Here is a 57,671-nt window from a genome sequence, read left to right on the forward strand (position 1 = left end):
AATGTTTCATCCTATATTATAATTCTTTAAGTAATGCAGATTAAGTTCCCAATTCCGTTATAACATATCTTTCTATATGTCCAAACTTATTTATAACATAGGGGTATATGAAACGGGCTAGAGGAGATAATGTAAATTTGTTGACATAGCACTATTGATAAATAGCATAAAGATTGAGTTAGGACAACACAAATACAATACGTTTCCGGATTAAAGCATTGATAATATGTCGTTTACAAACTAGTTATACGGTTTGGACAGGACCCGGAGAACCAATTATGCACGGATGACTTCGCCGGTCATTGGGCCCATAATGCCAATCTTTCAGTAAAAGCGATCATGGGTGTAGCCGGATATAGCGAAATGGCGCATATGCTTGGTTTATATGATGTTGCAGAGAAATATGCAGGTATAGCCAAGAAAATGGCGGTGAAATGGGAAGAAATGGCAAATGAAGGTGATCATTACCGCCTTGCTTTCGACCGTGAGAATACCTGGAGTCAGAAATATAATATGATTTGGGACAAAATGTGGAATTTGAATTTATTCCCAAATAATGTAATCGACAAAGAAATTAACTATTATTTGACGAAACAGAATCCTTACGGATTGCCATTGGACTCCCGCAAAGAGTATACAAAGTCTGACTGGATTATGTGGACAGCTGCTATGTCTTCAGATTTAGAAACTTTCAAGAAATTCATAGATCCACTCTATAAATATATCAATGAAACTACTTCGCGGGTACCTATCAGTGATTGGCATCACACAGACAGTGGTGAATGGGTTGGGTTTAAAGCGCGTTCGGTTATTGGAGGATACTGGATGCAAGTGTTAATGGACAAAACTCGATGAAATGTTTAATTAACTATACATTTATTATTAACTAGAATGAAAAACATGAAATGTAAAATGAAAAAAGTATTGAAGGAATGGCGGTGGATATTGCTGGCATTATTCACGATTTGCATTTGTAGTTGTAAGGACGATGACAATGTAGAGACTGGAGCCTTTGATCCATCAAAACCTGTAGCAATTTCTGATTTTACTCCGAAAGAAGGAGGAGCCTATCAGAAACTATTGATTTATGGTGAAAATTTCGGAACAGATGTTTCGAAGGTAAAAGTGAAGATTGGTGGCAAAGATGCTATTGTTATTAATGTAAAAAGTACTTATGTTTACTGTTTTGTTCCTTCAGGAGCTTTTAGTGGTGAAATTGAAATCACTGTAGGAGAAGGAGAGAATGCAGTAACAACGACTGCGAGTACTACTTTTAGCTATGAGAAAAAGATGGTAGTAGGTACGCTTTGTGGCTATCGCAATAATCGTGATGATCAAGGTTGGAGAGACGGACCATTTGATGGACCGGAAGGTGTCAAATGCTGTGGCTTTAGCGATAACGGACGATTAGCTTTTGATCCGTTGAATAAGGATCATTTGTATATTTGTTACGATGGACATAAAGCTATACAGTTGATCGATTTAAAAAATCGTATGCTTTCTTCTCCTTTGAATATCAATACTATACCTACTAATCGTATACGAAGCATTGCTTTCAATAAGAAGATAGAAGGATATGCTGATGAGGCGGAATATATGATTGTAGCTATTGATTATGATGGTAAGGGAGATGAAAGTCCTAGTGTATATATTATTAAACGTAATGCGGATGGTACATTCGATGATAGATCTGATATACAATTGATAGCTGCTTACAAACAATGTAATGGAGCTACTATTCATCCAATCAACGGAGAATTGTATTTTAATAGTTATGAAAAGGGACAAGTATTTCGTTTAGACTTGGTTGATTACTTTAAAACTATTAAGAATGGTGGAAGTTGGGATCCTATAGTAAAGAACAATCCTAATACTTTTAAGCAGTTATTCACTATTGCTGACCCAAGTTGGGAATTTCAGATTTTCATTCATCCTACTGGAAAGTATGCTTATTTTGGTGTGATTAACAATCATTATTTCATGCGTTCCGACTATGACGAGATAAAAAAGGAATTTATTACCCCGTATAATTTTGTCGGGGGATATAAACAGTCAGGTTATAGGGATGATGTAGGAACTGAGGCACGTATGAATAATCCTTGTCAAGGAGTATTTGTGAAAAATCCGGATTATACTGGTGAAGAAGAGTATGATTTCTATTTTGTAGATCGATTAAACTTCTGTGTACGTAAAGTAACTCCAGAAGGTATCGTATCGACCTATGCGGGACGAGGAGCGTCAACTTCCTTAGCTGACGGAAACCAATGGGGAACTGATGATGGTGACCTACGAGAAGTGGCTCGTTTCCGTGATGTAAGTGGACTTGTTTATGATGATGCGAAAGAGATGTTTTATGTACATGATCAGGTGGGACATACTATTCGCACTATTTCAATGGAGCAAGAAGAGAATGTAGCCGGTGACGAGAATATACCGGAAGATGAATCAACAGTGGAATCTAACGAATAAACACATTTATCAGATTATGAAAAAATATTTAGCCATTTTTTTGTTGATGCTGGTTGTCCCATTGACGATTTCTGCACAACAAACAATTACCGTGACTGGTACGGTTACCGACACACAAGATGAGCCGATGATTGGTGTTAATATCACTGTAAAGGATGTAGCAGGTTTGGGAACCATTACGGATATCAATGGTAATTTTTCTATAAAGATGGAACCTTATCATCGACTAGTCTTCTCATACATCGGATATGATGATGTGGAAGTACTTGTAAAAGAACAGCATACTGTTAATGTAAAGATGAAAGAATCAGAGGCTAGTGTACTGGATGAGGTTGTGGTAACTGGTATGGGGGCACAGAAAAAACTGACAGTGACGGGAGCTGTAACCAATGTGAATGTGGGAGATTTAAAACGTTTCCCTACTTCCAATATGTCTAACGCTTTGGCCGGTAATGTTCCGGGTATTATTGCCCGACAAACTTCCGGACAACCGGGAAAAAGTACTTCTGAGTTTTGGATACGTGGTATTTCTACTTTTGGAGCTAGTTCAAGTGCTTATATTCTGGTGGATGGCTTTGAACGTAGCAGTTTGGATGAACTTAACATTGAAGACATCGAATCATTCACAGTATTGAAAGATGCGTCAGCTACTGCTATTTATGGTTCTAAAGGTGCAAATGGTGTAGTATTGATTACAACAAAACGTGGTAAAGCTGGAAAAATCAATATTGATGCCAAGGTAGAAACTTCTTATAATACGCGTACTATCACTCCGGAATTTGTAGACGGTCTTTCGTATGCCAGTCTGATGAACGAAGCATTAGTGACTCGCAATTTAGGAATGGCCTATCAACCGGAAGAATTAGAGTTATTTCGTACACAAATGGATCCGGATTTCTATCCGAATGTGGACTGGATGGATTTGATCCTAAAAAACGGAGCATGGAGTTATCGCGCTAACTTGAACATGAATGGTGGTGGTAACACTGCTCGTTATTTTGTTTCTGCAAGTTATACGGAAGATCAAGGTATGTATAACACAGACCAAACGTTACGTGATGATTACGATACAAATGCCAACTATAAAAAGTGGAATTATCGTATGAATGTTGATATAGATATCACCAAATCGACTTTATTGAAACTAGGTATAGCAGGTTCATTAGCCAAACGTAATAGTCCAGGACTGGCTGATAACGAGATGTTATGGGGCATGCTTTTCGGATACAATCCTATTGCAACGCCTGTATACTATTCCAATGGATATGCGCCTATTTCCCACCGGGATAACGTAAACAAACTTAATCCCTGGGTTGCATCTACGCAAACTGGATACAATGAAGATTGGCAGAATAATGTACAAACTAATGTTACATTAGAACAAAATTTTGATTTCATTACCAAGGGATTGAAGTTTGTAGGACGTTTTGGCTATGATACAGACAACAGTAACTGGATTAATCGTCATCGTCAACCAGATTTGTATAAAGCGAACGGACGTAGACAAGAAACGGGAGAGATTATTTATGAGAAAATGTTCTCCGCATATGACATGACACAATCAAGTGGTAGCTCTGGCAAACGTCGTGAATTCCTTGATTTACTGTTAAGCTGGGAACGTGCTTTCGGAAATCATCATGGAGGAGTTACTTTCCGTTACACACAAGATAGTGAGAAGCGGACAGTAGACATTGGTACGGATATTAAGAATGGAGTATCAAAACGTAATCAAGGGTTAGCAGGACGATTTACTTATAACTGGAACTATCGTTACTTTGTTGATTTTAATTTTGGTTATACCGGATCGGAAAATTTTGCACCAGGAAATCAATTCGGTTTCTTCCCGGCTTTTTCTCTTGCATGGAACGTTGCCGAAGAGTCATTTGTTAAGAATAACTTGAAGTGGATGAATATGTTTAAAATACGTTATTCTCATGGTAAGGTAGGTAATGATAATATTGGAGATAACAACCGTTTCCCATACTTATATACTATAGCCACTACAGGATATAACAGCGAAGGCAAGCCTAATTATGTATATAACTGGGGATTTGGTGATTATGGAAAATCATTCATAGGAACTCATTACACACAGATGGCTTCTAATGGCATTACTTGGGAAGTTGCGACTAAGGATGACCTGGGGATTGATCTTTCTTTGTTTAATGACAAATTTACAGCGACAGTTGACTATTTCCACGAAAAACGTACAGGTATTTTTTTAACACGTGAGTTTTTGCCTGACATTACAGGTCTTGAGAGCAAACCTAAAGCGAATGTAGGTGAAGTGAAATCTCAAGGTTTTGATGGCAATTTTGCTCTTAAGCAGAAACTGGGTGAGGTGGATATGACTATTCGTGGGAATATAACTTATAGTAAGAATGAAGTGCTCGAAAAGGATGAAGAGAATCAAGTCTATTCTTATTTATATCAAAAAGGGTATCGTGTAGATCAAGTTAAAGGATTGATAGCTGAAGGATTGTTTGCTGATTACGATGATATTCGTACCAGCCCGAAACAAGAGTTCGGTACAGTGCAGCCTGGAGATATCAAATATAAAGATGTAAATGGTGATGGTGTTGTAAACGATAATGATAAAGTTGCTATTGGCGCTACTACCACTCCAAACTTAGTATATGGTATAGGGGCATCTTTCGCATGGAAAGGAATTGATGTAAATGTTCACTTCCAAGGTGCCGGTAAATCCACTTTCCCTATTTATGGTAAGTGTGTATATGCATTCAGCGAAAGTGACTGGGGAAATATCTTTAAAGATATGATAAGTGATCGTTGGGTAGATTCAGAGACTGCTGCCAAACTGGGATTGCATGCTAATGAGAACCCCAATGCAACATATCCGCGTTTAACTTATGGGGAAAATAAAAACAACCAACAAACCTCTACTTATTGGATGCGTGATGGTCGATATATTCGTTTGAAGAATCTGGATATCGGTTATACTTTGCCAAAAAGCATAGTCAATAAACTGCACTTCAATAATATTCGTATCTATATTGCAGGATCAAACCTGATTACATGGTCTAAGTTCAAAACATGGGACCCGGAAACTGGCAATCCGCGGGGTGAAGCCTATCCGCTAACAAAATCAGTTACTATGGGTTTATCTGTTAACTTATAAAAATACTAAGAGATTATGATAAAGAAGATTTATATATTATTATTAACCGTATTAGGGATGGGAGTAATTTCTTCTTGCTCTGATTACCTGAATTCGGAGAAATATTTTAAGGATCGTCTGACACTGGAGAAAACTTTCGAAAGTAAGGATCATGTGGAAGAATGGTTAGCTTATGCTTTTTCATTTATAAAAAATGAAAACTATGAGGTGACGACTAAAGGACCAAGTGAGAATTCGTTTTGTTTTTCAGACGATATGTATTATGGTGACCGCGATAAGACAATCGATGCAACAAAGAATGAATTGTCATATAATATGTTCAAGTTAGGAGAATATGATGAGAATACTTATAATGTTGGGGCATGGGGGGCATGTTATAAAGGAATTTTCCAAGCATCAGTATTTATCCATAATGTTGACCGGTGTCAAGAGATGGCTGATTGGGAAATACTAGATTATAAGGGGCAGGCTCGTTTTGTTCGTGCTTACTATTACTGGTTGCTCTTACGTCGTTATGGTCCAGTGCCTATTATGCCGGACGAAGGAGTGGATTATACTCAAAGTTATGATCAAATAGCTACTCCACGTAGCTCATACGAAGAAGTGGCACAATATATCAGTGACGAAATGGTACAGGCTACTAAAGAGTTACAATATGATCGTCGTACTGATAATTATGCTATAGGCCGACCTACTCGTGGAGCTGCATTGGCAGTTCGTGCTTATGCACTGATTTTTGCAGCTAGTCCGTTTGCTAATGGAAATAATGATGAATATGCGCAGCAATTGGTAGATGATGAAGGGCGTCGTTTGCTTTCTTCCGAATATAGTGAAGAAAAATGGGCAAAAGCTGCTGCCGCTTGCCGTGATGTCATCGATTTAGATGTTTATGAGTTGAATATTGTAAATAAATCCACATCTGATAATGGACCTTCTGAACGTCCGACTGTTACTCCACCGGCTGATGGCGAGTTTTCCAATCAACCCTGGCCAAAAGGATGGACAAATATTGACCCGCTCAGATCATATCGTACTATCTTTGATGGTACTATATTACCTGCAAACAATAAAGAACTGATATTTACACGCGGGGCAACAAATATAGATATGTTGGTACTTCATCAGATGCCTAAGGATGATGGCGGCTGGAACTGTCATGGTATGACACAGAAAATGCTGGATGCATATTATATGAATAATGGTAGTAATGAGCCGGGTATGAACTCTATGTATCAAGGAGTAGCTAATTATCAAGGTATTGTAGATACTCGTGAACGTAGAACTGGATTTACTGATTTGCAAGACTTGAAGGATAATAAATATCCGGAATTAGGTTGGAAATATGATCCGAAGAAAGGAGATAACGATCAGGCCAAAACTGGGATGAATGTTTCTTTGCAATATGTAGAACGCGAACCACGATTCTATGCTTCTGTTGCTTATAATGGCTGTACCTGGTATTATTTGAGCCAGACTGAAAGCAAACCTGCCGATGTAAATCAACAAGTTTGGTACTACTTTGGAAGTTCCGATGGTTATCGTAATGACGGTTTCTACTTGCGTACAGGTATAGGAATCAAAAAGTTTGTTCATCCAAACGACTATCCAGGCAATTATGTTGCGAAAGCTGAAACAGCAATTCGCTATGCGGATATTCTACTGCTTTATGCTGAAGCATTGAATGAGTTGACTGGAACATACAATATACCTTCTTGGAATGAGGCGACAACCTACACTATCAGCCGTGATAAAGAACAAATGGAAAGAGGTATTCATCCGGTACGTATTCGTGCCGGGTTGCCTGACTATCCAGATGAATTTTATCTGCAGAGTGGGGTTGATGATATGCGTAAAGCATTAAAACGTGAACGTATGATAGAGTTAATGGGCGAAGGAAAACGTTACTTTGACATTCGCCGTTGGAAAGATGCGCCAGTAGAAGAATCTCTGCAAATATACGGTTGTAATGTCTTTGTTGGTGAAGCTAAGAGAGACGAATTCCATTCGGCAATTCCTGTTTACAATCTCCCGTCTACTTTCTCGGAAAAGCTATGGTTATGGCCTATCAAACATAGTGAGTTGAAACGTAATTCACGTTTAACACAGAACCCAGGATGGACAATGTATGATTAATTCTAAACATAAAGACTTATATATGAAGAAAATATATACTTTGGCAGCTTTGGCTGCAATGACAATGTTGGGAACTTCCTGCAATTCGGAATGGGAAGATGAACAATATGAGCACTACATTTCTTTCAGTTCACAACTGGATAGTAAGGGAGTGACGAATATATATGTACCTTATAGCCGCCATGATGCAGAAGGAAATTATGCAGAAGGAGGAGAAGGGAGGTCCAATTATCAGTTACCGATACTTGTTAGTGGTTCTACCGATAATCCAAGTAATGTCACTGTACACGTAGCACATGATGCTGATACATTGAATATTTTGAATTACGCTCGTTACGCTACACGTACAGAACTATATTATGAGGATATGGGAGCAGAAGGATTGGCATACGCTTCATATCCAGAATCTCTACAGATAAAAGCAGGAGAAAATAAAGGTTTACTGGATCTTAAATTTGATTTTCGCAACATTGATATGTCAGAAAAATGGGTACTTCCATTGCAGATTGTAGACGACGCGTCTTACAACTACGTAGCTCATCCACGTAAAGACTATGCTAAGGCGATATTGAGAATCTTCCCATTTAATGATTACTCTGGCGATTATTCTGGTACAGGAATAACCAACAAGGTGGTGACGGGATATGATGGAGATGGTAAACCGATAGAAACAGCAGAATCTATCACAAAATCGTCAATAAGAGGGTATGTGATAGATGAACAGACAATTTTTACGTATGCAGGAATAGTAGATGAGGATTATACAGACCGTAGAAAGTATAAAATCAAATTTGCTTTTAATGGTGAGACGAATGGTTCGGTTACTATTTCCTGTGATAATGCAGAAGAGATTGGATTTGAATTAAACAAGGACGTGACTCCTTCATTTCGTATTTCTTCATCAATGGATGACGCGAAGCCTTATCTGGAACACCGTTATGTAATAATTAATAATGTTGATTATTATTTCAATTATATACCAGTGGAAGGTACCATCATTCGCTATCATGTAAAAGGTACATTGACATTATCACGTGATATCAATACTCAGATTCCAGACGAAGATCAAGCAATTGAATGGTAGTTTCTATTAATCGCTAATCTAATGATTCAAGAAGAGGGTGAAGTTCAAGTTATTGAATTCACCCTCTTCTCTTATTTTGAAAAGTTATTTTAGGACTGATTGTGTGCCGTTTATTGTCAAATATCCTAAAGCATACTATTTCGTTTCTGCAACTGTAGAATACGTCACGCTCCCTAGCTTCCCGTCATTACTCAGTGTCTCAGCTTGAATAATCAATGGCGTGGAATACTGATTATTGTAACATTCGATCACTGCCTTTCCATTTTCATCCGTCTGCACAGTCGGATTCCAGTAAAGAGTTCGTCTTTTGTCTGCTTTATCCATGTATAATTCTTTATCTATATAAGCAGGAGAATAATACTCCAATGCCGGTGTATATCCCTGCATAACAGTCTGCCGGGTACCAAGAGCCGCAGTCTCGTGTTTATTCAGAACATCATGTCTGGGCAATGGAATGAGGTAGAAGATACTATATTTGTCCAGTTCCGATACATCTACATCATTGGAATTGGACATTTTGGTGTTTTGGATAATTTCATCATCTACTCCTCCTGTGCCTTTACTGATGATAATAGAAGCCAAACCGTCTATTTCAGTCAGCATCATGTTTACTTCTGTTGACGATAGAATTTTGTTATCCATAATATAACAGATCGGTTTCTGGCGGTAAGTACAGTTATCATTGGAACGGTCCCAGTAAAAGAGTGGATTTAATTTTTCCATCACTTCCGGGATAGTGGTGACAACTTTGCCATTATCGCGAAGCTGATCGACAGCCTGGCGTATATCATAGTAGGCATCAATACTTTGCTCATTAATTTTAGTCGCCATATTCGTACTTTGACGGCGCCGCTTACTTTTGATTTCAACTTCGTCCAAAAGATAAAGCCCGTCTACCCGACGGATGGAATCTATATATAAAGAGTCGAATTTTTCAGCTTCCTGTTGCCAGTGGGCAATGTTGCTCCACTCCGGGTGCAACTCTCTGTAACCGTAAGCACGCGTAGCAGGCGAGAAATGCCGGTCGATGAGAATAGAAGCGTCCTTATTTCGTTCTTTTCCCACTTTGCGAGTCTGGATCACAGCTTCCATTGATCCCTCGAAATCTTCCAGCGGAATGCTGAAATGTCCGTTCTCATCCGTAACGGTCTGACCGGTAATAATCTCTGCATCTCTCTTCACCATTACGCTGAGAGCTATATCCTTCAGCTTGTTTTTGAGAATCGTAGATTTGACTTGTCCATAAAGTACCAGTTGGCTTTCAGGCAACTGAAGTGGGGTGAATGGGCTGATACCGATCTGTTGTGTCATATCATATTTACGCCATCCGTGTACCATTAACAGTATATCCAGTTCCTTCTGTTTCCGGAGAGAACTCTCTGTGAAGTAGTAGCCGGGTTGATGAATGTAGCCTTTCAAGTCCGATGTAAGTAGAAGGTCGGTGAAGATATTGTTATCATATTCCATATAATCAGAGCGGACGGCGTCACGGATACTGACTGATAATTTGCCGGGTATCGGTTCTCCTATGGCGTTGTTCAACTGCAGTTCGCAGCGGATGGGAGCATAAGGAGCGTAAATCTCTTTTAAACCTTTGGGCGAGATTTGTAAAGGAGCCCGTGGAGAAGCAAAGATAAAGCGGTCGCATAAAGTATTTCCGGCACGATTGAGCAGACTGATTTGTAAGACTCCTGCCGGTAACTTGCGCGACAATACTGTAAATTGCTGAGGCTTATTTGCCTGACAGTGGATAAGCTGATAGGCATGGGGACGTCCCTGATGGCTTATAAAAACGGCTAATGTATCCTGCGGGGTCGCTGCATTACATGATACCGTCACAGAAATAGCCCCTGCATTATTGCCTACTTTCAGAATATACCCGCTTGGCAGTGCTTTAGGGAGGGTAAATTCATACTGTTTTCCTTGAAAGTTTACTTTAGCGATTGCCGGCAGAGCAGAAGGCGTATACTCAAAAGCTCCCATTCCATCGTGTAAAGTTTCAAAAGACGTGATTTCTTGCCCTTCTTTGGTATAAAGTGTACCTGATAATTGAATATTTCCTTCATTTTTGCTTTCTGCTTTGAAAGCAACCTGCGAAGTTACCCCTTCGACTAACTGTCCTCCTTCCGGAAAGAAACGCAGACTCAGCTTCTCTCTTGTTTCTTCCGGCCTTTTCTCCATAGACGGACTCAACTCATAGGTGCTGATACTACGCTCCAACTGGTCGCTATGAGAAAGCTGATAGACAGGGAAAGTACGTGAAAAGTACTGCGGATCACTGAATGCAAGCATCCAGCGGGTGTAAGCACGTACTTCGTAATAACCGGATAGCATTGACTGGGGGAGTACAAACTGCCCGTTGCCTTCTCCTTGTGATAGTTTAATGATCTGTTTATCAGTAACGTGCCCTGCCTGATCTACCAGTTCCACATACAAAGGACGGCTGATTGAACTGAAAACTTGTTTTTCGGCAAGAGTGACATATGCTTTGAACCATATCGTGTCGCCCACATAATAGCTTGTATTATCAAAATGCAGATATGCTTTTTCACGCGGATAGTTATCGGCAAAAGTTTGAGCTTGATTCATGTACTGTTCGAATATCACTTTAGCGGGTGGATTTTCTCCACGTGCAGATATTGCTAAAAGTCCGCATACTGAGAGTAAAAATAATAACGGTTTGTTTTTCATATTAGTGCTGTCTATTTTTAGTTGTCTATTTTATTGTATGATTTTTATGTTCAGCACTTTCTCTGTGCTATTTTAGTATCATGTGAACTACTACAAAGATAGCGGTTTCGATGAATAAAGAAGGAAAAAAAACGTTCAATCTAAGAAAGAAACTGTTCATTACTCTATAAATACTAATCGGATTGCTGTTTCATGTTGATAATTCTTTTTATCAAAATTCGTTTGTACTGAATGAGAAAGGCTGCCTTATTTTTATTGTTGAATAGATTTTATCATTTTTTGAATAGAAAATGTTCGTGTTTCTATTGTTTTTTGTCGTTCTTTGTGTATCACATTAAACAAAATCTAATCAATGATAATAAATAGAATTATGAGAACACTTATTATTTTGCTTTTATGCACGAACACGAGTTTTGCGATAGCTCAGATTTCTCCCAAAGCAGTTGAGAAGAATAACCAATCTGTGAAAACTGCGGGTTTCTTTAATGATTCCGATTCTTTAAATAAGGCTATTCATCTTTCAGATGAGGCGATAGCTTTGGAGCCTTCATACAAACTGGCATATGCAAATAAGATTAAATACTTAATGGCGTTGGGACAGAAGGAGAAAGCACTGCAAACCATGTTGCAAATGGAGAAATTCTCTCCGGATGATCCTTACTATATTTTAGGTAAGGGAATGATGCTGGAAGAGAATGCTAAAAAGAGCCTGGCTATGGATGCTTACAAACAAGCTGCCTCTCTTTTCGAAAAACGCTTGAAGGAGAAACCAACTTATGTATTCGTACTCTTTTTGAGGGATAACAAGAATTATTCTTTGGATGAAATCGAAAAGGAGTATCTCCAAATCTTCAGTCCAGCAATAAGACAACACACGAAAAAGTTGATAGATGAACTTAGCAATAAAAGAGAGGATGTAATTCATGAGATGCTAGGTGGTAAATGAAAACATAGGGATGACTGTTGTTTCTAGTCGTTTCCTATACGGAAAACTGCCGTTTCCCGCCTGGGAATGATAAGCATTGTTGTTTAACTTCTCAGTTGTTAATATCTGACAAACAGATGGGAAAAAGATTAATGTGTTGCTATAATTTGATTTTAAAACTAATATTCATATGAAGTATTATTTTATTTTTTTGTTTCAGCTTATTGTGCTTTCTTCCTATGGGCAGAAGAATAAGGAAGCTGAGATAGATTCACTGGAATCGGAAATGATGAATTTCTTTCAAGCAACGTTGGAAAGAAATTATGGTCGAAAAGATGCTCTTGACTTATTGGTAAAGGGCTTGGAACGATATCACTTCAACTATCTGTTGGATGTAGACAAGGCTCGGCTGAAACAGATTAATGAAAAACTATATGCGGGTGGTTTACTTCATTCCTATTTTGTTGATGGAGCTATTCTGAATGATTCTTGCACGCTGTTTGTTCCGGATGGTGTTTCTCCGTCAGAATATCGTCAGTCTGATGCTTATCAACAAGCATCCAAGAATCAGCAGGAGTATGGTGGCTCTCTTAGCCTTGTTGCCGATTCACTACAATATGCGTATATGAAAGCTCAGGTTGAGTCTATAATTTTGCCGTTTAAGAAACGGTTGGATGGCTTCACATATTGGCAAAGAGAATTGGAACCGGCCATTCATCCGGCCTTGAAAGCGTATGTCAAAGCGGAAAATGCGACAGGAGGAGTTTCTTCGGTTATGATATTTGGGGAAATTGCCAGGAACACGGATCATTTTTGCAGTGATTTTAAAACAGATCGTGATGTGCGAATGTTCCTGACGCTTTATTTCTGGAAATATTTGTGTTATTTTGCAAATATAGATTTTTATACCGGTCAGGATAAAACTGAAGAGATTCTGAAGGGGGAGGCTGATTAGTTTGGAAATCTGATTATTAGTTTAAAACAAGAACCATTAATGTTATGAAATTGAGAATTGTACATTTGTTATTATTGCAGTCCGTAATGCTTCTTCTTTCCTGTTCCAATCAGAGCCGGAAGAATATGGATACATCGGCAGAACCAGCTGACGTACAGGCGAATGTGTCGGACAGTAGTAGAATTGAACAAGAAGCCATCGGCATGATTGAAGACTTTTATGAGGCTTATGCTGCCAGTTTCATGTCCACCGGTAAAGAAGCTCTCGCACTTGGGGATTCAATTAAGCAAAAGTTTCTGACCAAAGAGCTGATAGAGAAAGTTGATAGGCTGATAGAGGCGACAGATGCCGATCCGATCATTCGTGCGCAAGATTTAGGTGAAAATGACATGAAAACATTGTCGGTGAAACATCTGAATGATAATTGGTATGAGGTTAACTATACTTCGGCTAAAGGCAGCCAGTATGAACGTGCCGTGAGTATCCCGGTCAGAGTGGTTAACGTTGACGGACAATATCTGATTGATGATATAACTCCGGAAAACTGATCGTATCATTAAATGATATGAAAAAAGACAAACAGCATCTTTTACGCTAGGCAAAAGGGCTGTTTGTCTATATTCAACGAGGAAAAGAGTATTCGTTTTATTTCTGTTCTTTGACTTTTTCCATCAGTAGCTTCATGTAGTAGCCACCTACTACGGAACGTGCCTTGAAATTCATCATCTTTCCTGTATTCGTATCATGCCAGTCGCTGATAGGCACACGGGAAGTTGTTTCGTTCGCATAAGTATAGATCGGGTCGATGAACTTTTGGAACGTAGCATCGTCTGGAGACATACAGGCACTCCATAGTACCCAGTCGGATTTGGTATATTGTGCGCGGGAGTCCAATAGCAAACCATATTTATTTTGCTTGGTCAGATAGAAAGGAATTTCCGTATCAAATACTTTCTGCGGGAAAATGTTCATGTTAAACACTTTGTCCCATATCAGATTGTATTTCTGACTCCACGTTCCCGGTTTGTCAAATGCCAGTTTGTAGTGATCGCCGTCAAATGCCATCTTCTCCCATTCTATCGCCAGTCTTTTGGCGGTTTCGATGTATTTGTTCGCGGTCGTTTCTTTGCCCAGCATACGTGCCATTTCTCCGTATCCGGCGATTGCCATGATCGCTTTGGCGGAAAGATTGGCATTGTGTGCCAGATGTCCGGCAAAGTCATCTGTACAAAGTTGGTTTTCAGGGTCCAGACCGTTCTCAATCAGATAGTTTGCCCATGTTGATAATGTTTCCCAGTATTTGGAAGCATAGTTGGCATTGCCTTCCATCATAGAGATGGCTGTAGTTACCAGAATCATGTTTCCGGCTTCTTCGATAGGCATATCTTCACCATAAAGTTGCCCGTTGGCTATTGGATAAGTTCCTAAGTCATGAGCGGGGTAAGGCTTGTTCCAGCGTCCGCTTTCGCTGTAGTAGAAGATAGAGTTGAGCATTCCCTTCATCAGTTCCGTATTGTAAATAAGGTATAGTGGAGCGGATGGATAAGTTAGGTCTACTGTGTTGATACAGCCGTTACTATGGTTCTCTTTGGATAAGAAAAGCAGGTTGCCTTCCTTGTCGGTAAGGAGTTTATGGGCGGTAATGGAGTGGCGGTAAGTCAATGCGAGTAGTTCGGCATATTTCCTGCCTCCGGCTTTTTCTGCATCAGCCATCAGTTGTTGGTCGAAGGCACGGCAACGTTTCATCAATGAGGGATAAGAAGCCTGCGCACGTTCGAAAGCATCAAAGATGCTGACTTGACCGTTGTGTTTCCAGTATGCCATGCGGCGTTCGTAGAAATATTCGATCGAGTAGATATCGTCGTAGCCTAACATCACATATCCGCTTTTCCCTTGATTGTCTACCTTGCCTAAGTTTTCGGTATAAGCCATAGCGGGCATGTCACTTTCGCTGCGGGTAATGAAATCCTGGGAGTTGGGTAATAGTTTGCCATTGGTGATGAAGGCTTGCTTCATGTCATAGTAGTTACCTATGCTTAAGTCCTTGTTGGGTGCGCTGTTGCTTCCCAGATAAGCATATCCCCAGTCGATGCGTACACCGTCTCCTTTACGTTTTACGTAAGGCTGGTCGATGGTACCTGCCTTGAGGTAATCCATTCCGTTTTTGCTGATCTTTTCTGAGATGGTTGGTTGTGACGGTTCGTGTACGGCAAGTTGCGGGGTTGTTTCGATATACACTTGCACATCATGTTGTTTCTTGTCGAGTGAACGTACCCGATAGGAGATGTAGTTGATAGGGGTCGAGATAAGATCAAGATCTTCCATCAGCAGAGGTGCTGTGAATACAAGATCCAGTTCTACCGGACCGCAGGTGAATGTATAGTAGGTCTGTGTCGGTAATACATCGACAGACTTCTGGATAGCAGCTTCCTTGAAGTTGCTGAGCTGTTTGTTCTCACGGAACAGGCCGAAATCAACGTATGCTCCGCCGGTTGTGTTGTGACAGTGTGCTGCAATAATGTTTGTTCCTTTACGGAGCTTGGCTTTAGCTGATGCGGATAGTTCGATGGTAACATCGTCATTCCAGGAATAATCGGTTGCCACCAGTTTTTCTCCGTTCAGATAGAGCTCGAATACATCGTCGTGTGAATAACGTAAGTAGATAATGTCGTTTGTCAGGTCTTGATTGAGGTTGAAACTACGGCGTACCCAGATGTCTTCGGTGTTCCACTCTGTGCCGATGCGTTTCATGTCTTTGGTGCCGAAAGCGGCTTTGCCCTTGGTCCATCCGGAATCATCGAACTGGGGCTGTATCCAGTTGGCCGCCGGTTGGCTCATGGTGAACTTTGCTTCCCAACGTTCGGTGTTTGTCATCGGAAGGATTGTTTCGAGGTTTAGCTTGTCCTTGCCCATGAAACGATATACTTTCCCGTCCACCCGGAGCGCGCCCAGTAAAGGATGGGTGGCGGCTGTCCAGTGTTCGGTGTTCCCTTCGTTCAGTTCGTTGTAGGGAGACCAGATAGCAAGATAAGTATCGGAAGTGATCAGAGGTACGGACGGTGCACGCAAAGCGATATCCTGACTCGTTTTAAACAGGTCAGTTGCCTGCACATTGCATGCGAGGCAAACTGACATGATTGTAGAGAATAGTTTATTCATTAATATGAAACTTTTATTTATTTAGCGAGTTACAAATTTTCTGGTTGATGGCTTTGATTTTAGGCTCGTCTACTTTGATCACTTTCCGGTCGTAAGTAACCAGACCGTTCACTTCTTCTTCCACATCTGTGATTTGTGTGTATACGGCAGCCGAGAAGCCTTTCTCGATCAGTTCCAATAAATGGTCTGCATATTTTATGTATTCATTAGTCACTTCTTCCGGCGTGTTGAACTTCACGTAGCCCCAGTTCTTGTCTGCCAGCCACAGATGTCCTTTCAGTGCCATACCTATACCGCCATATTCGCCCAGTACGGTAGCGCGTATCGGATCGTAGAGATAGAGGTTCGGTCCGGGATAGTTATGAAGGTCGAGAATATCTCCGCACGTGTAGTGGTTACCTCCACTGGCAGGGTTTACCAGACGGCTGGGGTCGTATTCTTTCGTCCATTTAGTGATTTCAGGAGTCTTGAATTGTCCCCATGCTTCGTTGAAAGGTACCCATACGCCGATGCTCGGATAAGAATACAGGTAGTCGATAATTTCTTTCCATTCTTTGCGATAGTTAGCTTCTGATGCTGCGGAGCGGATGGCGTCTGCGCCGTCATAGTACTTGTGCATCTGCCATTCGGCAGGACCGCGACCTCCGTTCGGCATATCTTGCCATACGATCAGTCCGAGTTGGTCGCAATAAGTATACCAGCGTGCCGGTTCTACTTTTACGTGCTTGCGCACCATGTTGTAGCCGAAATCTTTGATCTTCTTCAAGTCATATACCAATGCTTCGTCTGTTGGCGCTGTGTATAAGCCGTCCGGCCACCAACCCTGGTCGAGCGGACCAAACTGGAAATAGTCTTTGTTGTTGAGTTGCAGGCGTGTAATACCATTCTTGTCTTTATGAGTTGAGAATTTGCGGAGAGCGGTGTAACTCTTCACTTGGTCTACAGCTTTGCCGTCTTTATAAAGAGTGACTTCCATATTATAAAGTGAAGGAGACTCGGGTGTCCATAATTTAACGTCTTCCGGCATTGTTAATTCTACCGGTACGCCATTGAGCGCCGCTCCTTTGGCTACGAGGTTTTTGCCGTCGAATACTTTCACTTCCACTTTGTCTGGAGAGCATACGTTGGTGGCTACTTCCACTTTGACAGTCTTCTTGTCGATATCCGGAGTTGTTTTCAGTTGGGCGATATGCTGGGCAGCTACCGGTTCCAGCCATACAGTCTGCCAGATACCTGTGACTGGTGTATACCAGATTCCTTCCGGTCTTTCTACTTGTTTTCCTCTCGGCTGTTCGCCACGGTCAGAGGGGTCCCACACTTTCACAACCAGCTGGTTATTGCCTTTATTCAATGCGGAAGTAATATCAAAGTAGAATGGAGTGAAGCCTCCTGTATGTTGTCCTACTTTTACGTCATTTACCCATACATCGGCTTTCCAGTCCACAGCTCCGAAGTGCAGTAATATTTGTTTGCCTTTCCATGCTGACGGTACATCAAAAGTACGCTGATACCATAATTCCTGATGCTCGTTAATGGTTTTACCTACTCCTGACAGGGAAGATTCGACTGCAAAAGGTACTAAAATCTCTCCTTGGTAATTGTTTGGTGCCGGTTCTCCTTTTTTAGTAATCGCATAATTCCAGCTACCATTCAGATTCTTCCAATCCTGGCGTTCCATAATGGGGCGTGGGTATTCCGGTAATACGTTTTTAGGATTCAACTGCTCACCCCACGGAGTCTTTATCTTATCACCGGCGGGCTTCCATTGAGCGAATGTCGGGCTACAAAGAGCCAATGCGAATAGCACTGCTAGAAAATTCTTTTTCATGGTAATTATCTTTATATGTATTAAATAGAAGAATTAATATTCATAAAAGGAATATTGCAAAGAAAAGCCAATCAGAGAAGAATAAAGGAAATTTGCTGTTCAATAAATGATAAATGCTCGTCATTTTATAGTGAATGACAGTTTTTTATGCGATAATGGTTATTTTTTGTCCTTAATTGAATAATAAGTAGCTTATATTACCGGAGATAATTATGACTTTTGGAGGGAGAACAATCGTATGTTTCCGCGGATAGTCGTAAATAAACTGAAAAACAACTATAATAAACTTTATCAATGAGAATCCTTTTTTTATTAGTAGTATTGTCGGTTACTTCTGCCCTACAGTCGCAGGTAGTCATTAAAGAGAATGCTATTCAGAGTAAGTATGCTTTTCCCTTGGTTACTTCGAAAGCGAAAGCTGTAGTAGTTTATGATACTGATGACTATTTGGTGGTACGTAAGACTGCGGAGCTTTTTGTTTCGGACGTCGAATCAGTGACCGGACAACAATTACGGTTGACGGACAAACTGAAAGGCGACAAAGAGATTATTATTGTGGGTACAGTTGAGAAAAATCGGCTGATCCGCCAGTTAGCTGAGAAGGGCAAGCTAGATATCTCTTCTTTGGAAGGGGCATGGGAACGATTTCTGATTCAGACGGTTTCCCGTCCATTCCCCGGAGTCAGCAAAGCGCTGGTAGTAGCGGGGAGCGACAGGCGGGGAGCTGCGTACGGACTTTTTTCGCTTTCGGAAATGATGGGAGTGTCTCCTTGGTACTGGTGGGCTGATGTTCCGGTGAAGAAACATAAGACGCTTTATGTCGATGCCCCCGCCACTTTGTCCAAGACTCCTTCGGTGAGGTACAGGGGGATTTTCTTAAATGACGAAGACTGGGGACTGAAACCTTGGGCTGCCAAGACATTCGAGAAAGAAAGAGGAAATATCGGCCCTCGTACCTATGCCAAAATATGCGAACTGTTGCTGCGACTGAAAGCTAATCATCTGGCACCGGCCATGCACCCCGTTTCTACCGCATTTTATAAGATACCGGAAAATAAACTGGTAGCTGATACCTTTGCCATTGTTATGGGGTCCAGTCACTGCGAACCGTTATTGCTGAACACTGCCAGCGAATGGGACAGCAAGACGATGGGACCATGGGATTATAACAAGAACAAAGATAAGATCAACGAGGTATTGAGTAATCGTGTGAAGGAAAACTGTGCGTATGAAAATGTATATACGCTGGCTTTAAGAGGCCTGCATGATGCAGCTATGGGTGGCGGAGATGTGCCGATGCGGGAAAAGGTTAAGATGCTGGAAAGTGCACTGAATGCTCAGAGAGAGATCATTGCCCGGCATATTGACAAACCTGTTGAAACAATTCCACAAGCATTTACGCCTTATAAGGAAGTGCTGGAAATCTATTCGAACGGACTGGAATTGCCGGATGATGTTACAATTATCTGGGCGGATGATAATTTCGGTTATATGAAACGTCTGAGTGGTCCGCAGGAGCAAAAGCGCTCCGGACGTGCAGGCGTTTATTATCATATATCTTATTTGGGTGTTCCTCATAGCTATTTGTGGTATAGTACTACCCCTCCGGCATTGATGTATGAAGAACTTCGCAAGGCGTATGATACCACTGCCGATCGTGTCTGGCTGGCGAATTGCGGAGACTTGAAAGGGGCTGAAACACAAATCTCTCTTTTCCTTGATATGGCTTATGATATAGACAGCTTCAATGCGGATAATGTCGCCACTTATCCGGCACGTTGGCTGGCAAAGATGTTTGGTGAGGAGTACTACGATACATTGGAAGATATAACTTGTTCTCATATAAATTTGGCTTTTTCCAGAAAGCCGGAGTACATGGGCTGGGGATATTGGAATAACTATTGGGGAGGCGGAGAGAAACGTACGGATACGGAGTTCTCTTTTGCTAACTATAATGAAGCGGAAAGACGCTTGACTGAGTATAGCCGTATTGGGAAAAAAACGGAGGACTTGTTAGCTTCATTGGACGAAAAGAGTAAACCGGCTTTCTATCAATTATTATACTATCCGGTGAAAGGGGCCGAACTGATGAATCATATGACCATCAAAGGACAGTTTTACCGTCAGTATGTCCGTCAGCAATGTGCTGCCGCCAATCGGCTTAAGGCTCAGGTGAAGTGCTATCATGATAGTCTCGAAATCATAACCGATGGATACAACTCTCTGCTGGATGGAAAATGGAAGCACATGATGTCTTTAAAACAGAACTATGATGGTACGAGTTCCTATTTCATGATCCCATTGATGGAAGAAGAATACACACCTGTTGGCTTTCCTAAGCTGGGGCTTCAGGCAGAAAGCGAAAATTTGGATAAAGGAGGAATGAGTTTTCATACATTGCCCGCCTACAGCACTTATTCACGTAAAAGTCATTGGATAGATATATATAATCAGGGGACCGGAGAGCTAAGCTGGAGTATCACGCCTTCGGAAGACTGGATCCTGATTTCTCAGAAAAGTGGTAAGACGTCTGCGGAAAACCGTATCCATATATCTGTTGACTGGGATAAAGTGCCGGTAGGAGAAAAGGTGAAAGGACAAATTGATGTAACTTCCGGCAGTCAGAAGGAGAGTGTACTGGTTTCAGTATTCAATCCGGAGTCTCCTGCACGTACAGAAGTACAAGGATTGTATGTAGAGGAGAATGGTTACATTTCTATTCCGGCAGCCGACTTCCACCGGAAGTTTGAGAGTAATGATATTCGGATGAGTATCCTTCCGGGACTTGGTTTTGAGGGTCGCTCTTTGCAGTTGGGGAATCCGACAGCTCCCTTGCAAATGTATCGTGCAGGTGATGTCCCCAGGGTGGAATATGATTTCTATACATTTAATGCCGGGATTTATGATGTATATACGTATGTTTTGCCGACATTTCCCTTGCATGCTGAGCGGGACTACAAATTGCCGGAACATACTAACTCGGATACAAAGTATAGTGTCCGTATAGATGATGGTTCCATTTCTACTCCTTCTACTTCAGCTATCGAATATTCTCAAATCTGGTATGATAGCGTATTGAAGAATTGCAGAGTGAATAAGTCTACTTTGTATGTAAAGAAGCCCGGTAAGCACACTTTGCAGATACGCTGTGGTGATCCGGGCGTCGTTATTCAAAAGATTGTCATTGACTTGGGAGGAATGAAGCGTTCTTATCTCGGCCCTCAGAGTACAATCTGTAATTAGTTCTGTTTTTTATGAATAGGGGAACCGGATGGCCTTGCCATTGGTTCCTCTTCTTTTTGAGGGGTTCCCAGCACGGGCATTCCGTCTTTGTCCCAGTCTATCTTCTGTAAACGGGGAGAACGGGAATCGGATGCGCCAGGAGCGTCATTCGGTATCTGGCGGGCATGATATAGCATATACCATTCTTTCCCATCCGGAGACGGAGTGAAAGATATTCCGCCGGGACCGTATACATTGTTTTCAGGGTCTTGTTGTAGTACCGGAACCGGAGACTTCTTCCAGGAAGCCGGATTGAGTAAGTTAGCTTTTGCGTCTGCAGTCAGTAATCCGACACAATAATAAGGAGTCCAGCTACCACTGGCTGAATAGAAGATGCATGCTTTGTCTTTATTCTTTGATTCAAAATATTGGGTGCTTCGTTTACATGTATCGGATAGGCTGTTTTGCTGCCATCCGGATTTACCCATTGGCATTCCCATTCATATTCAGGTTTGGAGATGAGAATCCTGTCAGAAGACAGTGTCCATGGATTCTCCATAGTAGCGATGTAGATACATTGGGTTTCACTGTCTATCCTTCGTTTTTGCCAGCCGCACCATATCATATAGCGTTGGCCATCATGTTCAAAGGTGCTGGCATGGATTGCCCAGTTGTTGTCTTTATCTGTCTGTATGCGTCCTTTCATCACAAATGTTCCTTCCATGGGGTTGGCGGCTTCATTCTCGACGACATAAATCTGGTGATTATCCATATTGCCGTCGTCTGCGGCAAAGTAAATATACCATTTGTTATTTATACGATGAATTTCGGGTGCCCACAGATGATAGGAGTTGCTGGGGTCGGTGGGTATCCATACATCTTTTTGAGTAGCATGTGAGAGGTCTGTTATATCATCGGTTTCCCAAAGTATGACTCTGTTTTCTGAGCCCTGTGTATAATAATATTTGCCTTCATGAAAAATAGCCCATGGCTCTGCTCCACGTTCAAGTAACGGGTTCGTATAGGTATTTCCTGCGGCTACAGTTTCTTTCTCTGTTGTAGCCTTCTTATGCTGGCAAGAGACACCGATTAATAAGATAATGGATAATAAAAACAATCTGCTTCTCATGGTACTTCTCATTTGATAATGACAATGCAAAGTAAGCATAAAATATTGATAAATCATGCAAATGGAAGTAGAATGGTCAGTTTTTGTTGTTAAATGAACTGTAATTTCTGAAACTTTTCTTTGTTTTTTCTCATCTTTGCGAAGTGAACTTTTAAATAAATAATATATGAAACTTAGACATCTTTTTCTTTTCTGTGTAATTTGCTGTTCTGTATCTATATCTGCCCAAAACAAAAGTAAGCTTCCGAAAACGAGTGGTAATCCTATTTTCCCTGGTTGGTATGCCGATCCGGAAGGGATTGTGTTTGGAGATGAATACTGGATTTATCCTACCTATTCTGCCGCTTATGATGATCAGATATTCATGGATGCTTTCTCATCAAAAGATTTGGTAAACTGGACCAAGCATCCGAAAGTACTTTCCAAAGAAAATATCAGCTGGCTCAGACGTGCATTGTGGGCCCCGGCAGTAATCCATGCTAATGATAAATATTATTTCTTCTTCGGAGCCAATGATATCCAAAATAATAATGAGTTAGGCGGAATTGGAGTTGCTGTAGCAGACAATCCTGCAGGACCTTTTAAAGATGCGTTGGGAAAACCGTTGATTGATAAGATTGTAAATGGTGCTCAGCCGATTGATCAGTTTGTATTTAAGGATGATGATGGACAATATTATATGTATTATGGTGGTTGGGGACATTGTAATATGGTGAAGATGGCACCGGATTTATTGAGTATTGTACCTTTTGAGGATGGTACTATCTATAAGGAAGTGACTCCCCAAAATTATGTGGAAGGGCCGTTTATGCTGAAACATAATGGAAAATATTATTTTATGTGGTCGGAAGGTGGCTGGGGAGGTCCGGATTATAGTGTAGCCTATGCCATTGCGGATTCACCGTTCGGTCCGTTTGAAAGAGTCGGAAAAATTCTGCAGCAAGATACTAATATAGCAACCGGTGCTGGTCATCATTCGGTAGTTAAAGGTCCCGGAGCAGATGAATGGTATATCATTTATCACCGTCGTCCGTTGGGCGAAACTGCAGCGAACAGCCGTGCAACTTGTATAGATCGTATGTACTTTAATAAAGACGGAAAAATAGAGCCTGTCCGTATGACTTTTGAAGGAGTAGGAGCTAGCCCTTTGGCAACCCCTGTTCGCGCTAAAACATATGCTAATCCTGTAATAAACTTTAGTTTGCCCGATCCTACTATTATAAAAGGAGACGATGAATATTACTATCTATACGCAACTGAAAGTATTAAAAATGTACCTATTCATCGATCAAGAGACTTGGTAAACTGGTATTATGTAGGTACTGCTTTTACAGATGCTACCCGTCCAAACTTCGAACCTAAAGGGAGAATATGGGCACCGGATATTAATAAAATCGGTGATAAATACGTAATGTATTATTCTATGTCCACTTGGGGAGGTGAGTGGACATGTGGTATTGGTATTGCTACTGCTGATAAGCCGGAAGGACCATTTACTGATTTGGGTAAGTTATTCCGGAGCAATGAAATCAATATACAGAATTGCATTGATCCTTTTTATATTGAAGATAATGGAAAGAAATACCTTTTTTGGGGGAGCTTCCACGGAATATATGGTACGGAACTGACAGAAGATGGTCTCTCTTTGAAGAAAGGTGCTCCAATAGAGCAAATAGCCGGTACTGCTTATGAAGGTACGTATATTCATAAACGGGGTGGCTATTATTATTTGTTTGCTTCCATCGGTCGTTGCTGTGAAGGCTTGAAGAGCACATATACTACAGTCGTGGGGCGTTCGAAAAATCTGTTCGGCCCTTATGTTGACAAGAAAGGGCGTTCAATGTCGGATAATCATCATGAGATATTGATTCAGAAGAATAAAGCATTTGTCGGTCCGGGGCATAATTCAGAACTGGTGACAGATAAGAAAGGAAACGATTGGATGTTCTATCATGCGGTAAGTGTTGCTAATCCCGAGGGTCGTGTATTGATGATGGATCGTGTACAGTGGAAAGGTGGCTGGCCATTTGTGAAAGGCGCTGTACCTTCCTTGGAGACTGCTGCTCCGGACTTCAGATAAGTTTTTTCATATGGCTATTCATTTCTTTACAATGAAAAATGAGCATATAAAATGTAGTTGAAGTTTAAACAAATAAATTTTATCCAGACACTTTATCCAGAATAGAAAAAGTATTGGGGAAATTGCAAAGAGAAAACTATTTATCTATAGGAAATGATGGCTTTTCTCTTTGCAATTAACTTTTTCTATAAAGGTGGGCTTTTTTTTGATTTATTGTTTTATTTTTGTCCTTGTAAACTCATAAACTTGTTATAGATGGCCTCAGATATACACACTCTCTCTGATTCTCTTTTATGGAAGAGGTTTCTCGAAGGAGATTCGAGTGCGTATTCTCAAATATATAATCAGACTGTACAAGAGCTGTTCCGATATGGTTTACTGTATACTTCGGACAGGGAGCTGGTCAAAGATTGTATTCATGATGTGTTTGTGAAGATTTACACCAACCGTGCCAAATTAACCCCTACTGATAACATTATAGCTTATTTGATGGTGGCACTGAAAAATACACTCTTTAATGCGTTAAAGAAAACATCTGATTCTTTTTCATTGGACGAAGCTGATGAGAAAGAAGACCAGTCCGAAGAGCATTTTTCTACTCCGGAAACTATTTATATAAATAAGGAACAAGAGAAGAATACTCATATGAAGGTGCATGCTATGATGTCCTCCTTAACCACCAGGCAACGTGAAATTGTTTATTATCGGTATATTAAGGATATGAGTATTGATGAAATTAGTAAAATCACGGACATGAATTATCAGTCTGTATCTAACTCTATCCAGCGGGCTTTGGGGCGTGTACGGAATCTATTCAAGCGAGAATAGGAGAGAAGAATATTCAGCTTTTTCCTGCCCATCAAAAAAATATCGAAAATAGTTTGAAAAAAGTGAGTATAAAATCAAAGTAGAACTGTTATCCTAATGTAAAGACAATGAAAATGATTAATTCAGAACTGGAACATACTGATTTTTCTAGATATACTTTTGAAGAATTCCTTCAAAATGATTTTTTTATATCTTCTGTTAAATATCCAACAGAAGAGATACAAGAGTTTTGGGATCGTTTTGAGAAATCTACTCCTTCTAATATAGATGATTATTTTGCGGCAAGAGAATATATAGAAACGATTTCTACTTCAGAAGGTGATTTGCTTTCGAATCAGGAACTGGGAGATTTGTGGGCTGATATCCAGACAACAAATATTAAAAATGATAAGATTAAACATAAAAACTTTTTTCTGATAGGGTTGACTGCCGCAGCCAGTGTAGCTATTTTGGTTGGTAGTTTCTTTTTATTAAAGAATTATCAGGCGATTTTGGCTCCTGATATTGCGACATTTGCAGTTCAGACTAAGACCGAATTACCGGCTACAGAGGAAACATTGTTGATTCTGGCAGAAGATAAAGTCGTAAGTCTGAAAGAAAAAGAGACTACAATTACCTATGATTCTGTAGCAATTAAAGCTAACGAAGAAAATATATCCAAAAAAGAACTGGCGGTTTATAATCAGTTGGTTATCCCACGTGGAAAGCGTTCTGTACTGACATTTTCTGATGGCTCTAAAGTATGGGTGAATGCAGGTACCAGAGTCATTTATCCTACAGAATTTGAAAAGGATAAACGCGAAATCTATGTTGACGGAGAAATCTATATTGAAGTAGCTAGAGATGAAGAACGTCCTTTTTATGTACGTACTAAAGATATGAACGTTAGGGTGCTGGGTACTAAATTCAATGTGACAGCTTATGAATCTGAGCCTATTCGCAGTGTGGTGCTGGCTCAAGGGTGTGTACAGGTTGAGACGACACAAACCCCAAAAGCTATTTTAGCTCCTAACCAGATGTTCAGTTCCGTAGAAGGGAAGGAAAATATTTCACAGGTAGATGTGGAACAAATGATTTCATGGGTAAATGGTCTCTATTGTTTCAATAGTGCCGATTTGGGAATTGTATTGAAACGTCTGTCCACTTACTATGGAATAAATGTCGAATTTGACTCAGCGCTAAGTAAGATAAAATGTTCTGGAAAAATTGATTTGAAAGACAACTTTGAGACAGTAATTAATGGATTAACCTTTGTAGCACCAATATCTTATGCCTATGATGGACAGTATAAAACTTATCGGGTCGTGAAAAAATAGACACAGAAAAATATAGTAATTAATAAAATAAATCTTAAGAATTTATGGCGATTTTTATAAAGAGTGGATAATACTGCTGTATTATCCAGATGGGGCTCATATGCCTGTAAGTGTTAAGTTATAAAATAATAATATTATGAGAAATTTGGACATTGTTAATATGAAAAATTCAATTAAGGGAAGAAAGAGCAAAATACTCAAGCTATTTCTTTGCTTCTTACTTTTGGGAGTAAGTTATTCTTTCGCTAATAACAATAATTATTCCCAGCTCAAAACTCTCTCGGTGAACGTGAACAATAAGACGTTGAGAGAAGTCTTTCAAACAATAGAGAAAACCAGCCAGTTTGTCTTTTTCTATTTGGATGATGCAATAAATCTGGATCGTAAGGTATCCATTGATAGCAAAGACAAGAAGATAGACGAAATCCTTACTGAACTCTTTGAAGGTACGTCCTGTACTTATAGAATCTCTGACAGACAAGTTTTTATCTCAGGAAAGTCAGCTGCCGTTTCTGCCGCGCAACAACAGAATGCTCGAAAAATCACAGGTCGTGTAACGGACACCAAAGGAGAGCCACTTATTGGTGTGAATGTTACTGTGGATGGAGATACCAATGGTTCAATAACCAATATGGATGGGTTATTTGAATTGCGTGTCAGCAAGAAGAATGCTGTTCTTAAGTTTACTTATATCGGATTTAAACCTTCGGAGGTAAGAATAAACTCATCTACAAATATCTATGATGTTGTACTGGAAGAACAGGTAAACGAACTGGAAGAAACTGTGATTGTCGGTTACGGTACACAACGTAAAATCAGTAATATCGGTGCACAATCCAGTATGAAGCTGGAAGATATAAAAACTCCTTCGGCTAGTTTGACTACCACCTTGGCCGGTCGTCTGGCTGGTGTAGTTGCTGTACAACGTACAGGTGAGCCTGGAAAAGATGCAGCAGATATCTGGATTCGTGGTATTGCTACTCCCAATACGGCTACTCCCTTGATTTTGGTGGACGGAGTAGAACGTGCATTCAACGATATTGATCCTGAAGATATCGAATCATTGACTACTTTGAAAGATGCATCAGCAACCGCTGTTTATGGTGTACGTGGTGCGAATGGTGTAATCATAATCAAAACAAAGCCGGGTAAAATAGGTAAACCGACAATTAGTGCTGATTATTATGAATCATTTACCCGTTTCACTAAAATGGTGGATTTGACAGATGGTGTCTCTTATATGAAGGCGGCTAATGAAGCGTTAAGAAATGATGGACTGGCAACTAAATTTACAGATTCACAAATCCAGAATACAATCTTAGGTAAAGACCAGTATCTGTATCCGAATGTGGACTGGCTGAATGAGATATTTAATGATTGGGGACACAATCGTCGTGTTAACGTGAATGTACGTGGTGGTAGTGAGAAAGTTTCATACTACGCTTCGGTCAGCTACTTCAATGAGACTGGTATGACAGTGACAGATAAGAGCATCAATACCTTTGATTCAAAGATGAAGTATAGCCGCTATAACTTTACTACCAATCTGAGTATCGATGTGACTCCGACAACTAAAGTGGAAATTGGTGCTCAGGGTTATCTGGGTGAAGGTAATTATCCGGCCATATCTTCCAAAGACTTGTATAATGCTGCTATGTCCATTTCTCCGGTAGAATATCCGAAAATGTTCTTTGTTAATGGTGAGGCATATATTCCGGGGCGTTCCACCAATAACAACTTCAACAACCCTTATTCACAAGCTACACGTCGTGGATATGATAATCTGACCAAGAATCAGATTTATTCTAATTTACGCATTACGCAAGACCTGGATATGTTTACTAAGGGATTGAAATTGACAGCTATGTACGCATTCGATGTATATAATGAAATACATGTTCATCAGGATCGTGCAGAGTCTACTTATTATTTTTTGGATACGAATGTTCCTTATGACTTGGACGGACAGCCGATTCTACAAAGAATCTATACGGGCACCAATGTCTTGAGTTATAAGCAGGAAACGAGTGGTAATAAGAAAACATATCTGGAAGCTTCTTTAAATTACGACCGCGCATTTGGCGATCATCGTGTAAGCGGATTATTCCTCTTTAATCAGCAACAGAAACTTCTTTATCCCAAAGGAACATTGGAAGATGCCATCCCTTATCGTATGATGGGTATTGCCGGACGTGCTACTTATTCATGGAAAGACCGCTATTTTGCAGAGTTCAATATTGGTTATAATGGTGCGGAGAACTTCTCTCCTAAAAATCGTTATGGTACTTTCCCTGCGTATGGTGTTGGTTGGGTGATTTCAAATGAAAAGTTCTGGGAACCGCTGTCAAAGGTCGTATCATTCCTGAAGATCCGCTATACGGACGGTAAAGTCGGTAATAGTGATGTTTCCGACCGTCGTTTCATGTATTTGAATCAGATGAAAGAAAATGGAGACTATGGTTATAAACTGGGACCTAACGGGACGAAATATTCAGGATATGAAACATTGAATATGGCTGTGGACTTGATTTGGGAAGAAGCACGCAAACAAGACTTAGGTATTGACTTGAAACTGTTTAATGATGATCTTTCAATAATCTTCGATATCTTCAAAGAGCGCCGTGAAAATATCTTGTTAAAACGTGAAAACTCTATTCCGTCATTCTTAGGATATAATACATCTGCTCCTTATGGAAATATTGGTATTGTTGAAAATAAAGGTTTCGATGCTACAGTAGAATACAATAAAAGATTTAATAAAGACTGGACGCTTGCTATTCGCGGTAATATTACCTATAATAAGGATAAATGGATTGAAGGTGAATTACCGGAACAACGCTATGATTGGATGAATCAATATGGACAGAATATTCTAGGAAAAAAAGGATATATCGCAGAAGGTTTGTTTACACAGGCTGAAATTGATGATATGGCACGTTGGGAGTCTTTGTCCCAGGCAAATAAAGCTACTACTCCGAAGCCGTTTGCTTCTCAGTTTGGTACAGTAAAAGCGGGTGATATCAAGTATAAAGACCTTAATAATGATGGTCAGATTGACGCTTATGATAAAACTTATATCTGCCGTGGTGATGTACCTACTATGGTATACGGTTTTGGCTTCACGCTGGGTTGGAAGAACCTTTCATTAGGTATGATGTTTCAGGGTACTCATGATGCAGAACGTATAATGAGCGGTAGCAGTATTCAACCGTTTAACGGCGGTGGCGGTTCCGGTAATCTGTATAGCAATATTGATGACCGCTGGACTGAAGATAACCCGAATCAGAATGCTTTTTACCCGCGTTTGTCCTATGGAGCTGAAACTTCCAGTAACATTAACAATTTCCAGCCGAGTACATGGTGGGTTCGTGATTTTAGTTTCCTGCGCTTAAAAACAATGCAGATCTCCTATAACTTACCGAAAGACTGGGTGAATAAAGTACGTTTGAAAAATGCGGCAGTCTATGTGATGGGAACAAACTTGTTTACTCTTAGCAAATTCAAATTATGGGATCCGGAGTTGAATACAGATAACGGTGCTTCTTATCCGAATACAACCTCTTATTCTGTAGGCGTTAATTTCACATTCTAAAAACCAATAACAATGAAAAAATATAACTATATACTATTGGGTATGTTATCACTCTTTTTTGTGACAACACTTACTTCCTGTTCAGATTATTTTGATCAAGTGCCCGATGACCGATTATCTTTGGAAGAAATTTTTAAGACCAGAGATGGAGCATTGAAATATCTTTCGAATGTTTATACCTTCTTGCCGGATGAGTTTAATCAGCGCCAGGTACATGAAACCAGCTTGTATCGTACACCGGGACCATGGACCGGAGCGAGTGATGAAACCGAATGGACTTCATCAGGCAATAAAGCCAAACTGATCAATAATAACTCTATTGATGCAACCGAAAACACAATGGTATTGTATCGTTGGAAAAGCTGGTATTCGGGTATTCATGAATCTGCTGTATTTACCAAATATGTAGATCAGGCTCCGCTTACGGCATCGGAAAGAGCACAATGGAAAGCTGAGGCTAAAGCTCTGCGTGCTATTTATTACTTCTATTTGGTTCGTACATATGGTCCTGTGCCTGTTTTGGAAGACGATTATGCTTTGGATACTCCCAGTAATGAATTGCAATTGTCTCGTAGCACTGTAGACAGATGTTTTGATTTTATTGTGTCCGAATTGAAAGAAGCACAGAATGCTGGTCTGCTGGAAGATGCTTCGTCAGATAAAACAACAGGTGTGGGACGTATAGACAAGGCTATAGCCCAGGCATTTATAATTGAAGCATTGACTTATCGTGCCAGCTGGTTGTTTAATGGAGAGTGCACTTATTATGCCGATATGGCAAATCCGGATGGAACGAGATTATTCCCCAGTCAACCGGATGCAGCCACTATCAAGGCTGACTGGCAGAAGGTAGTTACTGAATGTCAAAAATTCTTCGCTGATTATGGCAATCGTTTCCAATTGATGTATACAGATAAATCAGGAAAATCGGTAGCAGGCCCTGATGCTGAGGGATTCAATCCTTATGAGTCTTATCGCCGTGCTATCAGAACGTTATTCTCAGAAATGGGTAATAACAAAGAAATGATTTTTTATCGTATGGATAATGCAGCAGGTACTATGCAGTATGATCGTATGCCCAATAAGTCAGGTAATACAAATGATTACAGAGGTGGCAGCTTGTTGGGAGCTACACAAGAGATGGTTGATGCCTATTTTATGGCCAATGGTATGTCACCTGTTACAGGCTATGCAGCTGATGGTGTCACTCCGATTATCAATGAGGCTTCGGGCTATAAAGAGGACGGCACTTCTTCATCAGACTATAAATCGGCAGATGGTACTCTTTATGCACCGGCTGGAACACGCAATATGTATGTTAACCGCGAACCGCGTTTCTATGCTGATATCACTTTCAGTAATTCTAAATGGTTCTCAGGTACAGAAGGCGATTATACAGTTGACTTCACTTATAGTGGAAACTGTGGTAAGGCTCAGGGTAACAATGACTTTACCAGTACAGGCTATCTGGTACGTAAGAATATGGATTCGGGTGACCGTAATCAAAACTTGGTTTGTGTGTTGCTCCGCTTGACGAATATTTACTTTGATTATATCGAAGCATTAGCATATGTAGATCCAAGTCATGCAGATATTTGGAAATACATGAATCTGATCCGTGAACGTGCAGGTATTCCGGGATATGGTACTGCCAGTTTGCCGAAAGCAACCACTACCAGTGAAATCATGAAACTGATCCAGAAAGAGAAGCGCATTGAGTTAAGCTTTGAGAACTGTCGCTATTTTGATGTGCGTCGTTGGGGACTGACGAATGAGTTCTTTAACAAACCAGTGCATGGTATGAACGTGAACTATGATGGAAATGAGTTCTACAAACGTACAGAAATCACTTCCCGTAATTTTGATCGTCAATACTTCTTCCCGATTCCGCAGAGTGAAATTGATATTGATAAAAATCTGGTTCAAAATGAAGGCTTTTAATTAATTGATTAATAAATCGCAATATATGATGAAACAATATATATTTTCTGCATTATGCTTAGTCTCAGGTGCGTTTTGTTTGTCGTCTTGTAATGATGATAAAGAAGCTAGACCTTATACTCCGGATTACGAGATTGTGCCTGAATATACAAACGCAGATACATGGAAAGCTTATGGGGCATTTAATGAACATCTGTTAGATCAGAATAAGTTTATATATAAAAGTAGCACTGCTGACAAGGCAGCTGTAGACCGTTGGAATGGTGCTGCCGCAATTTGGTGTCAGCCGACTTACTGGGATATGGCAATGAATGCTTATAAGCGTGCAAAGGCTGAGGGTGATACTCAGAAAGAACAAAAATTTAAACAGCTTTGTGATGATCTGTTTGCCGGCAATAAAGCTCATTATGCGAATTTTGATTTTGATGATAATAACGAGAATACCGGCTGGTTTATTTATGATGACATTATGTGGTGGACAGTTACATTGGCACGTGCCTATGAGCTATTCGGAGTTGAGGAATATCTGAGCCTTTCTGAAGAAAGCTTTGGCCGTGTATGGTATGGCTCAGAGAAGGTAGGTGATACCGGTTCTTATGCAGACCCTGAAAAAGGGCTGGGAGGTGGTATGTTCTGGCAATGGCAACCTATCAAGAATCCGAATCCTAACGAAGCTGACCACGGTAAGATGGCCTGTATCAACTTTCCGACTGTGGTGGCAGCTCTGACATTATACAACAACGTACCGACCGGAAGGACAGAATCGACAGACTCCCATCCGAGCTATCAAACGAAGGAACAGTATTTGGCTAAAGGTAAAGAAATTTATGCCTGGGCAGTGGAGAACCTCGTTGATGTTACTACCGGACAGGTAGCGGACAGCAGACATGGTAATGGTAATCCTGCATGGAAAGATCATGTATACAATCAGGCTTCATATATTGGCGCTTCGGTGCTGCTTTATAAAGCGACTGGTGAAAAACAGTATCTGGATAATGCAGTAATGGCTGCGGATTATACGATGAATACGATTTCGGGAACATTCGACCTCTTGCCTTTTGAGACAGGTGCTGAGCAAGGTATTTATACTGCGGTCTTTGCACAATATATCGCAATGCTGGTATATGATTGTGATCAGACGCAATATATACCTTTTGTGAAACGCAACATTAATTACGGCTGGGCTAACAGAGACAAAACGCGTGATATATGCGGAGGCGACTATACCAAGCTACAGGTAGAAGGTGATGCTGTTGAAAGTTATTCGGCCTCGGGTATCCCTGCTCTGATGTTATTGTTTCCAACCGATAAATAAGTATAACCTATAAATGAAAAGAATAATGAATACAAAATATTCTATTAAGAAAGTATGGTACTATCTGCTTTGTATGATAATGACTCTTCAGCTAATAGCTTGTACGGAAGAGACTCACGAGTCATATACTGCAGCACCGGAGGTCGAAGATATCTATATTGACCAGCTGGAAGAACTGATTAATAAGATGAAGGATTTGCAGAAGAACTCGGAATATGGAGAAAAGAAAGGGCAATATCCTACAGAGAGTCGTGCCATCCTGACAGATGCTATCGATGATGCCAATCGTTCAGTTCTGTTGATCAAATATCAGAATCCTGTTCCGTCGGAGCAGGAAAAGCAGCGTTACGTTGCCAGTGCAAAATCTGCAATTGATAAGTTTAAGGGTACTATTCGTACGGAAGATGCTGAAACAACACCTGCAGAACTGTTTGTTGATGGTAAAGGCGGCAATTCATATATTGATTTCGGACGTAGTGAAGAATATGTTAAGTTTGGAGAACAAGGTCATCAATCATTTACCGTAGAGTTGTGGGTAAAGGTTACGGAGCGCGGCAGATGGGATAATTGCCTGTTCCTGTGCTCATACATGTCAGACAGTAGCTGGCGTAATGGCTGGATGATGTACTGGCGTAAAGATGATAATGGTGTTTACCGTACTACTTGGGGTGGATTGAATACGACCAATGGTGACAGGGATCTTTGGGAACCGAAATTCCAGATTTCTGATGATTTGAATAAATGGCAGCATTTTGTAGCAGTATATAGTGATGAGGGTTTGGACGGCAATTCTACATTACGTGCAAAATTATACTTAAATGGTGAGTTGAAGAAAGAAGAAACAGTTTCTCCTACAACGAGAGTTTATCAGTCAGGACATTATTCAGATTACTCAAAACCGATGACTGCATTTGGTCGTTACATGAGAGTGAGCGATGATTTGTATGAAGAAGGATTCTCCGGATATATGAAGAAAATCCGTATCTGGAAAACGGCAAAAGGGGCAGATTATGTAAAGCAGTCTTATGAAGGAACAGCAGAAGTAACCGGAAAAGAAACGGATTTGGCAGCCGGATGGGACTTTACATCTAAACCATCGGGAACAGATAACGAGATTATTGACTTGACTGGTCGTCATACAGCGAAAATTATAGGTACCTATAAGTGGGAACGTATTCTAGAATAATAAAGAGAGAAATAATGAAAGACATGAAACAATTAATTAATAAATGGGGAGAGAGTATGCTCTTTTCCCTTCTGATGGCGCTTTGCCTCACATGGACTTTTACAGCTTGTTCGGATGATAAAGATAATGAATATATATCTGATACGCAACTTAGCATATTAGAGGACAATCGGACTTCTTTATCATATTTGTTGAAAAACTCTACCTTTGGAACAGCGCCGGGAACTTTTCCGGAAGCCAGCAAGGAGATACTGAATAATGCAATAGCGGAACTGGACCAGTTGATTACCAAGGTAAAGGGCGGTGAGATGTTTGATGAGGCGACCTTTGAGGCTACAATAGCTAAGGTAAATCAGGCAATAGATGAGTTCAAAAACTCTAAATACTATAACCTTTCTCCGGAAGCCCAGAAGTTCATTAGTGATCTGATGGCAAAAGCAGATGAGTTAAGAGAAATGATAGCTAATGAAGCATTGTGGGGAAATCATCAGGGACAATATCCGGTAGAAGGTAAGGCTACACTGGAAAGTGCAGCGGAAGATTTGGAGAGTTTGGCAGACAGAATCAAAACCAGTGCCATCACAGATATGACGCAGGAGATATATGATGATGCCATTGCGGCTGCTGATAAGAAACTGCAAGAAGTGGAAAATTCCGCATGGGCGGAAGATAATCTTGTCTGGAATTTATTTGTGGATGGTAATAAGGGTGGTTACATCGACTTTGGATATAGCGAGGATTTTGTGAAATTTGGTGATGATAATAATCAGAATTTTACGATTGAGCTTTGGATAAATATCAAAGAATTCTGTTCTAAGTCAGGGGAAGACAATAGTACCTTCCTTGCTGCATTTGTTAATTCTCCCCGAAGCGGCTGGCGTGTTCAGTATCGTAAAGTGAATGGTGGCAATGAACACTGGCTGAGAGGTTCTATGGCACATTGGCAGAATGAAGGTCCAAAAGATCCGGAATGGTGGGAGCCGAGAGCCATCGTAAACAATCCCAAAGATAAATGGACACACTTTGCTTTTGCTGTAGCGGATAATGGTGTTCCGGGATTTGATCCACCTCAGGAACATACTAAATCCTGTGTATTTGTGAATGGTTCGCAATCCGGCGAGGTGATTCGTGTAGGTGAGGCTTGGAGAACTTATATTAACAATGGTTGTATTGAAGAGAAAATGCCTATGACTGCCTTCTGCCGTTTGAATACAGATAAAACGACTCGTGAAGAATACTTCTCCGGTTATATCAAATATATGCGTATATGGAAAGGTATCAGAAGTCGCGATGATCTTCGCTTATCTGCTATGGGGCAGGTTGACGTAGATCCGAATGATCCGAATCTGGTTGCAGCCTGGGACTTTGAAGTCTTGGGAGCACAACCTACCGGAACGACAATCACTGATATTACAGGTCGTCATGTCGCTACTCTGAAAGGTCCGGAAGGAACATATCAATGGGTGGAAAGTACAACTATCGCACAGTGATTAATACAGATTTTTCAATAGTGTATTAGATTATATCGGTGCTTCCCCTTGCTTTGCATAGTGCAAGGCAAGGGGATTTTTTAAGTCATTATCTGCGTTTGCAAATAACAAAAGGGTGTTTTGGTCTGTATTTGTTCTTTATTGAATAGAGATTTTCGTTCTTTTTCGTCTATTTCTGCAATCTTTGTAACAGGAAAAATATTAAAACTTATCAACTATCATGAAAAGCAAAATTCTTTTGGCGGTAGCTTTACTGCTGGCGATATCAACTACTACTGTATGGGCGGCTGATAGCTCAGAAAAAACGAACCAGAAGACAGGGTCTTACACCAATGAAGATGTATGGGCGGCATACGAAGGATTTAATAATACGCTGCTCGACCCGGATAAATATATCTATAAGACAACTTCATCCTATGAACAGGCGGTAGACCGTGGTCATGGCGCAGCGGCTATCTGGTGCCAGCCTATTTACTGGGATATGTCAATGAACGCCTATAAACTGGCGAAAGCTCAGAAAGATAAAAAGAAAAGAGCCTATTACAAAGAGCTCTGCGAAAAGATATTCGCTGGAAATAAAGCCCAATATTGTCACTTTGATTTCGATAATAATAATGAAAATACCGGATGGTTTATCTATGATGATATCATGTGGTGGACGATCTCTTTGGCACGTGCATACGAACTGTTTGGTGTGGATGAATATCTGAAACTGTCTGAAGAGAGCTTCAGCCGTGTATGGTACGGTTCTAAAAAAGTAGGCGATACAGGATCATATGACAAAGAGAACGGAGGGATGTTCTGGCAATGGCAGCCGATCCATAATCCCAAGCCGAACAGACCGGGGGACGGAAAGATGGCTTGTATCAATTTCCCTACCGTGGTAGCAGCACTTACACTGTACAATAATGTTCCGAAGAAGAGAAAAGAATCAACCGAAGAATCACCCAAGTATCAGACAAGAGAACAGTATTTGGCTAAAGGTAAAGAAATTTATGAATGGGGAGTAGAAAACCTGTTGGACAAGAAGACGGGACGGATAGCTGATAGTCGTCATGGCAATGGTAATCCAGCCTGGAAAGCGCATGTATATAATCAAGCTACCTTTATCGGTGCTTCCGTATTGCTTTACAAGGCGACTAAAGAAAAACGCTACCTGGATAATGCAATCCTTGCAGCAGACTATACAGTCAATGAAATGTCTGCGAAGCATAACCTGCTGCCCTTTGAAAGAGGAATCGAACAAGGTATCTATACGGCTATTTTTGCAGAATACATAGCTATGCTGGTATACGACTGCGGACAAACACAATATATCCCGTTCCTGAAACGTAATATCGAATCCGGTTGGGCAAACAGGGATAAGACACGTAATGTATGTGGCGGAGAATATGAGAAAGCATTACCGGCCGGTGCTGAGATAGACAGCTACTCGGCTTCCGGTATACCGGCATTGATGCTTCTGTTTCCGGCAGAAAAATAATCCGAAGAGAAACGGGGCAACGACCAGATATAAAAATGAAAATACACCTGAATATCATGAACAATAAACATTTACTGATTGCTCTCGGCTTGCTTTTTGCCTGCAATCATGCTACTTATGCGCAAAAAGGAAAAAGCAAAGAAGCAAAGACCACGTTTCAGACTTCTGAACCCTGGAAACCCGAAACAGACGTACGTGCTGATGCCACGATGGTATATGGTACACTGGATAAGCCCGGAGTAACTTTTGAACAACGCATTCAGTCATGGAGAGACAAAGGTTATCTGACGGAATTTATGACCGGAGTTGCCTGGGGAGACTACAAGGACTACTTTCTGGGGAAATGGGATGGAGTAGACGGGCATCTGAAAGAAGGACAGCGCGACCGTAATGGAAATGAAATAGCTCATGGTCATCTGATCCCTTATATCGTACCTACCGAAAGTTTTATCCGCTATATGCAGGAAACACAGATCAAACGGGTGATTGACGCTGGGATAACATCCATATATCTGGAAGAACCGGAGTTCTGGATGCGTGGCGGATATAGCGAAGCTTTTAAATCCGAATGGCAGAAATATTATAATTTCCCCTGGAGAGCTCAGCACGAATCTCCCGAAAACACATACCTTTCCAACAAACTGAAATATCATCTGTACTATAATGCGCTGGATAAGATATTCACTTATGCCAAAGAATACGGAAAATCGAAAGGACTGGATATCAAATGTTATGTGCCGACGCATTCTTTGATTAATTATACTTCCTGGCAGATTGTAAGTCCGGAAGCCAGCCTGGCTTCATTGGATTGTGTAGACGGCTACATTGCCCAGGTATGGACAGGGACTGCCCGCGAACCGAATTTCTATAACGGCGTGCAGAAAGAACGTGTATTCGAGAATGCGTTTCTGGAATACGGGTGTATGAAGTCGATGACTGCACCGCTGAACCGGAAAATGTATTTCCTGACAGACCCGATCGAAGACCGTGCGAAAGACTGGCTGGACTATAAAATCAATTATCAGGCCACTTTTGCAGCACAGTTGATGTATCCTATGGTAGATACCTACGAAGTAATGCCCTGGCCGGACCGTATCTATCAGGGACTGTACCGGATAGCGGGAACGGATCAGAAAGAACGCATTCCCCGCTCTTATTCCACCCAGATGCAGACAATGGTTAATACACTGAATGATATCCGTACTTCCGATAAAAAGATTACAGGTACACAGGGCATCGGTGTACTGATGGCAAACTCACTGATGTTTCAACGTTTTCCGAATCATAACGGTTACGATGATCCGCAATTTTCCAGTTTCTACGGACAAACTTTGCCTCTGTTGAAGCGTGGTATTCCGGTAGAGCTGGTACACATGGAAAATACCCCTTTCAAAGAAACATTCAAAGGACTCCACATACTTGTCATGTCTTATTCAAACATGAAACCGATGAAACCGGAATATCACAACTATTTGGCTGATTGGGTGAAGAAGGGCGGAATACTTATCTATTGTGGAGAAGATATCGACCCTTATCAAACGGTACTGGAATGGTGGAATACAGATGGAAATGAATATAAAGCGCCTTCGGAACACCTGTTCGAGAAGATGAATCTATCCCGTAATCCGGGTGAAGGAACTTACCGCTATGGTAAAGGAACGGTGATTGTGATGCGTGAAGACCCCAAACATTTTGTTTTGAAAGCCGGAAACGATCAGAAATATTTTGAAACGATCGCATCCGCTTATCAGAAAAAGATTGGCAAAGAGATAGAAACCAAGAACAGCTTCATTGTAGAACGTGGTCCATATACCATTGCTGCTGTCATGGACGAAAGCGTTTCCAAAGAGCCACTGACGTTATCCGGATTATATATCGACCTGTTCGACAAAGACCTGCCGGTACTGACTTCCAAACAAATCCAACCGGGTGAACAGGGGTATCTTTATGATCTGAATAAAGTATCCGGTAAAATAAAAGCCAAAGTGCTCTGCGGAGCTTCTCGTATCTATGATGAGAAAGTCAGCAAACAAAGTTACTCTTTTGTAGCCAAAAGCCCGATAAATACAACCAATGTATCAAGGGTCCTCTTGCCTCGTAAACCAGAGAAAATACGTGTGAATGGAAAAGAGGAACAACCGGAATGGGATGAATCATCAAAAACTCTTCTGTTGAGTTTCGAGAACGATCCTGCCGGTGTGAATGTGTCAATAGAATGGTAAATAGATTAAATAAAACAGGTAATTAAATTATGAAACAACAACTGATGACGCTGTTGCTGGGAGCAGCCTCTGTATTTTGTAGCTGTGAGACCCAGCTGGAACAGCATGTGAAGAGCGAGTTGCGTGCTCCGGCTTATCCGCTGGTGAGCATAGACCCGTATACCAGTGCATGGTCTTTCACGGACAACTTATACGACGGTTCGGTCAAACATTGGAGCGGTAAAGATTTCCCTTTAATCGGTGTAGCTAAAGTCGACGGACAGACTTACCGCTTTATGGGAACGGAGGAACTGGAATTGAGACCTCTGGTGAAAACTTCGGAACAAGGTAACTGGACAGGAAAATATACAATTCAGCAACCTGCCGACGGATGGCAGAATGTCGGCTTCAATGATGCTGCCTGGAAAGAAGGTGAAGGTGCCTTCGGAACCATGGAGAACGAACATGTAGCCAAGACCCAGTGGGGTGAAGAATTTATCTGGGTACGCCGTGTTGCTGATATTCAGGAAGACCTGACAGGTAAGAATGTATATCTGGAATATTCTCATGATGATGATGTGATTATCTATATCAACGGAATAAAGGTTGTAGACACAGGAAACGCTTGTAAGAAGCACGTACAGGTGAAGTTATCGGAAGAAGTGGTAGCGTCCCTGAAAAAGGGAGAAAACCTGATTGCCGCTTATTGTCACAACCGTGGAGCGAATGGCTTGCTGGATTTTGGTTTGCTGGTAGAATTGGATAATAACCGTTACTTCAATCAGACTGCACAGCAGACTTCTGCCGATGTTCAACCTATGCAGACTTATTATAACTTCACTTGTGGTCCGGTAGACTTGAATTTGACATTTACCGCGCCCCTGTTTATGGACAATCTGGACTTGATGGCACGCCCTGTCAACTATATTTCTTATGAAGTCATTTCTAACGACGGACAGGCGCACCAAGTTGAACTCTATTTTGAAGCTGCTCCTCAATGGGCACTCGATCTGCCTCATCAGGAATCCGTAGCCGACAGCTTTACTGACGGTGATCTGTTGTTCCTGCGTACCGGCAGCCGTAATCAGGACATCCTGAAAAAGAAAGGTGACGATGTGCGTATTGACTGGGGACACTTCTACCTGGCTGCTGAAAAAGAGAACAGCACTTATGCTATCGGTGACGGAAAGAAACTTCGCCAAAGCTTTACAGAGAACAAACTGGAAGCTCCTACCACCAATGGTTATGACAAACTAGCTTTAGTACGCTCACTGGGTGAAACAAAGAAAGCGAACGGACACCTGCTGATCGGTTACGATGATATTTACTCTATCCAGTACTTTGGTGAAAACCTCCGTCCTTACTGGAATCGTACAGGCAGTGAAACAATCGTATCACAATTCCAGAAAGCAGAACAGGAATATAAGACTCAAATGAAAAATTGTGCAGCTTTCGATAAGAAACTGATGGCGGAGGCTGAAGCGGCCGGCGGACGCAAGTATGCCGAACTTTGCGCTCTGGCTTATCGTCAGGCATTAGCTGCCCATAAACTGGTACAAGCTCCGAATGGTGACCTGGTATTCCTTTCCAAAGAGAATTTCAGTAATGGTTCCATCGGAACAGTCGATCTGACTTATCCGGGAGCTCCGTTGCTTCTGCTTTACAATCCGGAACTGGTCAAAGCTACCATGAACCATATCTTCTATTATAGTGAAAGCGGAAAATGGACCAAACCGTTTGCTGCTCACGACGTAGGTACATATCCGCTGGCTAACGGCCAGACTTACGGAGGCGATATGCCAATCGAAGAATCCGGCAATATGGTAGTCCTTGCTGCAGCGATTGCTGCTGTAGAAGGAAATGCCGACTACGCACAAAAGCATTGGGAAACTCTGACAACCTGGACGGATTATCTGGTTGAGTACGGTCTTGACCCGGAGAACCAACTCTGTACGGATGACTTTGCCGGACACTTTGCGCACAATGCCAATCTTTCTATCAAGGCTATCATGGGTATTGCTTCTTACGGCTACATGGCAGATATGCTGGGCAAAAAAGACATTGCTGAAAAGTACACGAAGAAGGCGAAAGAAATGGCTGCAGAATGGGTGAAGATGGCGGATGACGGCGACCACTACCGTCTGACATTCGACAAGCCGGGAACCTGGAGCCAGAAGTATAATCTGGTATGGGACAAATTGCTGAAACTGCAGATTTTCCCGGAAAAAGTTGCTGAGACAGAAATTGCTTATTATCTTACGAAGCAAAATAAATACGGCCTTCCGCTGGATAACCGTGAAACTTATACCAAGACTGACTGGATCATGTGGACAGCTACCATGGCACAGGACAAAGCTACTTTTGAGAAGTTTATTGAACCGGTATATCTTTTTATGGATGAAACGACTACCCGCGTTCCGATGTCCGACTGGGTATTTACGGACAATCCGATTCAGAGAGGTTTCCAGGCGCGTTCCGTAGTTGGCGGCTATTTTATAAAGATGCTTGAAGAAAAACTAACTAAATAAAACAAGAACACCATGAAAAAACTCGCTCTATTAGCTTTTACTTTATTTAGTGCGTGGAATATGGATGCTAAAACGATTACCGGACCAGTGGACTATGTCAGTCCGCTGGTAGGTACTCAGTCCAAGCACGCCTTATCTACCGGAAACACTTATCCCGCTATCGCCCTTCCCTGGGGAATGAACTTTTGGGTTCCCCAGACCGGAAAAATGGGGGATGGCTGGGCATATACCTATGATGCCGATAAAATCAGAGGTTTTAAACAAACCCACCAGCCCAGCCCCTGGATCAATGATTACGGTCAGTTCTCCATCATGCCGATTACCGGTAAAGCCGTTTTCGATCAGGATCAGCGTGCCAGCTGGTTCTCGCATAAAGCAGAAACGGCTACTCCTTACTATTACAAAGTATACCTTGCCGACCATGATGTAGTAACCGAGATTGCTCCGACAGAAAGAGCGGCAGCATTCCGCTTCACTTTCCCTGAGAATGATCACTCTTATGTGGTTGTAGATGCTTTCGACAACGGTTCGTTTGTGAAAGTCATCCCTTCGGAAAACAAGATTATCGGTTATACGACCAAGAACAGCGGCGGTGTTCCCGCAAACTTCAAGAATTACTTCGTACTGGAGTTTGACAAGCCTTTTACTTATACGGCAGCTGTTGCCAATGGTAACATCGATACCAATAAACTGGAAGCCAACGATAAGCATGCCGGCGCATTGATCGGCTTTAAAACCCGTAAAGGCGAACAGGTAAATGTACGTGTAGCTTCTTCTTTCATTAGCCCCGAACAGGCGGAACTGAACTTGAAAGAGTTGGGCAAAGATAACATAGACCAGATTGCGGCAAAAGGCCGTAAGGTATGGAACGACGTTTTGGGACGTATCGAAGTGGAAGATGATGATATCGACCATTTGCGTACTTTCTACTCCTGCCTGTATCGTTCGGTACTTTTCCCCAGAAGTTTCTACGAAATAGACGCGAAAGGAGATATCGTTCACTACAGTCCTTATAATGGTGAAGTACTTCCCGGCTATATGTTTACCGATACCGGTTTCTGGGATACGTTCCGTTGTCTTTTCCCTTTCCTGAACCTGATGTATCCGTCTATGAACATGAAGATGCAGGAAGGATTGGTAAATACCTACAAAGAAAGCGGCTTCCTGCCGGAATGGGCAAGCCCGGGACACAGAGGCTGTATGGTTGGCAACAATTCGGCTTCGGTAGTTGCCGATGCTTACCTGAAAGGTCTGAAAGGATATGATATCGAAACCCTTTGGGAAGCTGTAAAGCACGGAGCTAATGCGGTACATCCGCAGGTTTCTTCTACCGGACGTCTGGGCTATGACTACTACAATAAGCTCGGTTATGTTCCTTACAACGTAGGCATCAATGAAAATGCAGCCCGCACACTGGAGTATGCATACAATGATTGGTGTATCTATCAGCTGGGTAAGGCCTTGAACAAGCCTAAAAAGGAAATTGAGATCTTTGCAAAGAGAGCCATGAACTATAAGAATCTGTATGATCCCGAACATAAACTGATGCGCGGCAAGAATGAGGATGGCAAATTCCAGTCTCCGTTCAACCCGTTGAAGTGGGGAGACGCTTTCACCGAAGGAAACAGCTGGCATTATACCTGGTCCGTATTCCATGATCCTCAGGGATTGATCGACCTGATGGGCGGAAAAGACGGCTTCAACCAGATGATGGACTCTGTATTTATCCTGCCTCCTGTCTTTGACGACAGCTATTATGGCGGTGTCATCCACGAAATCCGTGAGATGCAGATTATGAATATGGGTAACTATGCACACGGTAACCAGCCTATCCAGCATATGCTGTATATGTACAACTACTCCGGTCAGCCGTGGAAAGCGCAGCACTGGATTCGTGAAGTGATGGATAAGCTTTATACTCCTGCTCCCGACGGTTATTGTGGTGATGAGGACAACGGCCAGACTTCTGCGTGGTATGTGTTCTCTGCTATGGGCTTCTATCCGGTATGTCCGGGTACGGATGAGTATATTCTCGGTACTCCTTACTTCAAACAGATGAAGCTGCATCTTGAAAATGGAAAGACAGTAACCATCTCCGCTCCAAATAACGGAGACGACAAACGTTATATCTCTTCCATGACCTTGAACGGCAAAGACCATACAAAGAACTACGTGACTCACGAGGACCTTATGAACGGTGCTTCCATCACTTTCAAGATGGATTCCAAACCCAATGAGCAGCGTGGTACCAAAGAAACCGATTTCCCTTATTCTTTCTCCAACGAATTTAAAAAGAAAAAGTAATTTATGAAGAAGCAAGTAAAATATATCAGTGCGGGTATGCTGGCAGGCATGCTCCTTTGTGGCGGTCAGATGCAGGCTGCAAATACGATGTCCGGAATGCATGTATGTGTGACGGACGCTATTCAGAAAGACAATCGTCCGGAAGTTTCCAAACGTCTTTTCCGTTCGAATGCGGTAGAAAAGGAAATCATCCGTGTGCAGAAACTTCTGAAAAACGAGAAACTGGCATGGATGTTCGCAAACTGTTTCCCCAATACCATCGACACTACCGTACACTTCCGCAAAGGCGCGGATGGCAAACCGGACACATTCGTTTATACGGGCGACATTCACGCAATGTGGCTTCGTGATTCGGGTGCGCAGGTATGGCCGTATGTGCAGTTGGCAAACTCCGATCCCGAACTGAAAGAGATGCTGGCAGGTGTTATCCTCCGCCAGTTCAAATGTATCAATATCGATCCGTATGCAAACGCATTTAATGACGGTGCCGTTGAAGACAATCACTGGATGAGTGACCTGACCGATATGAAGCCGGAACTGCACGAACGTAAATGGGAAATCGATTCACTTTGCTACCCGCTGCGTCTGGCTTATCACTACTGGAAAACAACCGGAGATGCCAGCATCTTCTCAGAAGAATGGATTCAGGCTATCACCAATGTGCTGAAAACATTCAAGGAACAACAGCGCAAAGACGGAGTTGGCCCGTATAAATTCCAGCGTAAGACAGAACGTGCATTGGATACATTGAATAATGACGGACTCGGAGCACCAGTGAAACCGGTTGGTCTGATCGTCTCCTGCTTCCGTCCTTCGGATGATGCGACGACTCTTCAATATCTGGTACCTTCCAATTTCTTTGCCGTATCTTCATTGCGCAAAGCAGCCGAAATACTTGATAAGGTAAATAAGAAGACTGCTTTGGCTAAGGAATGCAAAGACCTGGCAAAGGAAGTAGAGACAGCATTGAAGAAATATGCGGTATACAACCACCCGAAATATGGTAAAATCTATGCTTTTGAGGTAGACGGCTTCGGAAATCACTTCCTGATGGATGATGCCAATGTACCGAGCCTGCTTGCCATGCCTTATCTGGGTGATGTAGATGTAAACGATCCTATCTATCAGAATACCCGTAAATTCGTGTGGAGCGAAGACAATCCTTACTTCTTCAAAGGCAAGGCAGGCGAAGGTATCGGCGGACCGCATATCGGTTATGATATGGTGTGGCCGATGAGTATCATGATGAAAGCCTTCACCAGCAAGGATGATGCGGAAATCAAAACCTGTATCAAAATGCTGATGGATACCGATGCCGGAACAGGCTTTATGCACGAATCTTTCCACAAAGACGATCCGAAGAACTTCACCCGTGCCTGGTTTGCCTGGCAGAATACGCTTTTCGGAGAACTGATTCTTAAGTTGGTCAACGAAGGCAAAGTAGATTTATTGAATAGTATCAATTAATAGAATACCATGAAAAAGTTATGTGTATGGGCAGTTGCCGCCCTCTTAATGGCAGCTTGTACACCGAAAGCCGAGAAAACAACGGATTCCGGTTTATTGCAAAGTAACTTCCAGATGGAAGTGGATGGAAAGAAAACAGATTTGTATACCTTGCGCAACAAGAACAACATGGAAGTTTGTGTAACGAACTTCGGTGGTCGTATCGTTTCAGTGATGGTACCCGACAAGGACGGACAGATGCGTGATGTAGTGCTCGGCTTCGATTCGATTCAGGATTATGTCAGCAAGCCTTCGGACTTCGGAGCAAGCATCGGCCGTTATGCTAACCGTATCAACCAAGGTCGATTTACTTTGGACGGTACTGAGTATCAGTTGCCTCAGAATAATTACGGTCACTGCCTGCATGGCGGTCCGCAAGGATTCCAGTACCGTGTGTTTGATGCCGTTCAGCCGAATCCGCAAGAACTGGAATTGACTTACACGGCAGAAGATGGCGAAGAAGGTTTCCCGGGAAATATCACTTGTAAAGTGTTGATGAAGCTGACAGACGATAATGCGATCGATATCCGTTACGAAGCGGAAACCGACAAGCCGACCATTGTGAATATGACTAACCACTCTTACTTCAATCTTGACGGAGACGCAGCCCGTAATGAGGCGCATCTGCTGACAATTGATGCTGACTATTATACTCCGGTAGACAGTACCTTCATGACTACAGGCGAGATCGCTCCGGTTGAAGGAACTCCGATGGACTTCCGCACTCCGACTCCGGTAGGCGCACGTATCAATGACTACGATTTCGTACAGTTGAAGAATGGTAACGGTTACGATCATAACTGGGTATTGAATACCAAGGGCGACATTACCCGTAAGTGTGCTACTCTCGAATCACCGCTGACTGGTATCGTACTCGATGTATATACTAACGAACCGGGTATTCAGGTATATGCAGGAAACTTCCTGGATGGTTCGTTGACCGGAAAGAAAGGTATCACTTACAACCAGCGTGCTTCCGTATGTCTCGAAACTCAGAAGTATCCCGATACTCCGAACAAACCGGAATGGCCTTCGGCAGTACTTCGTCCGGGCGAGAAATATATGAGTCAGTGTATCTTTAAGTTCTCTGTAAACAAGAATTAAAGATAAGTTATATCATTAGTTAACCCAGGGGTGACTAAGAAGTCGGTGCTATCTCCAATCTCCTCCTTCCCGAAGGAGGAGATTGGAGATACTACCAACTTTTTAATCAGTCCAGATACTATTTTAGAAGCATGAAAAACAACCGAAGCAGATGGTATGCCCTTCTTTTAGTCGTATTATCTATCATGACACCGTCAGTTGCACAAAATACAAAGTATGTCAACTTGTTTATCGGTACTTCCGGTGATAACGGACAGGTAGCTCCGGGCGCTGCCGCTCCTTTCGGAATGGTTTGTGTGTGTCCGGATAATGATCCGCGTAGCCATGCCGGTTATGATTATGCAGTGACGAAAGTCTCCGGTATCTCTGTCAACCGCCTTTCCGGAGTGGGATGTAGCGGCGGAGGAGGAAACCTGCGCATTCGTCCGGTAGCTCCTTCACAGGAATTGCATATTAAAAAGTCCCGCGAGAAAGCAACTCCCGGATATTACTCGACAGCTTTTACCAATGGTATCAAAACTGAATTGACAGCGACCAACGCCATGGCGGTGGAACGCTATAAATTTCCCCGAAGCCTTTCCGCTGCCCTTTGGATAGACTTCGCCTCTACGTTTGAAGACGTAGCTACCTGCCATTATAAACGTATATCGGAAACTTGCATCGAAGGCTATGTACAGGCAAAGAACGTCTGCGGACATGGACGCTACAAACTCTATTTCTCCTTAAATACCAGCCATCCTTTCCAGTTGGAAGAACAGAAAGAGACGACTGCCTGCCTTACCTTTGGCAAAAAGGTACGTTCGGTGGAAGTCCGTATCGGACTGTCTGCGTTAAGTTCCGAACTGGCGAGCTGGGAATGTGCCCGTTGGGAAAAGATGGACTTCGAAGATGTGAAATCCCGGACCGCTGATCAGTGGGAAAAACAACTGTCGGCTATCGACGTCAAAGGAGGCAAGAAAGATGACAGGGTCATTTTCTATACTTCCCTGTATCGTACTTACCTGAGTCCGGCGGATGTCAGTTCTCCGGACGGAGCTTATCTGGGTACGGATGGAAAAGTGTATATCTCAGAAGACTTCCGATATTACAGTAACTGGTCGTTATGGGATACCTTCCGCACTAAATTTCCTTTGTTGGTACTGACCGAACCTGCGAAGATGCGGGATATGGCGACTTCCCTGATTCATCTGTATGCAACGGGAAAGAAAGACTGGTCCACCGGATTCGAGTCTACCCCGACAGTACGTACGGAACATGCCGTAATTCTCTTGCTGGACGCTTACCGGAAAGGAATTACCAACCTTGATTTCCGTAAAGGATACGCTGGTATGAAGCAGGAAATGGAGCGGCTGCCCATGCGTTCGCCCGACCAGAAGATGGAATCGGCATATGACTTGTGGGCAATGGCAAAGATTGCGGAAATCATCGGTGAAAAGGCGGATTCCGAACAATACCGGCAACGTTCGGTCTCTCTTTTTGAAGAAACATGGAAAAAGGAATTTATGAATGTGACTCCCGCTTTTGAAGTGATGAAGAACAACGGACTCTATCAGGGAACCCGTTGGCAATACCGATGGGCGGCTCCACAATACATTGATAAAATGATAGAATGGGTAGGGCAGGACTCTCTTCGTTCGCAGCTTACCTATTTCTTCGACCATCACCTTTATAATCAGGGAAACGAACCGGATATCCATGTTCCTTACCTGTTCAACCGACTTGGGGCACCGGAGAAAACCCAGCAGATAGTGCGCAGTCTGATGACCGAACCGATGATCCATAAATATGGAGGCAACTCGGAATTTAAGACTCCTTATCTGGGTAAAGCATTCAAGAATGCCCCCGAAGGGTATAGTCCCGAAATGGACGAAGACGACGGTACGATGAGTGCTTGGTACGTGTTCGGGGCAATGGGTTTCTATCCTCTGCTTGTGGGAGATGAATACTATGATCTGACCTCTCCGCTTTTCGACAGGGTACTGTTGCGGTTGACGAATGGAAACGTACTTACTATTCAGACAGAAGGACGGAAAAAGAAAGACGCACCGATCAAAAGCATCCATTTCAACGGGAAAAAGATTGCTGACTACCGTATATCTCACAATGAACTGATAAAAGGCGGAGAATTGATTTATAATTATAAATAAACCGAATTAAAACAAGGCTGACTAAAAAGTCGGTAGTATCTCCAAAAAAAATATTCAAAATGAAACAGAAACGATCTTTTAAAATAGGTGTTGCGGGTACGCTGCTGACTGTCGGGTTACTGACAGCAGCTTTTACTACACGCACTGCCAGTGAGTCTGTAAGGGTGATGGACCGCCCCGACACAGAATCGACGAATGTGAATTATGTGAGCTATCGGGCCCCGCTCCGTCCGTTGAACTTTATTAAGCTGCCTGTCGGCAGCATCCAGCCGGAAGGCTGGGTAAAGAAGTACCTCGAACTGCAACGTGACGGGCTGACCGGACATCTGGGAGAAATCAGTGCCTGGCTGGAGAAAGATAATAACGCCTGGCTGACAACCGGTGGTGATCATGGCTGGGAAGAAGTACCTTACTGGCTGAAAGGTTATGGCAACCTTGCCTATATCCTGAATGACCCGAAGATGATTGCAGAAACAAAAACATGGATTGAAGGTGTATTTGCCAGTTGCCAGCCCGATGGATACTTCGGTCCTGTCAACGAACGGAACGGCAAGCGTGAATTGTGGGCACAGATGATTATGCTCTGGTGTCTGCAATCTTATTATGAGTATTCTCAGGACCAACGGGTTATTGACCTGATGACGAACTACTTCAAATGGCAGATGACTGTCCCCGACGATAAACTTCTGGAAGACTATTGGGAAAACAGCCGTGGCGGTGACAACATCATCAGTATCTATTGGCTTTATAACCATACCGGAGATGCCTTCCTGCTGGACCTTGCCAAGAAGATTCACCGCAACACAGCCGACTGGACAAAATCAACCTCCCTGCCCAACTGGCACAATGTGAACATCGCCCAGTGTTTCCGCGAACCTGCCACTTATTATATGCAGACCGGAGATTCCGCCATGCTCAAAGCCTCTTATAATGTACATCATTTGATCCGTCGCACTTTTGGCCAGGTTCCGGGCGGTATGTTCGGTGCCGACGAGAATGCCCGTCTGGGATATATCGATCCTCGTCAGGGAGTGGAAACCTGCGGACTGGTGGAACAGATGGCTTCCGATGAGATCATGCTCTGTATGACAGGTGACCCGATGTGGGCTGAGCATTGCGAAGAAGTGGCTTTCAACTCTTATCCTGCCGCTGTGATGCCGGACTTCAAGGCTTTGCGCTACATCACTTGTCCGAATCATACTGTCAGTGACTCAAAGAACCATCATCCGGGTATTGACAACCGTGGTCCGTTCCTTTCCATGAATCCGTTCAGCAGCCGTTGCTGTCAGCATAACCATGCACAAGGCTGGCCTTATTTTTCGGAACATCTGATATTGGCAACTCCCGATAACGGTATTGCTGCCGCCATCTATGCTGCTTGTAAAGCTACGGTAAAAGTGGGTAATGGAAAAGAAATCGTCCTTCACGAAGAGACTAACTATCCTTTTGAAGAAGGCATCAAATTCACCGTTTCTACCGATGAAAAGGTCGATTTTCCGTTCTACCTCCGCATTCCTTCATGGACTGAAGGAGCCGAAGTGCGTGTCAACGGAAAGAAGATCAGTGTGAAACCTGTATCCGGTAAATACCTTTGTATCGAGCGCGAATGGGCGGATGGTGATAAAGTAGAAATGACTCTTCCGATGTCTTTGTCCATGCGTATGTGGCAAGTCAATAAGAACAGTGTAAGTGTGGATTATGGTCCGTTGACTTTATCTCTGAAGATTGACGAGAAATATATAGAAAAAGACAGTCGTGAAACGGCTATCGGTGACTCCAAATGGCAGAAAGGTGCTGACCCGAAGAAGTGGCCTACTACTGAAATCTATGCTAACAGTCCCTGGAACTATTCGTTGGTATTGGATAAGAAAGAGCCTTTGAAGAACTTCAAAGTCGTTCGTAAGTCCTGGCCTGCTGATAACTTCCCGTTCACGGTGGCCAATGTGCCTTTGGAAGTGAAAGCTACCGGCCGGATTATCCCCGAATGGCAGATTGACGAAACTGGACTTTGCGGTGTATTGCCCGAAGAAGATGCGGTGAAAGGCGCTAAAGAAGAGATTACATTGATTCCGATGGGAGCGGCCCGGTTGAGAATATCGGCTTTCCCGAATACAAAGGAGTAACTGGTGATGGAATCAGTTTACTTGAATTTGTTATAAGATAAATCATTTTGATTTAGAAAGATATAAGTGTTTATGATTGCATCATTGGCGAAATGACTGATTTGTGCTATTATTTGGAAAGAATGTTGCCTCCAAACTATCAGAATTTCGCCAATTTTGCAATCTAAATAAAAGATGTTCGTTGAACTAATTTATAATAATACTTATATCAACCATGAAGAATTTAGCATTATGGGCTGTTTCTGCCCTTTTTGTAGCTGCTTGTACCCCGAAAGCCGAGCAACCAACCGACTCCGGCCTGTTAAGAACTAACTTCCAGACTGAAGTAGGTGGTAAGAAAACCGATCTGTACACCCTTCGTAACAAGAACAACATGGAAGTTTGTGTGACGAATTTTGGTGGACGCATTGTTTCTGTGATGGTCCCCGATAAAGACGGTAAGATGCAGGATGTAGTTTTAGGTTTCGATTCTATTCAGGATTATATCAGCAAACCTTCTGATTTTGGTGCCAGCATCGGTCGTTACGCAAACCGTATCAATCAAGGTCGATTCACATTGGACAGCATTGAATATCAGTTGCCTCAGAATAATTACGGTCATTGCCTGCATGGCGGTCCCAATGGATTCCAGTATCGTGTGTTTGACGCTGTGCAACCGAATCCGCAAGAAGTGGAACTGACTTATGTCGCTGCGGATGGCGAAGAAGGTTTCCCGGGTAACATTACCTGTAAAGTCCTGATGAAACTGACAGACGATAATGCAATTGATATCCGCTATGAAGCAGAAACGGATAAGCCGACTATCGTAAATATGACCAACCATTCTTATTTTAACCTTGACGGCGATGCGGCAAATAATGCAGATCATCTGTTGATGGTGGATGCCGATTATTATACTCCGGTAGACAGCACATTCATGACAACCGGTGAGATTGTTCCGGTAGAAGGTACTCCGATGGATTTCCGCACTCCGACTCCGGTAGGGGCACGCATTAACGACTACGATTTTGTACAATTGAAGAATGGAAATGGTTATGACCATAACTGGGTATTGAATGCCAAAGGGGATATTTCCCGTAAATGTGCTTCACTCGAATCTCCCAAAACGGGTATCGTACTGGATGTATATACCAACGAACCGGGTGTTCAGGTATATGCCGGCAACTTTCTGGATGGTTCTCTGACAGGAAAGAAAGGTATCACATATAATCAGCGTGCTTCCGTATGTCTTGAAACTCAGAAGTATCCGGATACTCCGAACAAACCGGAATGGCCTTCGGCTGTGCTTCGCCCGGGAGAAAAATACATGAGTCAGTGTATCTTTAAATTTTCTGTAGATAAGGAATAATCTGCTCGCTCCCAAGAAATAAAAAAATATTTTAGTCTCACGGTCTCACTGTCTTTCTGTAAAGATCAGATAACTAGATGAATAATGAATGAGAGATACCTTCGGAGCAGGGTGTCTCTCATCGTTTTATCCCATAATATGCTCCCAAACAGTGTATCTCTCATCCTTTTTTAAGTTGTCTCTCATCATTCTTTCTGCTACAGACTACAGCTGTATTGATTTTACTCTGCCTGTCATTTGTATGTTGTGACACTTATGTCCTTAGCATATCTCCCTTATATTCTTATATTATCTTACCGACATCTTCATCATTGCACCCGGGTGAACTGATCATTGCACCTGGGTAAACTGATCGTGTCACAGACGTAGACAGTTCGTTCTACCCGGGTGGAACGATGAAGATGTCCTTACGAAAAACTGATAACAATAAGTGAAAATTAAGCGATTATAGGGTTGCTTGGACGAAGAGAAACGGTAAATCAGACAATAATTGCCGCAGTTTATAATTATGTCCGTTATTTGTTTGTATTCTAATAATAATTAGAGTATATTTGTAAGAATGTATAACACAATGAAGTTAACTTGACTTCATCAACAAAACTATTATATGATGAAAAAAATCCTTTTCTTAATGGTGATCTGCGTAGCCACATCGCTTACTTCTATTTTACCGGCTTCGGCTCAGAATTCAGACCAGACCGACGAGTACAAAACTTTACTAAAAAAGATCATGACGCTTTCCGGCAGTTCGGCATCCTCTGAAGCTATAATGTCTCAATTGATGTCGAGTATGAAAAATGGGCCTTTCCAACAAGATGAGGCTTATTGGAAAGATTTTGCTTCAAAATGGACACGGAAGATTGAAGATAAAGTCATGGAAGTATATGCTCCTATTTACCGGCAACACATGACATTAGATGAACTGAAAAAAGTGGTTGCTTTTTATGAATCTCCTGCGGGAAGAAAACTTGGGGAGACTGCAACTGCCGTTGCAACTGAATCAATGCCGATGATACAACAGCTGTCAATGGAAATGGTGCAGGAAATGATGCCGAAGCTTCAGAAATCAAGAGAGTTGGTAAGGGATGACGCTGCCGAACAGGCCAAGACACGCGATCAAAAGTTATTTGATGCGGCTTATACAGCTCCTAAAGATAGCATAGAGATCGTTGCCGATAGAACCTATGAGCATGGCATGGGTACAAAGCCTTTATTGCATTCTATTGAAAGAAGGAAAGATGATACTAAAGTAACGTTCCTGCAACCCATCTATTTCGACTGGCAATGGATGTACTATAGCCCGGGATTTAAAATAGTAGATAAGAAAACCGGTGATGAATACATGGTGAGAGGATACGATGGTGGCGCACCTATGGATAAGTTGATGATTATTAAAGGTTGCAATCGTAAATACATATATGTCAGCCTGTTGTTCCCCAAATTGAAAAAGAACGTGAAGGAAATCGATATAATAGAGGCGCTGACTGATAAAGAGGAGTTGCCTTCCAATGATGACGGTAAAGCTAAGTCTTATTTTGATGTAAAAGTGGACGATTATTTGGTACTTTCCAGAGAAAACAAGAAAGTCTATTATTGATTAAATCTTGTAATAAATAAAAGATATGATCGGTTTAGAAATACGCATAAATGATGAAGATCCGATTACTGTGGCTTCTGATAATTTGGTTTTTGTAAACTTATTACATGGATATTCTTCCGATCGGATTATGGTAATGGGAAGTGATCTTTTACATTACCTTACCTGGTTCGACGGAAGACCTGAAGTTGGTGATAAGGTATTAATTAGAATTGTTGACACTGATAAGGTGGCACCAGTTTTGACCATGAAGGACTGTGATAGGTATGAAATAAAGCAGTGGTATGAACGGTTAAAGGTTGAACTGCAAGAAAAAGGACTGATATAGAAGATATGAAAGGATTGATTATAAAACGAGGGAATGAGGTTTGTAAAGCGGGCATCCCTGATAACGGGGTTAGCTTGATGGTAAATATTACACGTTATGAGGGTGCTTACTGGAACGTGGGTGGTTTGAAAATGCCTGGAGATGTTCATGCTACATGGAATGGAGGTACGCTTGAAGTAGGAGATGAAATAGAGGTGGAATTTGCGGAGTTTGATGAGGCTACGCTGCCTGACACAGAAGAAAGCCATAAATCTCTGTTAGATACAATAGCATTGACACATGTTGATGATAGTCCGGATATGTGGAATCGAAAACTTGATACCTATAATCGGTTGAAAAAAATGCTGAAGGAGGAGAATGATAATATAATATTGAAAATGGAATAGAAAACAGCGTGATATAGTGAAAGTGCACTTTACAGATTATTAGACATGAATATAAAATTTGATGTTATGAATGAAACAGGAAAAGCTAGTTTAATGAGCCGCATAATTATTGGGATAATCGGTCTTATTATGTTTTCCCTAAATGTGTATCTTTACATTTGGGACCCTTTGGAGAAACATTATGATTTAAATAAAATAGTATTTGGTTGGCTCATTGTTTTGTTTATACTTAATTATTTATTTCGACATAGTAAATGTTGGAAGATAGGATACGTTATATCTATAATACTTCTTGCTTTAGCCTATTTTATAATTCCAATGTAGGCCAAAGGTAAGTAAATAAGCAATAGTATGAAAGTCCTTATTTTTGATCTGACATATTTAATCGCTATTGTCTTTTTAGGTATGTGTATATATAATGGTGAGAATATATTGACTCATATTTATTGGACAAGGCTGGTGGTTTTTATTTTTGTCGGGATATGTGCCGTTTTAGGGATCGGCTCATTTATAAATGAAGTAATTGCAAAAAAGATGAAGCCTGGTTTCGTTTCTTATATTAGGGCGATAGTAGGAATGGTTTATATCATATTATTGGTAGTTTCAAATAAAACAGCCTGTTAATGGATTTGTATAATGAATGGGGATGTTTTATCTTTGCAGTGTTTAAAATAAGATACGATGAATAAAAGAGTAACAATACAATTCGCTGACTTTATAAAGAGTAGGATTATCAGTTTATACGTATTCTCAATCTTATGCGAATGGCTATGTATCAGGAAATTCTATATCATTTAATAGTACGGGGAAAATTAAGGCAACTATAACTCAGTTTGTTGGCTTTAACCTTTCTTATGTTATTAATTCTTCAGGGACATACGATAAGAGTGCGGGAAAGGGAAGTGTTACAGTTTCTGCATATTAATGATTATTGAGAATAAAAATTATGATTATGCCTCCAATGTTTTTTGAAATTGTTTATGTTCTGATTTTGTTGATTGGGATATTGGCCGTGTTGAAAAGTCATCAACTTACTAAACCATATAAATATTTATGGGTCATTTTGGTTTTGTTATTTAATCTGTTAGGCATAATTGCCTTTTTGATATGGAAACAGTATCTTAACAAAATGAGCAATAGTGGATCGCATGGAAATGTCTGATTTGATATATAATATGAATCGGGTAAACTTTTTTGTCTATGCTCTTTGTAAATCCGGGATGGATTGAATAGACCATTGAAACTGGTTGTTTTTCTTTGATTTAGCCACCGTTATTATGATGGTGGCTAAATTTCTTATTTTAGATAAAGATACAGGAGGTGCCCCTTTTTTCATAAATGCTATTGTCGTTTCTGTCTATAACCATAAAACATACTTGTAATCGGAAGTTTTTAGGGGTATAACCCTAAAAACTTCCGATTAATTATTTATATTTGTGTCTATAACCCTAAAAACTTCAGTTGTATGATTAATCGTGAACTTTATATGGAGCAAATCACTCCTTTTATTGATAAGCCATTTGTGAAAGTTATCACTGGTATTCGTCGCTGTGGCAAGTCGGTCGTGTTGCGTTTAATTCGTGAGGAACTTTTACGAAGAGGAGTATCTGAGGATTATATTATTTATATGAACTTTGAAAGTTTCGAGTGGATAGACATGAAGGAGGCGAAGGCGTTATACGCTCATATTCGGGAAGCTACGAAAGCCCCGGGAAAATATTATATTCTCTTGGATGAGATTCAGGAAGTTACAGATTGGGAAAAGGCAGTGAATGCCTTTTTGGTTGACTTGGATGTAGATATTTATGTGACAGGTTCTAATTCACGTTTACTATCTTCCGAGTTTTCGACTTATTTGGCAGGAAGATACGTTGCCTTTCACATTATGACTTTATCTTTTAAGGAATATCTGTTATTCCATAATCTCTCGCTAACAATTTCTGCGTCCGACCGTAAAGCGGAATTTTTGAAATATCTTCGAATGGGGGGATTTCCGGCTATTCATACGGCAAACTATGATTATAATGCTATTTACAAAATTGTGTATGATATTTATTCGTCCGTCATTCTTCGTGATACGGTTCAACGGCATGGAATCCGTAATGTAGAAATGCTCGAAAGGATAGTGAAGTTT

General features: G+C 41.6%; 33 protein-coding genes and 3 pseudogenes (1 of these 36 running past the window's edge). 32 read left to right on the top strand and 4 right to left on the bottom strand.

Going from position 1 to position 57,671, the window contains the following annotated elements; translation table 11 throughout:
* Nucleotides 1-252 precede the first annotated feature (252 nt).
* The 5 genes and pseudogenes from HMPREF9007_RS08140 to HMPREF9007_RS08120 all read left to right on the top strand — a co-directional run.
* A pseudogene (locus HMPREF9007_RS08140) lies at nt 253-855 on the top strand (DUF1793 domain-containing protein); the annotation flags it as partial.
* Nucleotides 856-912: 57 nt separating this feature from the next.
* Nucleotides 913-2,469: an IPT/TIG domain-containing protein gene (locus tag HMPREF9007_RS08135; protein WP_008762468.1), complete on the top strand. Its 1,557-nt coding sequence runs from the start codon at nt 913-915 to the stop codon at nt 2,467-2,469.
* 16 nt (nt 2,470-2,485) lie between these two features.
* On the top strand, nt 2,486-5,608 hold the full coding sequence (locus HMPREF9007_RS08130) for a TonB-dependent receptor (RefSeq protein WP_008767691.1): 3,123 nt from the start codon (nt 2,486-2,488) through the stop codon (nt 5,606-5,608).
* A gap of 15 nt (nt 5,609-5,623) precedes the next feature.
* Nucleotides 5,624-7,741: a RagB/SusD family nutrient uptake outer membrane protein gene (locus HMPREF9007_RS08125; RefSeq protein WP_008762470.1), complete on the top strand. Its 2,118-nt coding sequence runs from the start codon at nt 5,624-5,626 to the stop codon at nt 7,739-7,741.
* 22 nt (nt 7,742-7,763) lie between these two features.
* Nucleotides 7,764-8,825 (top strand): DUF4973 domain-containing protein, encoded by a 1,062-nt coding sequence (locus HMPREF9007_RS08120; protein ID WP_008762471.1) that lies wholly within the window; start codon nt 7,764-7,766, stop codon nt 8,823-8,825.
* Nucleotides 8,826-8,960: 135 nt separating this feature from the next.
* Here the strand turns inward: HMPREF9007_RS08120 and HMPREF9007_RS08115 are convergent, their stop codons facing one another.
* Nucleotides 8,961-11,516 carry a hypothetical protein gene (locus HMPREF9007_RS08115; protein WP_008762472.1) on the bottom strand — a complete coding sequence of 852 codons (2,556 nt, stop codon included), beginning with the start codon at nt 11,514-11,516 and terminating at the stop codon, nt 8,961-8,963.
* Nucleotides 11,517-11,886: 370 nt separating this feature from the next.
* Here HMPREF9007_RS08115 and HMPREF9007_RS08110 point away from each other — a divergent pair, with 370 nt between their 5' ends.
* From HMPREF9007_RS08110 to HMPREF9007_RS08100, 3 genes are all read left to right on the top strand, one after another.
* Nucleotides 11,887-12,462, top strand: a complete 576-nt coding sequence (locus tag HMPREF9007_RS08110) for a hypothetical protein (protein WP_032850590.1) — start codon at nt 11,887-11,889, stop codon at nt 12,460-12,462.
* A gap of 169 nt (nt 12,463-12,631) precedes the next feature.
* A complete protein-coding gene (locus HMPREF9007_RS27800) occupies nt 12,632-13,396 on the top strand; it encodes a hypothetical protein (protein ID WP_225651893.1) in 765 nt (254 codons plus the stop codon).
* A gap of 44 nt (nt 13,397-13,440) precedes the next feature.
* Nucleotides 13,441-13,944, top strand: a complete 504-nt coding sequence (locus HMPREF9007_RS08100; RefSeq protein ID WP_008762475.1) for a DUF3828 domain-containing protein — start codon at nt 13,441-13,443, stop codon at nt 13,942-13,944.
* A gap of 97 nt (nt 13,945-14,041) precedes the next feature.
* Here the strand turns inward: HMPREF9007_RS08100 and HMPREF9007_RS08095 are convergent, their stop codons facing one another.
* On the bottom strand, nt 14,042-16,555 hold the full coding sequence (locus HMPREF9007_RS08095; RefSeq protein ID WP_008762476.1) for a DUF4965 domain-containing protein: 2,514 nt from the start codon (nt 16,553-16,555) through the stop codon (nt 14,042-14,044).
* A 13-nt stretch (nt 16,556-16,568) separates the two neighbouring features.
* Nucleotides 16,569-18,383: a sugar-binding domain-containing protein gene (locus tag HMPREF9007_RS08090; protein WP_008762477.1), complete on the bottom strand. Its 1,815-nt coding sequence runs from the start codon at nt 18,381-18,383 to the stop codon at nt 16,569-16,571.
* Nucleotides 18,384-18,677: 294 nt separating this feature from the next.
* On the opposite strand from HMPREF9007_RS08090, the gene HMPREF9007_RS08085 reads away from it, so the two are divergent.
* Nucleotides 18,678-21,626, top strand: a complete 2,949-nt coding sequence (locus HMPREF9007_RS08085; protein WP_008762478.1) for a glycosyl hydrolase 115 family protein — start codon at nt 18,678-18,680, stop codon at nt 21,624-21,626.
* Here HMPREF9007_RS08085 and HMPREF9007_RS08080 read toward each other — a convergent pair.
* A pseudogene (locus HMPREF9007_RS08080) lies at nt 21,623-22,734 on the bottom strand (glycoside hydrolase family 43 protein). The gene HMPREF9007_RS08085 and the pseudogene HMPREF9007_RS08080 overlap by 4 nt on opposite strands.
* 166 nt (nt 22,735-22,900) lie before the next feature.
* Between HMPREF9007_RS08080 and HMPREF9007_RS27805 the strand changes: the two are divergent.
* From HMPREF9007_RS27805 to HMPREF9007_RS07970, 23 genes and pseudogenes are all read left to right on the top strand, one after another.
* Nucleotides 22,901-23,884 (top strand): annotated as a pseudogene (locus tag HMPREF9007_RS27805) (glycoside hydrolase family 43 protein); the annotation flags it as partial.
* Nucleotides 23,882-24,814: a family 43 glycosylhydrolase gene (locus tag HMPREF9007_RS27810; protein WP_225651895.1), complete on the top strand. Its 933-nt coding sequence runs from the start codon at nt 23,882-23,884 to the stop codon at nt 24,812-24,814. The pseudogene HMPREF9007_RS27805 and the gene HMPREF9007_RS27810, both read left to right, overlap by 3 nt.
* Before the next feature lie 255 nt (nt 24,815-25,069).
* Entirely contained in the window at nt 25,070-25,642 is a 573-nt protein-coding gene (locus tag HMPREF9007_RS08070; RefSeq protein ID WP_008762480.1) for a sigma-70 family RNA polymerase sigma factor, read from the top strand.
* Nucleotides 25,643-25,755: 113 nt separating this feature from the next.
* Entirely contained in the window at nt 25,756-26,958 is a 1,203-nt protein-coding gene (locus HMPREF9007_RS08065) for a FecR domain-containing protein (protein WP_032850591.1), read from the top strand.
* A gap of 160 nt (nt 26,959-27,118) precedes the next feature.
* Nucleotides 27,119-30,550: a TonB-dependent receptor gene (locus HMPREF9007_RS08060; protein WP_032850592.1), complete on the top strand. Its 3,432-nt coding sequence runs from the start codon at nt 27,119-27,121 to the stop codon at nt 30,548-30,550.
* 12 nt (nt 30,551-30,562) lie between these two features.
* Nucleotides 30,563-32,491 (top strand): RagB/SusD family nutrient uptake outer membrane protein, encoded by a 1,929-nt coding sequence (locus HMPREF9007_RS08055; RefSeq protein WP_008767174.1) that lies wholly within the window; start codon nt 30,563-30,565, stop codon nt 32,489-32,491.
* A 25-nt stretch (nt 32,492-32,516) separates the two neighbouring features.
* Nucleotides 32,517-33,806: a glycoside hydrolase family 76 protein gene (locus HMPREF9007_RS08050; RefSeq protein ID WP_008762484.1), complete on the top strand. Its 1,290-nt coding sequence runs from the start codon at nt 32,517-32,519 to the stop codon at nt 33,804-33,806.
* A 25-nt stretch (nt 33,807-33,831) separates the two neighbouring features.
* Nucleotides 33,832-34,992, top strand: coding sequence for a DUF4972 domain-containing protein (locus tag HMPREF9007_RS08045; RefSeq protein WP_008767172.1), 1,161 nt, complete (start codon nt 33,832-33,834; stop codon nt 34,990-34,992).
* Nucleotides 34,993-35,006: 14 nt separating this feature from the next.
* Entirely contained in the window at nt 35,007-36,482 is a 1,476-nt protein-coding gene (locus HMPREF9007_RS08040) for a DUF4972 domain-containing protein (protein ID WP_008762486.1), read from the top strand.
* Between the two features lie 220 nt (nt 36,483-36,702).
* A complete protein-coding gene (locus HMPREF9007_RS08035) occupies nt 36,703-37,965 on the top strand; it encodes a glycoside hydrolase family 76 protein (protein WP_008762487.1) in 1,263 nt (420 codons plus the stop codon).
* A 56-nt stretch (nt 37,966-38,021) separates the two neighbouring features.
* The gene (locus HMPREF9007_RS08030; RefSeq protein ID WP_008762488.1) at nt 38,022-40,187 is read left to right on the top strand and encodes a hypothetical protein; all 2,166 of its coding nucleotides are present in this window, start codon (nt 38,022-38,024) and stop codon (nt 40,185-40,187) included.
* A gap of 29 nt (nt 40,188-40,216) precedes the next feature.
* Nucleotides 40,217-42,694, top strand: a complete 2,478-nt coding sequence (locus HMPREF9007_RS08025; RefSeq protein WP_008762489.1) for a DUF4965 domain-containing protein — start codon at nt 40,217-40,219, stop codon at nt 42,692-42,694.
* Nucleotides 42,695-42,706: 12 nt separating this feature from the next.
* Entirely contained in the window at nt 42,707-44,998 is a 2,292-nt protein-coding gene (locus HMPREF9007_RS08020; protein WP_008762490.1) for a GH92 family glycosyl hydrolase, read from the top strand.
* Nucleotides 44,999-45,046: 48 nt separating this feature from the next.
* Nucleotides 45,047-46,465 carry a glycoside hydrolase family 125 protein gene (locus HMPREF9007_RS08015; protein WP_224200668.1) on the top strand — a complete coding sequence of 473 codons (1,419 nt, stop codon included), beginning with the start codon at nt 45,047-45,049 and terminating at the stop codon, nt 46,463-46,465.
* Between the two features lie 9 nt (nt 46,466-46,474).
* On the top strand, nt 46,475-47,608 hold the full coding sequence (locus HMPREF9007_RS08010) for an aldose epimerase family protein (protein WP_008762492.1): 1,134 nt from the start codon (nt 46,475-46,477) through the stop codon (nt 47,606-47,608).
* Between the two features lie 131 nt (nt 47,609-47,739).
* Complete coding sequence (locus HMPREF9007_RS08005; RefSeq protein ID WP_008762493.1) at nt 47,740-49,755, top strand: GH92 family glycosyl hydrolase; 2,016 nt, start codon at nt 47,740-47,742, stop codon at nt 49,753-49,755.
* 59 nt (nt 49,756-49,814) lie between these two features.
* Complete coding sequence (locus HMPREF9007_RS08000; RefSeq protein WP_008762494.1) at nt 49,815-51,878, top strand: beta-L-arabinofuranosidase domain-containing protein; 2,064 nt, start codon at nt 49,815-49,817, stop codon at nt 51,876-51,878.
* Between the two features lie 214 nt (nt 51,879-52,092).
* Nucleotides 52,093-53,226 (top strand): aldose epimerase family protein, encoded by a 1,134-nt coding sequence (locus HMPREF9007_RS07995; RefSeq protein WP_008762495.1) that lies wholly within the window; start codon nt 52,093-52,095, stop codon nt 53,224-53,226.
* Between the two features lie 610 nt (nt 53,227-53,836).
* Nucleotides 53,837-54,823: a DUF2059 domain-containing protein gene (locus tag HMPREF9007_RS07990; RefSeq protein ID WP_032850594.1), complete on the top strand. Its 987-nt coding sequence runs from the start codon at nt 53,837-53,839 to the stop codon at nt 54,821-54,823.
* Between the two features lie 25 nt (nt 54,824-54,848).
* Nucleotides 54,849-55,151, top strand: a complete 303-nt coding sequence (locus HMPREF9007_RS07985) for a hypothetical protein (protein WP_008762497.1) — start codon at nt 54,849-54,851, stop codon at nt 55,149-55,151.
* Nucleotides 55,152-55,156: 5 nt separating this feature from the next.
* Nucleotides 55,157-55,537 carry a hypothetical protein gene (locus tag HMPREF9007_RS07980; RefSeq protein WP_008762498.1) on the top strand — a complete coding sequence of 127 codons (381 nt, stop codon included), beginning with the start codon at nt 55,157-55,159 and terminating at the stop codon, nt 55,535-55,537.
* Between the two features lie 351 nt (nt 55,538-55,888).
* Nucleotides 55,889-56,161: a hypothetical protein gene (locus tag HMPREF9007_RS07975; RefSeq protein WP_008762499.1), complete on the top strand. Its 273-nt coding sequence runs from the start codon at nt 55,889-55,891 to the stop codon at nt 56,159-56,161.
* A gap of 841 nt (nt 56,162-57,002) precedes the next feature.
* A protein-coding gene (locus HMPREF9007_RS07970; RefSeq protein ID WP_008762500.1) for an ATP-binding protein crosses the window boundary here: on the top strand, nt 57,003-57,671 show its 5' portion. 546 nt of this gene lie beyond the right edge of the window; only the first 669 of its 1,215 coding nucleotides appear in the window; its start codon is at nt 57,003-57,005; the stop codon falls past the right edge of the window.

The organism is Bacteroides sp. 1_1_14 (assembly GCF_000162515.1).
Lineage (GTDB): Bacteria > Bacteroidota > Bacteroidia > Bacteroidales > Bacteroidaceae > Bacteroides > Bacteroides thetaiotaomicron.

What these genes read in the sequence shown, in the direction of transcription:
- HMPREF9007_RS08135 (WP_008762468.1), top strand. Translation starts at nt 913, where the DNA reads ATGAAAAAAGTATTGAAGGAATGGCGGTGGATATTGCTGGCATTATTC.
- HMPREF9007_RS08130 (WP_008767691.1), top strand. Translation starts at nt 2,486, where the DNA reads ATGAAAAAATATTTAGCCATTTTTTTGTTGATGCTGGTTGTCCCATTG.
- HMPREF9007_RS08125 (WP_008762470.1), top strand. Translation starts at nt 5,624, where the DNA reads ATGATAAAGAAGATTTATATATTATTATTAACCGTATTAGGGATGGGA.
- HMPREF9007_RS08120 (WP_008762471.1), top strand. Translation starts at nt 7,764, where the DNA reads ATGAAGAAAATATATACTTTGGCAGCTTTGGCTGCAATGACAATGTTG.
- HMPREF9007_RS08115 (WP_008762472.1), bottom strand. Translation starts at nt 11,516, where the DNA reads ATGAAAAACAAACCGTTATTATTTTTACTCTCAGTATGCGGACTTTTA.
- HMPREF9007_RS08110 (WP_032850590.1), top strand. Translation starts at nt 11,887, where the DNA reads ATGAGAACACTTATTATTTTGCTTTTATGCACGAACACGAGTTTTGCG.
- HMPREF9007_RS27800 (WP_225651893.1), top strand. Translation starts at nt 12,632, where the DNA reads ATGAAGTATTATTTTATTTTTTTGTTTCAGCTTATTGTGCTTTCTTCC.
- HMPREF9007_RS08100 (WP_008762475.1), top strand. Translation starts at nt 13,441, where the DNA reads ATGAAATTGAGAATTGTACATTTGTTATTATTGCAGTCCGTAATGCTT.
- HMPREF9007_RS08095 (WP_008762476.1), bottom strand. Translation starts at nt 16,555, where the DNA reads ATGAATAAACTATTCTCTACAATCATGTCAGTTTGCCTCGCATGCAAT.
- HMPREF9007_RS08090 (WP_008762477.1), bottom strand. Translation starts at nt 18,383, where the DNA reads ATGAAAAAGAATTTTCTAGCAGTGCTATTCGCATTGGCTCTTTGTAGC.
- HMPREF9007_RS08085 (WP_008762478.1), top strand. Translation starts at nt 18,678, where the DNA reads ATGAGAATCCTTTTTTTATTAGTAGTATTGTCGGTTACTTCTGCCCTA.
- HMPREF9007_RS08070 (WP_008762480.1), top strand. Translation starts at nt 25,070, where the DNA reads ATGGCCTCAGATATACACACTCTCTCTGATTCTCTTTTATGGAAGAGG.
- HMPREF9007_RS08065 (WP_032850591.1), top strand. Translation starts at nt 25,756, where the DNA reads ATGATTAATTCAGAACTGGAACATACTGATTTTTCTAGATATACTTTT.
- HMPREF9007_RS08060 (WP_032850592.1), top strand. Translation starts at nt 27,119, where the DNA reads ATGAAAAATTCAATTAAGGGAAGAAAGAGCAAAATACTCAAGCTATTT.
- HMPREF9007_RS08055 (WP_008767174.1), top strand. Translation starts at nt 30,563, where the DNA reads ATGAAAAAATATAACTATATACTATTGGGTATGTTATCACTCTTTTTT.
- HMPREF9007_RS08050 (WP_008762484.1), top strand. Translation starts at nt 32,517, where the DNA reads ATGATGAAACAATATATATTTTCTGCATTATGCTTAGTCTCAGGTGCG.
- HMPREF9007_RS08045 (WP_008767172.1), top strand. Translation starts at nt 33,832, where the DNA reads ATGAATACAAAATATTCTATTAAGAAAGTATGGTACTATCTGCTTTGT.
- HMPREF9007_RS08040 (WP_008762486.1), top strand. Translation starts at nt 35,007, where the DNA reads ATGAAAGACATGAAACAATTAATTAATAAATGGGGAGAGAGTATGCTC.
- HMPREF9007_RS08035 (WP_008762487.1), top strand. Translation starts at nt 36,703, where the DNA reads ATGAAAAGCAAAATTCTTTTGGCGGTAGCTTTACTGCTGGCGATATCA.
- HMPREF9007_RS08030 (WP_008762488.1), top strand. Translation starts at nt 38,022, where the DNA reads ATGAACAATAAACATTTACTGATTGCTCTCGGCTTGCTTTTTGCCTGC.
- HMPREF9007_RS08025 (WP_008762489.1), top strand. Translation starts at nt 40,217, where the DNA reads ATGAAACAACAACTGATGACGCTGTTGCTGGGAGCAGCCTCTGTATTT.
- HMPREF9007_RS08020 (WP_008762490.1), top strand. Translation starts at nt 42,707, where the DNA reads ATGAAAAAACTCGCTCTATTAGCTTTTACTTTATTTAGTGCGTGGAAT.
- HMPREF9007_RS08015 (WP_224200668.1), top strand. Translation starts at nt 45,047, where the DNA reads ATGCTCCTTTGTGGCGGTCAGATGCAGGCTGCAAATACGATGTCCGGA.
- HMPREF9007_RS08010 (WP_008762492.1), top strand. Translation starts at nt 46,475, where the DNA reads ATGAAAAAGTTATGTGTATGGGCAGTTGCCGCCCTCTTAATGGCAGCT.
- HMPREF9007_RS08005 (WP_008762493.1), top strand. Translation starts at nt 47,740, where the DNA reads ATGAAAAACAACCGAAGCAGATGGTATGCCCTTCTTTTAGTCGTATTA.
- HMPREF9007_RS08000 (WP_008762494.1), top strand. Translation starts at nt 49,815, where the DNA reads ATGAAACAGAAACGATCTTTTAAAATAGGTGTTGCGGGTACGCTGCTG.
- HMPREF9007_RS07995 (WP_008762495.1), top strand. Translation starts at nt 52,093, where the DNA reads ATGAAGAATTTAGCATTATGGGCTGTTTCTGCCCTTTTTGTAGCTGCT.
- HMPREF9007_RS07990 (WP_032850594.1), top strand. Translation starts at nt 53,837, where the DNA reads ATGAAAAAAATCCTTTTCTTAATGGTGATCTGCGTAGCCACATCGCTT.
- HMPREF9007_RS07985 (WP_008762497.1), top strand. Translation starts at nt 54,849, where the DNA reads ATGATCGGTTTAGAAATACGCATAAATGATGAAGATCCGATTACTGTG.
- HMPREF9007_RS07980 (WP_008762498.1), top strand. Translation starts at nt 55,157, where the DNA reads ATGAAAGGATTGATTATAAAACGAGGGAATGAGGTTTGTAAAGCGGGC.
- HMPREF9007_RS07975 (WP_008762499.1), top strand. Translation starts at nt 55,889, where the DNA reads ATGAAAGTCCTTATTTTTGATCTGACATATTTAATCGCTATTGTCTTT.